Origin of the sequence: Kitasatospora sp. NPDC094028 (assembly GCF_049543595.1) — a bacterium.
Classification (GTDB): Bacteria; Actinomycetota; Actinomycetes; order Streptomycetales; family Streptomycetaceae; genus Kitasatospora.
Genome location: NZ_JBMVFA010000028.1, coordinates 57,783 through 106,674 on the forward strand (window position 1 = coordinate 57,783; position 48,892 = coordinate 106,674).

The 48,892-nt window shown below is 74.0% G+C and carries 51 protein-coding genes, 1 tRNA gene and 2 pseudogenes (1 of these 54 running past the window's edge); 26 read left to right on the forward strand and 28 right to left on the reverse strand.

Going from position 1 to position 48,892, the window contains the following annotated elements; genetic code table 11:
- A protein-coding gene (locus tag ACPC54_RS31145; RefSeq protein ID WP_498969601.1) for an alpha/beta fold hydrolase crosses the window boundary here: on the forward strand, positions 1-358 show its end. It extends 602 nt beyond the left edge of the window; only the last 358 of its 960 coding nucleotides appear in the window; its start codon lies beyond the left edge, outside the window; it ends in the stop codon at positions 356-358.
- A gap of 54 nt (positions 359-412) precedes the next feature.
- Here ACPC54_RS31145 and ACPC54_RS31150 read toward each other — a convergent pair whose 3' ends face one another.
- Positions 413-841: a nuclear transport factor 2 family protein gene (locus ACPC54_RS31150; RefSeq protein WP_498969603.1), complete on the reverse strand. Its 429-nt coding sequence runs from the start codon at positions 839-841 to the stop codon at positions 413-415.
- Positions 842-994: 153 nt separating this feature from the next.
- Here ACPC54_RS31150 and ACPC54_RS31155 point away from each other — a divergent pair, with 153 nt between their 5' ends.
- Positions 995-1,564: a TetR/AcrR family transcriptional regulator gene (locus tag ACPC54_RS31155; RefSeq protein ID WP_498969604.1), complete on the forward strand. Its 570-nt coding sequence runs from the start codon at positions 995-997 to the stop codon at positions 1,562-1,564.
- A 67-nt stretch (positions 1,565-1,631) separates the two neighbouring features.
- On the opposite strand, the gene ACPC54_RS31160 is transcribed toward ACPC54_RS31155, so the two are convergent.
- The 3 genes from ACPC54_RS31160 to ACPC54_RS31170 are packed head-to-tail and all read right to left on the reverse strand — an operon-like array spanning position 1,632 to position 4,519.
- Positions 1,632-2,114 carry a hypothetical protein gene (locus ACPC54_RS31160; protein ID WP_498969606.1) on the reverse strand — a complete coding sequence of 161 codons (483 nt, stop codon included), beginning with the start codon at positions 2,112-2,114 and terminating at the stop codon, positions 1,632-1,634.
- A 45-nt stretch (positions 2,115-2,159) separates the two neighbouring features.
- On the reverse strand, positions 2,160-3,638 hold the full coding sequence (locus ACPC54_RS31165) for a vWA domain-containing protein (protein WP_498969608.1): 1,479 nt from the start codon (positions 3,636-3,638) through the stop codon (positions 2,160-2,162).
- Positions 3,635-4,519 (reverse strand): AAA family ATPase, encoded by an 885-nt coding sequence (locus tag ACPC54_RS31170; protein ID WP_498969610.1) that lies wholly within the window; start codon positions 4,517-4,519, stop codon positions 3,635-3,637. Before ACPC54_RS31170 ends, ACPC54_RS31165 begins: the two co-directional genes overlap by 4 nt.
- A 179-nt stretch (positions 4,520-4,698) precedes the next feature.
- Between ACPC54_RS31170 and ACPC54_RS31175 the strand changes: the two genes are divergently transcribed.
- A complete protein-coding gene (locus tag ACPC54_RS31175; RefSeq protein ID WP_498969612.1) occupies positions 4,699-5,085 on the forward strand; it encodes a hypothetical protein in 387 nt (128 codons plus the stop codon).
- 101 nt (positions 5,086-5,186) lie between these two features.
- Here the strand turns inward: ACPC54_RS31175 and ACPC54_RS31180 are convergent, their stop codons facing one another.
- Positions 5,187-5,858, reverse strand: coding sequence for a Tat pathway signal sequence domain protein (locus ACPC54_RS31180; protein WP_498969614.1), 672 nt, complete (start codon positions 5,856-5,858; stop codon positions 5,187-5,189).
- A 482-nt stretch (positions 5,859-6,340) separates the two neighbouring features.
- On the opposite strand from ACPC54_RS31180, the pseudogene ACPC54_RS31185 reads away from it, so the two are divergent.
- Positions 6,341-6,553, forward strand: a pseudogene (locus ACPC54_RS31185) (hypothetical protein); the annotation flags it as partial.
- Between the two features lie 20 nt (positions 6,554-6,573).
- Here the strand turns inward: ACPC54_RS31185 and ACPC54_RS31190 are convergent.
- Positions 6,574-6,816, reverse strand: a complete 243-nt coding sequence (locus ACPC54_RS31190) for a hypothetical protein (RefSeq protein ID WP_498969615.1) — start codon at positions 6,814-6,816, stop codon at positions 6,574-6,576.
- A 49-nt stretch (positions 6,817-6,865) separates the two neighbouring features.
- Between ACPC54_RS31190 and ACPC54_RS31195 the strand changes: the two genes are divergently transcribed.
- The 3 genes and pseudogenes from ACPC54_RS31195 to ACPC54_RS31205 all read left to right on the forward strand — a co-directional run.
- A tRNA-OTHER gene (locus ACPC54_RS31195) sits at positions 6,866-6,948 on the forward strand.
- A gap of 301 nt (positions 6,949-7,249) precedes the next feature.
- Positions 7,250-7,906, forward strand: a complete 657-nt coding sequence (locus tag ACPC54_RS31200) for a DUF6230 family protein (protein ID WP_498969616.1) — start codon at positions 7,250-7,252, stop codon at positions 7,904-7,906.
- 206 nt (positions 7,907-8,112) lie between these two features.
- A pseudogene (locus ACPC54_RS31205) lies at positions 8,113-8,526 on the forward strand (DUF6114 domain-containing protein); the annotation flags it as partial.
- Between the two features lie 84 nt (positions 8,527-8,610).
- Here ACPC54_RS31205 and ACPC54_RS31210 read toward each other — a convergent pair.
- On the reverse strand, positions 8,611-9,714 hold the full coding sequence (locus ACPC54_RS31210) for an NAD(P)-dependent alcohol dehydrogenase (RefSeq protein WP_498969618.1): 1,104 nt from the start codon (positions 9,712-9,714) through the stop codon (positions 8,611-8,613).
- Between the two features lie 143 nt (positions 9,715-9,857).
- On the opposite strand from ACPC54_RS31210, the gene ACPC54_RS31215 reads away from it, so the two are divergent.
- Positions 9,858-10,757, forward strand: coding sequence for a helix-turn-helix domain-containing protein (locus ACPC54_RS31215; RefSeq protein ID WP_498969619.1), 900 nt, complete (start codon positions 9,858-9,860; stop codon positions 10,755-10,757).
- Between the two features lie 90 nt (positions 10,758-10,847).
- Entirely contained in the window at positions 10,848-12,056 is a 1,209-nt protein-coding gene (locus tag ACPC54_RS31220) for a globin domain-containing protein (protein WP_498969620.1), read from the forward strand.
- Between the two features lie 7 nt (positions 12,057-12,063).
- On the opposite strand, the gene ACPC54_RS31225 is transcribed toward ACPC54_RS31220, so the two are convergent.
- Positions 12,064-13,467 (reverse strand): selenium-binding protein SBP56-related protein, encoded by a 1,404-nt coding sequence (locus ACPC54_RS31225; RefSeq protein ID WP_498969621.1) that lies wholly within the window; start codon positions 13,465-13,467, stop codon positions 12,064-12,066.
- Between the two features lie 253 nt (positions 13,468-13,720).
- Here ACPC54_RS31225 and ACPC54_RS31230 point away from each other — a divergent pair, with 253 nt between their 5' ends.
- The 7 genes from ACPC54_RS31230 (at position 13,721) to ACPC54_RS31260 (ending at position 20,025) form a co-directional block, all read left to right on the forward strand.
- Entirely contained in the window at positions 13,721-14,698 is a 978-nt protein-coding gene (locus ACPC54_RS31230; RefSeq protein ID WP_498969623.1) for an alpha/beta hydrolase, read from the forward strand.
- The gene (locus ACPC54_RS31235; RefSeq protein WP_498969624.1) at positions 14,695-15,561 is read left to right on the forward strand and encodes a spermidine synthase; all 867 of its coding nucleotides are present in this window, start codon (positions 14,695-14,697) and stop codon (positions 15,559-15,561) included. The genes ACPC54_RS31230 and ACPC54_RS31235 overlap by 4 nt, the downstream gene beginning before the upstream one ends.
- Positions 15,562-15,801: 240 nt before the next feature.
- On the forward strand, positions 15,802-16,614 hold the full coding sequence (locus ACPC54_RS31240; protein ID WP_498969626.1) for a class I SAM-dependent methyltransferase: 813 nt from the start codon (positions 15,802-15,804) through the stop codon (positions 16,612-16,614).
- A 228-nt stretch (positions 16,615-16,842) separates the two neighbouring features.
- Positions 16,843-17,496 (forward strand): DedA family protein, encoded by a 654-nt coding sequence (locus ACPC54_RS31245; protein ID WP_498969628.1) that lies wholly within the window; start codon positions 16,843-16,845, stop codon positions 17,494-17,496.
- A 113-nt stretch (positions 17,497-17,609) separates the two neighbouring features.
- A complete protein-coding gene (locus tag ACPC54_RS31250) occupies positions 17,610-18,335 on the forward strand; it encodes an O-methyltransferase (protein ID WP_498969630.1) in 726 nt (241 codons plus the stop codon).
- A 45-nt stretch (positions 18,336-18,380) separates the two neighbouring features.
- Complete coding sequence (locus ACPC54_RS31255; RefSeq protein ID WP_498969631.1) at positions 18,381-19,280, forward strand: Gfo/Idh/MocA family protein; 900 nt, start codon at positions 18,381-18,383, stop codon at positions 19,278-19,280.
- A gap of 100 nt (positions 19,281-19,380) precedes the next feature.
- On the forward strand, positions 19,381-20,025 hold the full coding sequence (locus ACPC54_RS31260; RefSeq protein ID WP_498969633.1) for a hypothetical protein: 645 nt from the start codon (positions 19,381-19,383) through the stop codon (positions 20,023-20,025).
- A gap of 52 nt (positions 20,026-20,077) precedes the next feature.
- Here ACPC54_RS31260 and ACPC54_RS31265 read toward each other — a convergent pair whose 3' ends face one another.
- The 6 genes from ACPC54_RS31265 to ACPC54_RS31290 form a co-directional block, all read right to left on the reverse strand.
- Positions 20,078-21,187, reverse strand: coding sequence for a hypothetical protein (locus tag ACPC54_RS31265; protein ID WP_498969635.1), 1,110 nt, complete (start codon positions 21,185-21,187; stop codon positions 20,078-20,080).
- 57 nt (positions 21,188-21,244) lie between these two features.
- Positions 21,245-22,450, reverse strand: coding sequence for an aminotransferase class V-fold PLP-dependent enzyme (locus ACPC54_RS31270; protein WP_498969637.1), 1,206 nt, complete (start codon positions 22,448-22,450; stop codon positions 21,245-21,247).
- Between the two features lie 12 nt (positions 22,451-22,462).
- Positions 22,463-23,788, reverse strand: coding sequence for a pyridoxal-phosphate dependent enzyme (locus ACPC54_RS31275; protein ID WP_498969639.1), 1,326 nt, complete (start codon positions 23,786-23,788; stop codon positions 22,463-22,465).
- A complete protein-coding gene (locus ACPC54_RS31280) occupies positions 23,785-25,269 on the reverse strand; it encodes a Y4yA family PLP-dependent enzyme (protein ID WP_498969640.1) in 1,485 nt (494 codons plus the stop codon). Before ACPC54_RS31280 ends, ACPC54_RS31275 begins: the two co-directional genes overlap by 4 nt.
- Before the next feature lie 171 nt (positions 25,270-25,440).
- Entirely contained in the window at positions 25,441-26,199 is a 759-nt protein-coding gene (locus tag ACPC54_RS31285; RefSeq protein ID WP_498969642.1) for a class I SAM-dependent methyltransferase, read from the reverse strand.
- Positions 26,200-26,363: 164 nt separating this feature from the next.
- Positions 26,364-26,855: a hypothetical protein gene (locus ACPC54_RS31290; protein ID WP_498969643.1), complete on the reverse strand. Its 492-nt coding sequence runs from the start codon at positions 26,853-26,855 to the stop codon at positions 26,364-26,366.
- 115 nt (positions 26,856-26,970) lie between these two features.
- Between ACPC54_RS31290 and ACPC54_RS31295 the strand changes: the two genes are divergently transcribed.
- A complete protein-coding gene (locus tag ACPC54_RS31295) occupies positions 26,971-28,224 on the forward strand; it encodes a cytochrome P450 family protein (RefSeq protein WP_498969645.1) in 1,254 nt (417 codons plus the stop codon).
- A 117-nt stretch (positions 28,225-28,341) separates the two neighbouring features.
- Here ACPC54_RS31295 and ACPC54_RS31300 read toward each other — a convergent pair whose 3' ends face one another.
- Positions 28,342-31,059, reverse strand: a complete 2,718-nt coding sequence (locus ACPC54_RS31300; RefSeq protein ID WP_498969646.1) for a WD40/YVTN/BNR-like repeat-containing protein — start codon at positions 31,057-31,059, stop codon at positions 28,342-28,344.
- A gap of 505 nt (positions 31,060-31,564) precedes the next feature.
- On the opposite strand from ACPC54_RS31300, the gene ACPC54_RS31305 reads away from it, so the two are divergent.
- Positions 31,565-33,409: a serine/threonine protein kinase gene (locus ACPC54_RS31305; RefSeq protein WP_498969648.1), complete on the forward strand. Its 1,845-nt coding sequence runs from the start codon at positions 31,565-31,567 to the stop codon at positions 33,407-33,409.
- A gap of 84 nt (positions 33,410-33,493) precedes the next feature.
- Here the strand turns inward: ACPC54_RS31305 and ACPC54_RS31310 are convergent, their stop codons facing one another.
- The gene (locus ACPC54_RS31310) at positions 33,494-36,493 is read right to left on the reverse strand and encodes an AfsR/SARP family transcriptional regulator (RefSeq protein ID WP_498969650.1); all 3,000 of its coding nucleotides are present in this window, start codon (positions 36,491-36,493) and stop codon (positions 33,494-33,496) included.
- A 424-nt stretch (positions 36,494-36,917) separates the two neighbouring features.
- Here ACPC54_RS31310 and ACPC54_RS31315 point away from each other — a divergent pair, with 424 nt between their 5' ends.
- Positions 36,918-37,232, forward strand: coding sequence for an ArsR/SmtB family transcription factor (locus tag ACPC54_RS31315; protein ID WP_498969652.1), 315 nt, complete (start codon positions 36,918-36,920; stop codon positions 37,230-37,232).
- Entirely contained in the window at positions 37,229-37,633 is a 405-nt protein-coding gene (locus ACPC54_RS31320; protein WP_498969654.1) for an SRPBCC family protein, read from the forward strand. The genes ACPC54_RS31315 and ACPC54_RS31320 overlap by 4 nt, the downstream gene beginning before the upstream one ends.
- A 98-nt stretch (positions 37,634-37,731) precedes the next feature.
- Here ACPC54_RS31320 and ACPC54_RS31325 read toward each other — a convergent pair whose 3' ends face one another.
- Positions 37,732-38,277: an MOSC domain-containing protein gene (locus ACPC54_RS31325; RefSeq protein WP_498969656.1), complete on the reverse strand. Its 546-nt coding sequence runs from the start codon at positions 38,275-38,277 to the stop codon at positions 37,732-37,734.
- A gap of 165 nt (positions 38,278-38,442) precedes the next feature.
- Here ACPC54_RS31325 and ACPC54_RS31330 point away from each other — a divergent pair, with 165 nt between their 5' ends.
- The 3 genes from ACPC54_RS31330 to ACPC54_RS31340 are packed head-to-tail and all read left to right on the forward strand — an operon-like array spanning position 38,443 to position 39,759.
- Positions 38,443-38,772 carry a DJ-1/PfpI family protein gene (locus ACPC54_RS31330; RefSeq protein ID WP_498969657.1) on the forward strand — a complete coding sequence of 110 codons (330 nt, stop codon included), beginning with the start codon at positions 38,443-38,445 and terminating at the stop codon, positions 38,770-38,772.
- Positions 38,754-39,485 (forward strand): SDR family NAD(P)-dependent oxidoreductase, encoded by a 732-nt coding sequence (locus ACPC54_RS31335; protein ID WP_498969659.1) that lies wholly within the window; start codon positions 38,754-38,756, stop codon positions 39,483-39,485. Before ACPC54_RS31330 ends, ACPC54_RS31335 begins: the two co-directional genes overlap by 19 nt.
- Positions 39,486-39,513: 28 nt before the next feature.
- Positions 39,514-39,759, forward strand: a complete 246-nt coding sequence (locus ACPC54_RS31340) for a hypothetical protein (RefSeq protein WP_498969662.1) — start codon at positions 39,514-39,516, stop codon at positions 39,757-39,759.
- 28 nt (positions 39,760-39,787) lie between these two features.
- Here the strand turns inward: ACPC54_RS31340 and ACPC54_RS31345 are convergent, their stop codons facing one another.
- From ACPC54_RS31345 to ACPC54_RS31370, 6 genes are all read right to left on the reverse strand, one after another.
- A complete protein-coding gene (locus ACPC54_RS31345; RefSeq protein ID WP_498969663.1) occupies positions 39,788-40,135 on the reverse strand; it encodes an antibiotic biosynthesis monooxygenase family protein in 348 nt (115 codons plus the stop codon).
- A gap of 112 nt (positions 40,136-40,247) precedes the next feature.
- Positions 40,248-41,693 (reverse strand): hypothetical protein, encoded by a 1,446-nt coding sequence (locus ACPC54_RS31350; RefSeq protein WP_498969664.1) that lies wholly within the window; start codon positions 41,691-41,693, stop codon positions 40,248-40,250.
- Between the two features lie 293 nt (positions 41,694-41,986).
- Positions 41,987-42,394: a CPCC family cysteine-rich protein gene (locus ACPC54_RS31355; protein ID WP_498969666.1), complete on the reverse strand. Its 408-nt coding sequence runs from the start codon at positions 42,392-42,394 to the stop codon at positions 41,987-41,989.
- A gap of 34 nt (positions 42,395-42,428) precedes the next feature.
- Positions 42,429-43,544 carry a threonine aldolase family protein gene (locus ACPC54_RS31360; protein WP_498969667.1) on the reverse strand — a complete coding sequence of 372 codons (1,116 nt, stop codon included), beginning with the start codon at positions 43,542-43,544 and terminating at the stop codon, positions 42,429-42,431.
- A gap of 116 nt (positions 43,545-43,660) precedes the next feature.
- Positions 43,661-44,293 carry a hypothetical protein gene (locus tag ACPC54_RS31365; protein WP_498969668.1) on the reverse strand — a complete coding sequence of 211 codons (633 nt, stop codon included), beginning with the start codon at positions 44,291-44,293 and terminating at the stop codon, positions 43,661-43,663.
- A 195-nt stretch (positions 44,294-44,488) separates the two neighbouring features.
- Complete coding sequence (locus ACPC54_RS31370) at positions 44,489-44,836, reverse strand: hypothetical protein (RefSeq protein WP_498969670.1); 348 nt, start codon at positions 44,834-44,836, stop codon at positions 44,489-44,491.
- A gap of 360 nt (positions 44,837-45,196) precedes the next feature.
- Here ACPC54_RS31370 and ACPC54_RS31375 point away from each other — a divergent pair, with 360 nt between their 5' ends.
- Positions 45,197-45,589: a nuclear transport factor 2 family protein gene (locus tag ACPC54_RS31375; RefSeq protein WP_498969672.1), complete on the forward strand. Its 393-nt coding sequence runs from the start codon at positions 45,197-45,199 to the stop codon at positions 45,587-45,589.
- Positions 45,590-45,693: 104 nt separating this feature from the next.
- On the opposite strand, the gene ACPC54_RS31380 is transcribed toward ACPC54_RS31375, so the two are convergent.
- The 5 genes from ACPC54_RS31380 to ACPC54_RS31400 all read right to left on the reverse strand — a co-directional run bounded on the left by ACPC54_RS31380 (position 45,694) and on the right by ACPC54_RS31400 (position 47,620).
- A complete protein-coding gene (locus ACPC54_RS31380; RefSeq protein ID WP_498969673.1) occupies positions 45,694-46,044 on the reverse strand; it encodes a hypothetical protein in 351 nt (116 codons plus the stop codon).
- Positions 46,045-46,148: 104 nt separating this feature from the next.
- Positions 46,149-46,607 (reverse strand): I66 family serine proteinase inhibitor, encoded by a 459-nt coding sequence (locus ACPC54_RS31385; RefSeq protein ID WP_498969675.1) that lies wholly within the window; start codon positions 46,605-46,607, stop codon positions 46,149-46,151.
- Between the two features lie 220 nt (positions 46,608-46,827).
- Positions 46,828-47,058, reverse strand: a complete 231-nt coding sequence (locus tag ACPC54_RS31390) for a hypothetical protein (RefSeq protein WP_498969676.1) — start codon at positions 47,056-47,058, stop codon at positions 46,828-46,830.
- A complete protein-coding gene (locus ACPC54_RS31395) occupies positions 47,055-47,252 on the reverse strand; it encodes a hypothetical protein (RefSeq protein WP_498969677.1) in 198 nt (65 codons plus the stop codon). The genes ACPC54_RS31390 and ACPC54_RS31395 overlap by 4 nt, the downstream gene beginning before the upstream one ends.
- Entirely contained in the window at positions 47,249-47,620 is a 372-nt protein-coding gene (locus tag ACPC54_RS31400) for a recombinase family protein (protein ID WP_498969678.1), read from the reverse strand. The genes ACPC54_RS31395 and ACPC54_RS31400 overlap by 4 nt, the downstream gene beginning before the upstream one ends.
- A gap of 107 nt (positions 47,621-47,727) precedes the next feature.
- Between ACPC54_RS31400 and ACPC54_RS31405 the strand changes: the two genes are divergently transcribed.
- Together ACPC54_RS31405 and ACPC54_RS31410 are read left to right on the forward strand one after the other, a co-directional pair.
- Complete coding sequence (locus ACPC54_RS31405) at positions 47,728-48,552, forward strand: helix-turn-helix domain-containing protein (RefSeq protein ID WP_498969679.1); 825 nt, start codon at positions 47,728-47,730, stop codon at positions 48,550-48,552.
- Positions 48,553-48,554: 2 nt separating this feature from the next.
- Positions 48,555-48,764, forward strand: a complete 210-nt coding sequence (locus ACPC54_RS31410) for a DUF397 domain-containing protein (RefSeq protein WP_498969680.1) — start codon at positions 48,555-48,557, stop codon at positions 48,762-48,764.
- The last annotated feature ends 128 nt before the right edge of the window (positions 48,765-48,892 follow it).

Here is a 48,892-nt window from a genome sequence, read left to right on the forward strand (position 1 = left end):
GCAGCTGCCCGGCTGGCTCACCGACGCGGACCTCGACGTCTTCACCGCCGACTACGCCCGGCACGGCGAGCGGGCCTTCACCGGAGGGCTCAACTGGTACCGCAACGTCGACCGCAGCGCCGAACTGCTCGCGCCCTTCATCGGGGTGACGGTCGAGGTGCCGGCGCTGTACGTGGTCGGCGACCGGGACCTGGTCAACGCGATGATCCCGCCCGGCGTGCTGGAGTACCTGCTCGGCCGGCTGCCCCGGCTGCACCGCTCCGTCCGGCTGCCGGACACCGGGCACTGGACGCAGCAGGAGCGGCCGGCGGAGGTCACCGAGGCGCTGCTGGACTTCCTGAAGCACCTGGATTCGTAGCGGAGTTGCTCGCCCCCCGGCCGCGGCGCCCGCGGCGGGGCCGCGGCCGGTTCGCTAGGCGATCGGGGCCGGGAGGGCGGCGCGCAGGGTGAGGGACTCCTGCGGGTTGCCGTAGTCGCGGGAGGAGACGATCAGCCCGTCGACGACCCGGATCACGTTGATGTAGGTGAGGGTGAAGGGCTCGGCGGTCGCGGTGATCCGCCCGCGCACCCGGAACTCGGCGATCACGACCTCGGGGTCCCCGGTCTCGTGCAGGGTGACCTCGTCGACGGCGTGGAAGCTCCACAGGCCCGCCGTCGCCTTCATTCGGGCCCGCATGGTCTCCCGGCCGGTGGTCTCCGGCGGGAAGCCCTCCGGGGCGAAGGGGATGCGGATCACCGCGTCGGGGGCGTAGAAGTCGGCCAGGGCCTCGCGCGGGCCCTCGGCGGTGACGCGCAGGAACTCCTCGACGGTGGCGCGCGGGGTGCGGGTGGGAACGGACATGGTGCTCTCCTCGGATCATCGGTGCGGATCGACACGGGCAGGGCAGGCCGGGGCGAAGGCGTTCGCCGTAGAATCGGAACGGTGGCCCCGTTTCGAGAATACGGAACGACCGCCCCGCTTGTCGACCCGTCAGAAACCCTGTGAGGAGCCCCCATGCCCGCCCCCGTCGATCGGCCGCTGAGGGCCGACGCGCGCCGCAACCGGGCCAAGGTCCTGGCCGCCGCCCGCGAAGCCTTCGCCGCCGAGGGCCTGGCCGTCCCGCTGGACGAGATCGCCCGCCGGGCCGGAGTCGGCGCGGGCACCGTCTACCGGCACTTCCCCACCAAGGAGGCGCTGTTCGAGGCCGTCGTCACGGACAGCATCGAAACCCAGACCGCGCGCGGACGCGCCGTGCTCGCCGAGGAGGCCCCGGGCGAGGCCCTGTTCACCTTCCTGGCCGAGCTGGTGGCCGGCGCCGTCGTCAAGATGGACCTCGCCGACGCACTCGTCGGCGCCGGCGTCGAACTGCAGCCGGGCACCACCGCTGCGGCGGCACAACTGCGGGCCGTCCTGGGCGAGTTGCTCACCCGCGCACAGGCCGCCGGCGCGGTCCGCCCCGACGTCGACGGCGCCGACCTGCACGCCCTGGTCGCCGGCGCCGTGGCCGCCGAACGCCGCCGCCCGTCCGACACCGCCCCCGGCCGCCTGGCCCGCCTGGTCTGCGACGGCCTGCGGGTCGTTTGACGTCGGGCGCTGTGTGCCGCCGGCCGAGTCCTTGATTGCGGCCGGCCCGGTTGCGGGGGGCGTCGCGTCAGCAGTGCGGGCAGCCGGTCGGGACGGGGGTGTCCGGGAAGTCCTCCCGGCCGTCCAGCCAGCCGGTGAGCCGGTCGGCCAGGGTGAACCGTTCGGGGAAGAGGGAGTGGGGCAGGCAGGTGCCGTGCGGGTCCCAGCCCCACATCCGTCCCGCGGGGGTGCTGAAGTCGACCAGCGACCAGATGGCGCAGCCCCAGGTCAGCAGGGGGACCACCGACACCGGATAGTTCTCGCCGTAGCCCTCGCGCCAGTCGAGATACGTCTCGACCATGCGCGGTTCGTCCCGGAACTCGGTGAGGGACAGTGCGCCGTCCCGTCGTCCGAAGCCGCCGTCCGCGATGTCGAGGTAGATCCGCCTGAGCAGCGGCGGCATGCGGTGCCCCACGGCGGCTTCCAACTCGGCAACGGCCTCCGGCGGGGCCGGGAGGGTTCCCGGCCGGGTCCGTTCGCGGATCCTGTCGATGATCTCGTCGTCGGTCATGGGGTATCGGTATCAGCCGTCGCTGACACCCCTTGAGGGCCGGTGCTAGACCGGGAGGAGGCGGGTGATCAGGTCGGCGAGGCGGCGGGTGTTGCGGCAGGGGTGCATGTCGACGACGGAGGCGTAGGCGGGGGCGGCGGAGTCGCCGGTGGTCCAGAGGGCGGGTTGTTCGGGGTTGAGCCAGAGGACGCGGCGGGCGCGGGCGGTGATCCGGCGCAGGGCGGGGAGGTTGGGGTCGCGGTGGTTGTTGCGGGCGTCGCCGAGGATCAGGACGGTGGTGCGCGGGCGGACCGCGTCCAGGTGGTCCTGGGCGAAGTCGCCGAGCGCCGAGCCGTAGTCGCTGTTGCCGTGGTAGCCCATCACCCGGGCCTCGGCGAGGATGCGGGCGGCGAGGCGGCCGGGGTCGTCGGCGCCGTCCGCGCGGAGCAGGTCGGTGACTTCGGCGGTGCGGTTGACGAAGGCGAACACCCGGACCTTGCTGAACTGTTCGCTCATCGCCCGGACCAGCAGCATGGTGAAGTCGGCGAAGCCCGCGACCGAGCCGGAGACGTCGCACAGCAGCACCAGCTCCGGCCGGGCCGGGCGGCGCAGCCGGTAGGCGGGGCGCAGCGGCACTCCGCCGGTGGCGAGCGAGCGGCGCAGGGTGCGGCGCAGGTCGATGTGGCCGCGGGCGGCGCGGCGGCGTCGGGCGGCCAGCCGGGTGGCCAGCTTGCGGGCCAACGGGTGGACGGTGCGGCGCAGTTCGGCGATCTGGTCGCGGCCGGCGGCGAGGAAGTCGATCCGGTCGGTGGTGGGGGCGAGGGCGCGTTCGGCGATCCGCTCGGCGCCGCGCAGTTCGGCGACGCGGCGGCGGGCCTCGGTGGCGACCAGGCCGCGGAAGTCCTGGATGCGGCGGCGGATCTCGTCGGCGAGGACGCGGTCGGCGACGTCGGCGTCCTCGGAGGCACGGTCGGGGGTGCGCTCGCGCAGGGCGGCGAGGATGCGGGCGAGCAGGGTCTCGGGGGCGAGCCGGCCGAGGGCCTGGTGGGCGGACCAGCCGTCCGAGCCGGGGGTGGCGCCGGTGCCGTACCGGCCGAAGGCCTCGATCACCTCGCCGGCCAGCCGGGCCTGGGCGGCGCGGTCGTCGGCGGCGAGCGCGGCGGCGAGGCGCTCGCGCAGGTCGTCGCGGAGCGGGTCGGGGCGGCCGAAGCGGGGCGGCTCCGGGTCGTCGGGCACCGGCGGCGGGTCGGCGCGGACGGCTTCGGGGGTGCCGACGCCGAGCGGGAAGAACAGGTCGAAGGAGGCGTCGAAGACGGCCCGTTGGGCGTCCGAGCGCAGCAGGGCGGCGGCCAGGCCGGCCCGCATCTGCTCGCGGTCGTCGAGGCCGAGCACGTCGAGGACGGCGGCGGCGTCCACCGTCTCGGCGGGGCCGATCCGCAGGCCGTGCCCGCGCAGGGCGCGGACCAGGCCGGTGAGCCGGGCGGCGGTGTCCTGGGTGGCGGTGTCCTCGACTTCGGCCCCGGCCGGTCGCGGCGCGGTGGTCATGCGAGGGTGAGCTTCCGGGCGGCTTTGCGGACGTCGTCCTGGTGCTTGAGGATCACCCCGAGGGTGTCCCGCACGATCGCGTCGTCCAGGGTGTCCGCGCCGAGGGCGAGCAGGGTGCGGGCCCAGTCGACGGTCTCCGCGACGGACGGCGCCTTGCGCAGCTCCATCGCCCGCAGCGCGCCGACCACCCGGACCAGCGAGGCGGCCAGCGTCTCGTCCAGGCCGGGCACCTGGAGGCGGACGATCCGGCGCTCCAACTCGGCGTCCGGGTAGTCGAGGTGGAGGAAGAGGCAGCGGCGGCGCAGCGCCTCGGAGAGCTCCCGGGTGGCGTTGGAGGTGAGCAGCACGAACGGGCGGCGGCTCGCGGTGATGGTGCCGAGCTCGGGAACGGTGACCTGGAAGTCGCTCAGCAGCTCCAGCAGCAGGGCCTCGACCTCGACGTCGGCCTTGTCCAGTTCGTCGATCAGCAGCACGGTGGGCTCGTCGCCGCGGATCGCGGTGAGCAGCGGGCGGGTGAGCAGGAACTCCTCGCCGAAGATGTCGGTGCGGGCGGCGTCCCAGCTCTCGTCGCGGCCGGCGGTGATCCGCAGCAGCTGCTTGGCGTGGTTCCACTCGTAGAGCGCGCGGGCCTCGTCGATGCCCTCGTAGCACTGCAGCCGGACGAGTCGGGCGGCGCCGATCCGGGCCACGGCCTTGGCGAGTTCGGTCTTGCCGACGCCGGCCGGGCCCTCGACGAGCAGCGGCTTGCCGAGCCGGTCGGCGAGGTAGACGGTGGTGGCGATGGCCGTGGAGGCCAGGTAGCCGGTGGCGGCGAGCCGGTCGACGGTGTCCGCCACCGACGTGAAGAACCCCGTGCCGTCGCCGTTGCCGTTCTCGCTCATCCGTCCGCCCCGTTCCGGTTCGCCCGTGCCAGTCGGGCGTCACCCTACCGGCCGGTCACTTGCTTGTCTCGGGTCGGCTGTGGCGGGGATCTCGGGCGGCGGGTGGGGGCGGCGTGGGTACTGTGGTCGGCAGTGGACGTGCGTGATCGAACGTCCGTTGCGCAAGGGGGGTAGGGGGAATGACTCCACTGGGGCTGAGTGTGGCCACGTGGTGGTGCATCGCCGTGTTCGTGACGGCGGTGTTCTGGGCGGTCTGGGTGCCGTCGATGCCGACGCGGGAGTACCGGCTGATGACGGCGCTGGCGCCGTTCGGCGGGGCGCTGTTCCTGCTGATGCACTACAAGATCAAGGGCATGGAGCCGGCCGACTCGCTGGCCATGTTCTCCACGGGGATCCTGGCGTTCGCGCTGGGCGCCGTCGGGCACCGCCGGAAGCTGGCGGCGGCGTTGACGGCGGCCAAGCGGGAGGGGCGGTCGGACCGGGACGTGATGCCGGTGCCGATGATGGCGCAGCTGCTGCTGAGCCTGACCGCGGGCATGGTGGTCTACTTCTGCATCAAGGCGTGATCGACGCGTGATCCGGGGGTAGCCGCCCGAGCATGGTGGAGCGGCGTACGGCGGGCGGCTGCCCGTCGTACGCCGCTTCGCTGGTTCCGGTGCCCGGCGCGTCAGTTGACGTACAGGACCGGGCTGCCGGCGACCGAGGTGTCGGTGACCGGGCCGTAGGTGGCGCTGAAGTAGCCGGTGGAGAAGCACAGGCCGGGGCCGGAGACCAGGGTGGCGGGCTGGTTGGCGAAGGCGATGGTGTTGCCGGTGTTGGAGGTGGAGCCGGAGATGCCGCTCGGACTCTGGTAGTCGCACTCGACCGAGCCCAGGATGGTGTTCAGGACGACCGTGATCCCCACCGGGCCGGCGGAGGTGCCGTTGAGCGAGACGTTGCCGCCGGAGCCGGAGGTGACCGTGTTGGTGTACGGCAGGCTGGTGGCGGTGACGCTCTGCACGCTCATGACGCCGATGACGCTGGAGGTGCAGGAGTCGAAGGACTGGCTGTTGAGCTGCTCGGTGGCGCTGCCGGGGGCGGCCGGGTTGGACGTCACCGTCGCGGAGAAGGAGGAGCTGGCACAGCTGACGCCGTTGGAGCTGCCGGCGCCGTCGGTGAACGTGGCGGCCGTGCCGGCGGCCAGGTTGGCGATGAGCGTGTCGCCGACCGCGATGGCCGGGCCGCCCGTGCTGCCGGTGGTCAGGACGGCGGTGGCGTCGGCCTGGGCCGGTGCCATGGCGGCGCCGGTGAGGGCGAGGGCGGCGAGCGATGCGGTGGCGAGCGTGCGACGGATGCGCATGAGGGTGCCTCTCTCCGTCCGGGGACGGGTGGGGGAATCCCCGCCGGCGGGTGTGGTGGTGTGCGCGACGGGGGAGGTGCGTGGCATGGCGCACCGGGAGCTGCGACGGTCCGCCGTACGGCGTGGCCGGGCACGACGGCGGGCCCGGCGCCACGGGCCCGGTCGTCAGGGTGCGGTGGTACGGCCGTGCGTACGGCGGTCCGGGGTTACCGGGGTGCGGCGGTGCGGGCACGGCGGCACCGGGGTGTGCGGGGCCGGGCGTGCCGGTGTGCGGACGCGTGTGGTGGGGGCTGCGTGTCAGGCGGCTGCCGCCGCCGGCCGCACCGCGTCCGCCGTGCTCCCGTTTCGGGGGCGGTCGCCCGGGGTCGTCGGAGCCCAGGGGAGGTTCCGCCGGTGGTGACTGCTCTGCCACCGGTTGGAAACCTGCCAGTGTTGTAAACCCGCTCTTCCGTCAATGTCAATACAGGACACAGGAGTTGGTGATGGAAAGAAGGCTCCCCAGGGCCGATGTGATCCTTCTTCCGGGCGCCCGGACCGGCCGCGATCCGGCCCGGTCGATCAAGCCCGGCCCGCGCCGGCTGCCGGCCGGGGTGATCGCCGCGACCCAGCGCGAGCGGCTGCTGGACGGGCTGGTCCGCACCGTCGCCGAGCGCGGCTACCAGCATGCCACGGTCAGCGACATCTGCCGGGCGGCCGGGGTGACCAGGCCGGTCTTCTACGAGCTGTTCAGCGGCAAGGAGGACGCCTTCCTGGCCGCGCACCGGTACGGCACCGGGGTGGTGCTGCGGCGGATGGCGGCGGCCTTCGCGGCCGAATCCGACTGGTGCGCCGGCATCCGGCAGGCGCTCGGCTCGATGCTCCAACTGCTCGCCGGGACACCGGCCTTCGCCACCATGGCGGTGGTCGAGATCGAGGCGGTCGGCCCGGCGGGGCGGCGGGAGCGGGACCAACTCCTCACCCGATTCCGGGCGTTCTTCGCCGAGGTGCCGCAACTGCCGGGCGGAGTGCCGGTGGAGGAGATGGTGGACGCCGTGGTGGCCGGCGTCTACGGCGCGCTGTACCGCCGGATCGACTCCGGTCGGACGGACCAACTCGTGGATCTGGTGCCGGTGTTGAGCCTGTACTGCCTGGCGCCGTTCCTCGGCCCGGCGCAGGCGGCCCGGCGGTTGGGGATCTCCGACGAGCCGTAGGGTTCGCGAACGGTGAAGATCCTTCGTGCACCCGTATTGACCCCGCCGATACCCGGCAGTAGCTTCTCGGATACTCATCGCGCTCCGACCGGATCCGCCCCGCTGCCGAGGGAGGACGGTCCGGTCGACGTGCGGGAACGCTGTCCGCGCCAGGTCAACGTGCCAGTGCCTGCCCATCCCATCCATCCCGAGGGAGCACACATGGCCATGTCCGAGGAAGCCGCCACGGCGGCGGAGACACCCGAGACGCCGACCGCGCCCAGAAGAGGCCGGGTCCGGTTCAAGCGCACCGCCCTGATGGCCGTACCGGCCGTCGCCCTCGGGGGTGTGCTGATGACACTCACCGCCCAGGGCGTGCTCGCCGCCCAGTTCGAGATATCCGGCATGCCGTTCACGATCACCGCCGACAAGCTGGACGGCGACGGCCTCGCCCAGTACGGCTCCCTCGATCACATGATCAAGAACAGCCCGAACGCGGGCAAGACCGGCGGCCAGGTGCTGGTGGCGGTGTCGGCGATCAAGAGCGCGGACATCACCAACCTGTGCCAGAGCGTCGACCTCGGCGGCATCAACATGCTGATCCGCGCCGGCGACGGCGGCACCCCGGTGCACGCGGACAACCTCACCACCGACTCCGATCTGCTGACCGCGGACGCGGAGTTCACCAACATCGACATCGGCGGTGACGCCAGCACCTACACCAAGGGCGGGCCGGCCGGGAAGGGCCTCCCGGGCGTCTACGGACAGCAGGCCGACAAGGTCAAGCTGAACCACCTCAGGCAGCACAACTACGCCGCCACGGCGGCCTCGTTCAAGCTGCCCAACCTGCGGCTGAGCTTCAGCTCGCACGGCTGCTGAGCATGGCGGAGTCCGTACCGGAGCAGCAGCCCGAGCCGGATTCGCAGCCGCAGCCGCAGCCGCAGCCGGAGTCGCAGTCGGGGCCGGGCCCGGAGCCGGCGTCGGGTCCGGCGTCGGACGGCGGCGCGGACGGCGCGGACGGCGGGGGCGACGGGAGCGACGCGGCCGCCGAGGGGACGGCCGTCGCCGCCCCCGCCCCGGCCGCTCCCGCCGCCCGCCGCGCCGACTGGCGGGGCCGGCGGCCGTTCTGGGGCGGGCTGCTGGTGCTGCTCGGCGGCGCGGAGGTGCTGTTCACCGAGAGGTCCCCGCTGCCGGTCGTCCTGCGCATCGGGATGCAGGGGCTGGCCGGCTACCTGGTGCCCGCGGTGATGGTGATCTGCGGCCTGCTGATCCTCTTCAACCCGGTCCAGCGGCTGTTCTACTCCGTCGTCGCCGTGCTCGCCTCGCTGGGCACCTGGCTGACGTCCAACCTGGGCGGCTTCCTCATCGGGATGCTGCTCGGGGTGGTCGGCTCCTGCCTCACCTTCGGCTGGGTGCCCGACCAGCCGCTGCGCCGCGGGCGCCAGCGCCGGTGGGACCGGCGCCAGCAGCGGCGGGCGGCCAGGACGGCCGGGTTGTAGCCCCCGTGTTCCGTGCCGTGCGCCCCGGTGATGGGAGAGCACCGGGGCGTGCGGCACGGTCGGCGCCCGGGATCCGGCCGGACGTCAGATCGTGGCCGCGTCGATCACGAAGCGGAACCGGACGTCGCCGTCCAGCGCCCGCTGGTAGGCCTCGTTGATCTGCTCGGCCCGGATCAGCTCGATCTCGGCGGTGATGCCGTGCTCGCCGCAGAAGTCCAGCATCTCCTGGGTCTCCGGCAGCCCGCCGATCATCGAGCCGGCCAGCGAGCGGCGCCGGCCCACCAGCGCGTACGCGTTCAGCGAGACCGGCTTCTCCGGCAGGCCGACCTGCACCATGGTGCCGTCGACGCGCAGCAGGCCCAGGTAGGCGCTCAGGTCGAGGTCGGCGGAGACGGTGTTGACGATCAGGTCGAAGCTGTCCGCCAGCTCGGTGAAGGTCGCCGGGTCGTCGGTGGCCCGGTAGTCGTCGGCGCCGAGCCGCAGGCCGTCCTCGCGCTTGCGCAGCGACTGGCTGAGCACGGTGACCTCCGCGCCCATCGCGTGCGCCAGCTTCACGCCCATGTGGCCGAGGCCGCCGAGGCCGACGATCGCGACCTTCCTGCCCGGGCCGGCGCCCCAGTGCGCCAGCGGCGAGTACAGCGTGATGCCGGCGCACAGCAGCGGCGCGGCGGCGTCCAGCGGCAGGCTGTCGGGGATGCGCAGCGCGTACTGCTCGTCGACCACCAGCTGGCTGGCGTAGCCGCCGTGGCGCGGCAGGCCGTCCGGGCCGGCGCTGTTGTAGGTGAAGACGGTGCCGCCTTCGCCGGTGCAGTACTGCTGCAGGCCGGCCCGGCAGTTGGCGCACTCGCGGCAGGAGTCGACGAAGCAGCCGACCCCGACCCGGTCGCCGACCTGCCAGCGGGTCACGCCCGGGCCGACCTCGGCGACGACGCCGGCGACCTCGTGGCCGGGCACCATGGGGAAGATCCCGCTGCCCCACTCCTCGCGGACCTGGTGGATGTCGGAGTGGCAGATGCCGGAGAACTTGACGTCGATCACGATGTCGTGCGCGCCCACGGCTCGGCGGGGGATGGCGGTCCTGGCCAGCGGCGCGCTCGGCCGCTCGGCGGCGTAGGCGGCGATGGTGGGGGTAGTGGCGGTGGGGGCGGCGGGGGCGGTGCGGTCGATCTCGTGCGTCTCGTTCGTCATGGCCCCAAGACTGCGCCCGGGCGGCGACGGCAACCAGGTCAGAGATCGTCGTAGGAAGGCCCAGCGTACGACCGCGTAACGTACGCACGGCAGTATCACCCTCGCCCGCCCCGGGCCGGGCGGCCGCGCGCATACTGCTGGGCATGGACCAGCGCACCGAACTCAGCGAGTTCCTCCGCTCCCGCCGCGCCCGGCTGCGGCCGGAGGACGTGGGACTGCCCGACACCACCACCCGGCGCCGGGTGCCCGGCCTGCGCCGCGAGGAGCTGGCCCAGCTCGCCGGGGTCAGCACCGCCTACTACACCCGGCTCGAACAGGGCCACGGCGAGAACGTCTCCGCCGCCGTGCTGGACGCCATCGCCCGGGTGCTGCGGCTCAGCCCCGCCGAACGCGAGCACCTGCTGCGACTCACCAAACCCGTCCACCGCCGCTCCGGGCGAGCGAGCGCCCGCCCGCAGCGGGTGCGGCCCGCGTTCCAGCAGCTCCTGGACGCGATGGAGGGCGTACCTGCCTATGTGCTCGGCCGGCGGATGGACATCATCGCCTGGAACCGGCTCGGCGCCGCCCTGCTCGGCGACTTCGGCGCGCTGCCGCCCGAGCGGCGCAACGGCGCCTGGCTGGTCTTCCTCGACCCGGCCGCCCGCGACCTGTACGTCGACTGGGAGGGCAAGGCGACCGACATCGTCGGCACCCTGCGACTGGACGCCGGGCGGGATCCGGACGACCCCCGGCTCGCCTCGCTGATCGGCGAACTCTCCCTCAAGAGCGCCGACTTCCGCCGGCTGTGGGCCGCGCACGGCATCCAGGACAAGGGCCACGGCACCAAGCGGCTGCACCACCCCGTGGTCGGCCCGCTCAACCTGCAGTACGAGACGCTGAGCCCGCCCGGGGACGCCGATCAGGTGCTGGTCGCCTACCACGCCGAACCGGGCAGCGCCTCCGCCGAATCCCTGCGGCTGCTGGCCAGTTGGGCGGCGACCGAGGTGCGGACCGGGCCGGCGGAGGAGGCCGAGCCCGCGCCGGGGGCCGCGCCCGGGCGGTAACCGGAGCGTGACGGAGGTCGATGGTCCCGGGTGGCGCCGGGGCCATCGGCCCTTCCCGGCTCAGGCGGCGGGCAGTTGACTGGTCGGGACATGGACACCAGCAACACGATCGAGTACGACCGCCTGATCGCCCGCCACCACGCGATGCAGCTGCGCCGTCAACTCCTCACCTCGACACCGCAGTTCGGTCCCACCACGGAGCCTGCGGACTACCACGGCGCCGCCGACCAGGAGTTGATCCGGCGCGACCTGCCGCTGGTCGCCCCGCTCGCCGCCCTGATCGACCACCTCTACGCCGAGATGTTCAGCCGCCGCCCGTACCTGCGGCCACTGTTCCCCGCCTCGATGGAGTTCCAGCAGGCCCACCTGGAGCGGATGTTCCAGTACCTCGTCGACCACCTCGACCAGCCCGCCGAACTCGACCGGCGGCTGCGCCGGCTCGGCCGCGACCACCGGAAGCTGGGCGTCCGGCCGGTGCACTACGAGGCCTTCGAGGAGGCCCTGTGCGCGGCGATCCGGCACCGGGCGGGCGTGCGGTGGAGCGAGGAGCTGGAGGCGGCCTGGGTGCGGATGATCCGCTTCGCCGTCACCGCGATGGTGGCCGGCGCCGACTCCGCGCTCACCGAACCCCCGTACTGGCACGCGGTGGTGACCGGCCACGAGCGGCGCCGGCCGGACCTCGCCGTGCTGCGGGTGCGCACCGGCGAGCCGTACCCGTACCGGGCCGGCCAGTACGGCACCGTCGAACACCCGCTGCTCCCGCACACCTGGCGGCAGTACTCGATGGGCTGCGCCCCGCGCGGCGACAACGAGGTGGAGTTCCACGTCCGCCGCACCGGCCCCGGCGGGCTCAGCGCCGCCCTGGTCGAGCACACCGCCGTGGGCGAGCGGCTGCGGCTCGGCCCGCCGCGCGGCAGCCTGCTGCCCGACGACGACGCCCGCGACCTGCTGCTGGTCGCGGGCGGCACCGGGCTGGCCCCGATGAAGGCGATCGTCGAGCAGCAGGCCGCGCACCGCCCGCCCGGCCGCCGGGTGCACCTGTTCGTCGGCGCGCGCGACCGCGGCGACCTGTACGACTGGTCGGCGATCGCCGAACTCGGCCTGCACAAGCCGTGGTTGACGATCGCCCCGGTGACCGCCGGGCACCTCGCCGAGACGGTCGCCCGGGCCGGCGACTGGCGTCGGCACCTGGCCTGCGTCAGCGGGCCGGCCGGCATGGTCGCCGCCGTCCGCACCGGCCTACTGGCCGCCGGGCTGCCGCCCGCGCAGGTGCGGTACGACCAGCTGCTGCGCGGCTGAGCGGGGCTCAGCGGTAGCAGTACGAGTCCGAGGAGGCGTCGCCGCCCGCCAGGTGGGTCTGGTGCACGCGCAGGCCCCGGAAGTCGGCGCCGTGCGGGAAGAACCGCCGGTCGACGGTCAGGCCGCCGGCCTGCGGGTCGGCGTCCAGCTTGATCATCCAGGGGTCGATGCCGTCCGGGTAGAACTGGTCGTCCCAGGAGCCGTACAGGGAGTTCGTCAGGTAGAGCCGCCGGCCGTCCCGGCTGATCTCCACCATCTGCGGGGCCCCGCTCAGCGGGCGGTCCGGCGCGGCCGGGTGCGGGGTGCGGGCGGCCACCCCGCCCAGGCGGACGGAGGCGGTGCGGCGCGGGTGGAACGGGTCCGACACGTCGTACTGGAACAGCTCGCCGGTGCCCCACGCGGAGACGTACAGCCAGCGGTCGTCCACCGACAGGTTGATGTCGGTGACCAGCGGTGGCACCGCGCCGAACGGCCGCAGCGCGGGCGGCAGGTCCTCGGCCTTGGCCGGCTCGGCCGGGATCTCGATCACCTTGCGCGCGGTGAACGCCGCGCCGTCCCGGTACCAGAGCCACACCGAGGCCGACAGGTCCTCGACGTTCGTCACCACGCCGACGAAGCCCCACTCCGCGTGCGGGTCGTGCGCCGGGCGCAGCTCCAGCACCATCTGGTACTGGTCGCCGAGGTCCACCCGCTGCAGGTGCCGGCCGGTCCCCAGCTCCCAGAAGTGCAGCGCGTGCCCGTACTTGCGGCCCAGCAGCTGCTCCGGCAGCACCCCGTCCTCGACCATCCACGGGGTGCCCCACTCGCTGGTCACGCCGACACCCGTCCCCAGGTGCCGCCACACGTCGTACGCGAAGTTCTGCGACCCGCGCTCCGTCTCCCACGGGCGCAGCACCTCGAAGGTGGTGTGGTCCAGCAGGGCCACCCCGCCCGGCCCGTCGTCGCCGTTCGCACCGCCCAGGCAGGACAGGAACACGCCGTCCGGCCCGCAGTGCAGGGTGTGCGGGCGGGAGTAGCCGGCCTTGGCGGACAGCTCGGCCGCCTCCACGGTCTTCACCAGCCGGGGCCGGACCGGGTCGGGGCGGGTGTCCATCACGTGCAGCCGGGAGGAGCGCAGCCCGGGCAGCAGCAGGTAGCGCCGCTCCGGGTTCTCGTGGCAGGCGTGGGCGAGGGCGCTGGAGCAGGCGTTCCAGCCGAAGTGGTGCAACTCGTCGCCCAGTGTGGGCAGTTCGGCGAAGTTGAGGACCGTCCCGTAGCTCTCGGAGTCGGGATCGGTGTCGACCGTGAGCAGCGCGTCCGGCTGTCGGCCCGCCCGGTCGAACCCGGCGACGTACGCCAGCTTCTCCGGCGGCGCGGCCGCCGCCTCGGCAGCGGACCGGTACAGCGACGGATCGGTGTGCCCCTGCGGCATGAAATCTCCCCAACTCGCCCGTTGTGTGCGGGAAGCGTTCCACACGATCACCGGCGCACAGCAGGCGCACGCGGGGCGGTGGGGAGGTGCGGCGGGGCACCGACCGGTCGCACAGCCCGTACGCCCGTGGGCGGCGTGGCCGCCCCACCGTCGGCACCACCGCGCGCGGCCCGGCTACCGGCCGGTATGGTCGGGGGCGGAACGGTGGTACCTGCCGCGGGGCAGGCGGAGCAGAGGACAGGTGCGGCGGGCGATGGAGTTTCGGGAAGACATCCTGGGTGCCCCCTACGAGGCGGCCGAACTGACGCTGCGACCCGACGACGAGGGCGCCGTCTGCGCCACCCTCGTCCGGCGCCCGGTGCCGGGCGCCCAGCGGGCCGTGCTCTACATCCACGGCTACAACGACTACTTCTTCCAGACCCACCTCGCCGACCACTACACCGCGCTCGGCTTCTCCTTCTACGCCCTCGACCTGCGCAAGTACGGCCGCTCGCTGCGCCCGCACCAGTCGCCCAACTTCGTCCGCGACCTCGCCGAGTACGACGAGGAGATCGACGAGGCGGTGCGCGTGATCCGCGAGGTCGACGGGCACACCCGGCTGCTGCTCAACGGCCACTCCACCGGCGGGCTGATCGCCGCGCTGTGGGCCGGCAAGCACGCGGGGCGCGGCCTGGTCGACGGGCTGTTCCTCAACAGCCCCTTCCTGTCCATGCCCGCCGGCGAGGCCGTGCGCACCTTCGGCGGCCCGGTGGTCACGGCGGTCGGCCGGCTCGCCCCCACCCGGGTGCTGCCCTCCGCGCTCAACCCGCACTACACCCACAGCCTGCACAAGGACCACCGGGGCGAGTGGGACTTCGACCTCACCCTCAAGCGCCCCGAGAGCTTCCCGCTCTACGCCGGCTGGCTCGCCGCCATCCACCAGGGCCACCGGCGGCTGCGGCACGGGCTCGGCATCGACGTGCCGGTGCTGCTGATGGCCTCCACCCGCTCCATCTCCACCACCAAGTGGCACAACGCCCTGCACCACGCGGACGCGGTGCTGCGCGCCGACGACATCGCCGCCGAGGCCCCGCGGCTCGGCCGGCACGTCACCGTCGTGCGGATCGAGGGCGGCATGCACGACCTGGTCCTGTCCGGCGAGGCCGCCCGCACCCGCACCTTCGCCGAGCTCGACCGCTGGCTCGCCGCCTACCTGGACGTCGAGACGGCCGCGGCCGGGGAGCGCGCGTGAGCGACGGCGACGGCGAGGACGAGCCGGTGCCGGTCGGGCGCCAGACCGACCTCGGCTTCGCCAAGCTCATGCCGGACATCGACCGCGACGGCGGCTGGCTGCTCACCCTCGACGGCACCCCGCAGTCCTACGTCGACCTCGAAGACCCGACGCACCTGGAGTTCGAGTACACCCGGCGGCTGGGCCACCTCGCCGACGTCCTCGCGCCCGCCGGGCAGCCGCTGGAGGTCCTCCACCTCGGCGGCGGCGCGCTCACCCTGCCCCGGTACGTCGCCGCCACCCGGCCCGGCTCGCGCCAGCGCGTGGTGGAGGTCGACGGGCCGCTGCTCGACCTCGTCGCCGCGCAGCTTCCGTGGGAACGCGCGGGCGCGGACATCACGGCGGAGGTCGGCGACGCGCGGGCCGCACTGGCCGCGGTGCCGGCGGGCTCGCAGGACCTGGTGATCGCGGACGTCTTCCACGGCTCCCGCACCCCGGCCCACCTCACCTCGGTGGAGTTCCTGCGCCTGGCGGCGGCCGCGCTGCGGCCCGGCGGCTGCTACGCCGCCAACCTGGCGGACGGCCCGCCGCTCGCCTTCGCCCGCGCCCAGGCGGCGACGGTCCGGGCGGTGTTCCCCCACGTCTGCCTGGTCGCCGAGGCCCCGGTGCTGCGGGGGCGCCGGTACGGCAACATCCTGCTCGCCGGTTCGACCGCGCCGCTGCCGGTGGCCGAGCTGGCCCGCCTGCTGGCGGCCGACATCTTCCCGGCCCGCCTCACGGACGGCGACGACCTCGCCGCACTGGTCGGCCGCACCCCGCCGGTGACCGACGCCGACGCGACGGACTCCCCGCCCCCGCCGGACGGCGCCTTCAGCGTCGGCTGAGGCGCGCGCCGCGGCACCGGAAGTCGGCGGGTTCGACTTCCGGCGCGGCGTCCCGCGGGTGGTGGCCGGCCACCGCTGCGCGAGAAGTCGGCCCGGCCGACTTCTCGCGCGGTTGTCGGTGTGTCGAGGGCCTCGCTTTCGTGGATCTCGGCCGGCTCGACCTCCTGCGTGGCTGCCGGGGCGGGGGTGGGGCGGGTGCCAGAATCGGCGGGTTCGGGGCCTGGTGCGAAGGAGTGGGCGATGAGCGGGGTCGAACGGCCGGAGCTGGGGCCGGTGCCGGAGACGGCGCTGTGGACGCTGTGGCACCGGGCGTCGGAGGCGCGGCGCCCGGACGGGGTGCTGGCGGATCCGAAGGCCGTCGAGCTGGTCGACCGGATCGACTTCCCGTTCGCGGAGCGCTTCGGCACCGGCGCACTGGTCAGCCAGTTGCAGGGGCTGCGCGCGGCCTGCTTCGACCGGGAGGAGGCGGACTTCCTGGCCCGCTGCCCGCGCGGCACCGTGGTCGGGCTGGGGGACGGGCTGGAGACGCTGGCCTGGCGGGTGGACAACGGCCGGGCGCACTGGCTGTCGGTGGACCTGCCCGAGGCGGCCGCGCTGCGCGAGCGCCTGCTGCCGCCGGACGAGCGGCACCGGATCCTCGCCTGCTCGGCCACCGACCCGCGCTGGATGGACGAGGTGGATCCGGCGGAGGGCGTGCTGATCGTCGCCCAGGGCCTGCTGATGTACCTGCGGCCGTCCGAGGCCCGCGCGCTGGTCGCCGCCTGCGCCGAGCGCTTCCCCGGCGGGGCGATGGTGCTGGACATGGTGCCGCGCTGGTTCAGCCGGCGGTCGGTGGCGGGGAAGCTGCGGGACCGGCATTACCTGGCGCCGCCGATGCCGTTCGGCATGGACGCCGACCAGCGCGGGCAGTTCGCGACCGCGCACCCGGCCGTGACGGGGGTGCGCGAGGTGTACCCGGAGGGCGGGCGGGGCCTGGTGCGCGCCCTGCTGCCGTTCGCGCGCCGGGTCAGGCAGCGCCCGTCCGTGGTCGCACTGCTTTTCGCCGAGTCCTGAGGCTGCTCTTTGCCGAGGCTTGAGAAAGAGCTGGTCAAGCTGGAACCATGGCACCGGAGCGTTCGTCGTAACGACGGGTAGTCGGCCAGGGGGACGGGCCGGCCCGGCACGTTAGGCTGCGCCGAGGGGGGAGCGGCCGAGGTGCCGCCATCGGACGACCGCCGGGACCGGCGAGCTGCGCGGCTGCGCGCCGCCGCTGGCCCCGACCTGCCACGGAGGTATCTGGCCTTGCACATCGACGCCTGGATCGAGAGCGTCCCACCGACCGCGGTGTACGCCCTGATCGGTCTGATCATCGGGCTGGAGTCGCTGGGCATTCCGCTTCCCGGAGAGATCGCCCTGGTGACGGCGTCCCTGATGGCGGTCAAGGGCGTGGTGAGCCCGTGGGGGGTCGCCGCGTGCGCGATCGCGGGCGCGATCATCGGCGACTCGATCGGCTACTCGATCGGGCGCAAGGGCGGCAAACCGCTCTTCGAGAAGCTGGGACGGAAGTTCCCCAAGCACTTCGGGCCCTCGCACCTGGCCACCGCCGAGCGCTCCTTCCAGAAGTGGGGCATGTGGGCGGTCTTCTTCGGCCGGTTCATCGCCCTGCTGCGCATCTTCGCCGGGCCGCTCGCGGGCGCGCTCAAGATGCCGTACTGGAAGTTCCTGATCGCCAACGTGCTCGGCGGCGTGGTCTGGGCCGGCGGTACGACGCTGCTGGTCTACAAGGTGGGCAAGAGCATCGAGCCGTGGCTGACCCGGTTCTCCTGGGTCGGCCTGGGTGCGGCGGTCGTGATCGGCCTGACCTCCGCGTGGGTGATGAAGCGCCGGGCCGCGAAGGTCCACGCCAAGATGGAGGCCGAGGAGGCGGCGGCCGCCAAGGCCGCGGTCGCGGAGTGACGGAGCGTAGCCGGTAGCGCCCGACCGGCGCACCCGACCGGCCCCGGGCGTCGTCGGGCCCCGGAGTAGCATCGGCGGGGTATCCGCCGATCTTGCACAGCCGGAGGGGCCCGATGACGCAGCATTCCCAGCAGCCGTCCGCACAGCCGTCCGCACAGCAGTCCGAGCAGTCCGCCGCGGCCACCTGGAACGCGGTGGACGCCTACTTCGCCGAGCAGCTGATCGGCCACGACCCGGTGCTGGAGGCCGCGACCGCCGCCGCCGAGGCGGCCGGCCTGCCGCGGATCGCGGTCGCCCCCACCCAGGGCAAGCTGCTGCACCTGCTGGCGCTGACCCAGGGCGCCCGGCGGATCCTGGAGGTCGGCACGCTCGGCGGCTACAGCGCCATCTGGCTGGGCCGGGCGCTGCCCAAGGACGGCACCCTGATCACCCTGGAGATCGACCCGGCGCACGCCGAGGTCGCCCGGGGCAACCTCGCCAACGCCGGCCTGGAGAAGGTCGTCGAGGTGCGGCTCGGCCGCGCCGCCGACACCCTGGCGGAGCTGGTCGAGCAGGGCACCGAGCCGTTCGACCTGGTGTTCATCGACGCCGACAAGCCCAGCAACCCCGAGTACTTCCGCCGGGCGCTGCAGCTGACCCGGCCGGGCTCGCTGATCATCGTCGACAACGTGGTGCGCGGCGGCCGGGTCGCCGACGCGGAGAGCACCGACCCGGCGATCATCGGTATTCGCGCCCTGCACGCGCTGATCGCGGCCGAGCCGAGGGTCAGCGCGACCTCGGTGCAGACCGTCGGCAGCAAGGGCTACGACGGCTTCACGCTGGCCCGCGTGCTGGGCTGAGCCGCCGCCCGGGGCAACTGGAACCACCGAGGAACGGGAGACGACGTGCGGATCGGACTGCTGGGCACCGGCCCCTGGGCGGAGCGGGTGCACGCGCCCGTGCTGGCCGAGCACCCCGGGCTGGAGTTCGCCGGGGTCTGGGGCCGCCGCCCGGAGGCGGCCGAGGCCCTGGCCGCGGCGCACGGCGTCCCGGCCCACCGCGACCTCGACAAGCTGCTCGGCGAGGTCGACGCGGTCTCCATCGCGCTGCCGCCGTCCGTCCAGGCCGGCCTCGCGGTGCGGGCCGCCGAGGCCGGCTGCCACCTGCTGCTGGACAAGCCGGTGGCGCTGACCGTGCCGGACGCGCGGGCGGTGGCCGACGCCGCCCGGCGGCACGGCGTCGCCTCGGTGGTGTTCTTCACCGTGCGCTTCGGCGGGGACCAGATCCCGTGGATCGCCCGGCAGGCCGAGCTGGGCGGCTGGTTCACCGGCCGCTCGGACTGGCTCGGCTCGGTGTTCGCCCCCGGCAGCGGCAGCCCGTACGCGGCCTCGCCGTGGCGGGTGGAGAAGGGCGCGCTGTGGGACGTCGGCCCGCACGCGCTGTCCGTGCTGCTGCCGGTGCTCGGCGACGCCACGCAGGTGACGGCCGTGGCCGGGCCGCTGGACACCGTCCACCTGGTGCTGCGGCACGCGGCCGGCGCCTCCAGCACGCTCGCGCTCAGCCTCACCTCGCCGGTCGCGGCCGGCGGCACCGGCATGGAGATCCGCGGCGAGCACGGGGTCGCCCATCTGCCGGAGCGCGGCGAAGGCCCGATCGCGGCCCTGCACCGGGCGCTGTCCGCGCTGCAGTCGGCCGCCGCCACCGGCGAACCCCACGCCTGCGACGCGGAGTTCGGCCTGCGGGTGGTGGAGATCCTGGCGGGCGCCGAGCGTTCGCTGGCGTCGGGCGGTCCGGTCGAGGTCTGAGCCCGGGGCGGAGGCCCCGGGCCGGCCCCGACCTCGGCGGACGGGATGTCAGCGGCACGGTCTACTGTCCTCCTCACCTACGAGTTGTGAGGAAGACCGGATGGACGACTACGCGTACATGCCCGCCCTGACCACGGCCGCGGCCGACCCGTCCGCGCAGAGCTGGTCGATCGACGGCTGGCGGATCGAGCGGGCCGTGATCCAGGGGACGTCGGAGTACGTCACGATGAACGACCCGCTGGGGCCGGAGAGCGCGGGCGTTCCGATGCGGTCCGGTGGCACGCCGGTCTACCTGGTCTTCGGCGAGGACGACCCGGAGGAGCCGGTGGCCGCCCTGGTGCACCCGATGGACGGCCTGCCGGTCCGGACGGAGGACTGGGGCGACGGGCTGATGACCCCGTCCGGTCTGGCCGTCCTGCACGCGCACCCCGGCAACGGCCACTTGGGGCCGGCCGGCGAGATGGTCCGGCGCGCCTGGGCCGTGCTGCACGCGCGCGCCGCGGAAGGCAGCGACTGGCGGCTGGAGAACTTCCGCGAGCAGCTCCGGCGGGTCCACATCGACCCGGCCGGCTGGCCGGTGGAGCCGGTCGAGGGCGACTTCACGAACAACTGGCTGTTGCTCCCGGACGAGGCCGGCACCGGTACCGTGCTGGGCATCATGGTCGACCCGGACGGCTCCAGCACGACGACGTGCCTGGACGCGGACGGCGAGCCGGTGGGGATCCTGCTCACCTTCGGCCTCTGACGGACGCCCGGGCCGCGCACGCCCCGGCCCGCCCGCCGGGGCCGTGGCGGCGTCAGGGGGTGCCCGGGGCCGGGGCGGTGGGTCCCGGGCGGCGGTCGGTGGGGCGGGCCGGCGGGATGACGGGGGCGTGGAAGTCGCGCGGGCCGGTCCACAGCGCGGGGACGGCGTCGCTGCGCCGGGCGAGTTCGTACGCCACCGACTCGTAGTTGACGCGCCAGCCGTTGAAGTGCAGCCAGCCGTCCTCGACCGGGCGTTCGCGGGGGAAGCCGGCGGCCGTGATCATGGCGACGGCGCCCAGGTACTCGGCGTAGCTGAGGCGGATCGGGGCGGCCGGGTCCGGGTCGGGGTCGAAGTCGATGCGCAGCGAGCGGGCGATGTCGCGCATCGCGGTGAAGCCGGCCCGGATGACCAGCCGGGCCTCGGGCGGGGCGGAGCGCGGGCACAGGGCCAGGTGGAGGGCGGCGGCGTCCATGACGGCGATCAGGCCGACCACCCAGCTGCGGTTGGGCTGCGGGGAGCGGAAGGACAGCAGGACCGGGTAGTTGGAGTGGCTCTCGCCGATGTCGGCGGCGAGCCGCTCCCAGTCGCGGTAGAGCTGGGGGAGGGCGGTGTCGGTGTCGACGAGGGACTGCCGGGCGAGCAGTTCCGGCCCCCAGGCGGGCTCGCCGGCCCGGGACTGGAGGAGGGTGACCTCGGTCTCGCGCCGCTGGTAGGCGCCGTAGAGGGTGGGCAGGTAGGCGATCTGCAGGGCGGTCACCAGCGGACCGCTGGCGGCGGCCATGAAGTCGATCGCGGACAGCTGCAGCCGCTCGCCGCTGGCGTAGCCGAGGGTGAAGAGGCTGGATCCGGCTTCGCGGATGGCCACCGACCAGCTGAGTCCGGACGTCCCGTGGAGCAGCAGGGTGTAGGCGACCAGCATGCCGCTGAGCCACACCGTGAGCATGCCGAGGAGGACGAGCGGTGCCAGCCAGGTCAGCGCGCGGTCCTGGGCCCGGTAGCCGCCGAACGGCGCCGCGGACAGCCGCAGGACGGTCCGCAGCACCACCCAGAGCCGGTTGACCAGCGCCGAGTAGAGCCCGCGCGGGACGACCAGGGTCCTCAGGATGCTGGCGACGACCAGCAGGAGCAGGAGCACCCCGAGCAGGGTGTGGATCAACCTCATGCCGCCATTGTGGCGGTCGGCCGGTCCGGGTGCGGCACCGGCCGACCGCCGGGGCGGCTACAGCGCGAGCAGGACGGCGAGCAGCCGGTCGACCTCCTCCGGGGTGTTGTAGACGTGCAGGCTCACCCGCACCGAGCTGTCCGACTCCCCGGCGCGGGCCTGGCAGTGCCCGTCCGCACGCACCATCAGGCCGTGGCTGGCGAGGACGAAGCCGAGGTCGTTGGAGCCGATCGCCCGGTGGCGGAAGGTGACGATGCCTTCGCGGCGCTGGACCTCGGAGTCGGCGGCGAGGCTCAGTTGGCAGCCGAGCACCTGGTACGCCCCGGACCTGCGCAGCCCGTCGGTGAGCCGGGCGGCGAGGGCGGAGTTCCAGCGCCGGATGCGGTCAGTCCCGGCCGCGTCGAGCCAGTCCAGGGCGGTCTCCAGGCCGGCGATCCCGCAGGTGTTGGGGGTGCCGGCCCAACCGCCGGCGCGGAACCGCGGGCCCCGGGTGTTGCGGGCCCAGACGGCGCCGGTGCCGGGCAGGGCCAGTGCCTTGTGTCCGGAGAAGACGACGAAGTCGACGTCGAGGGCGCCGACGTCCACCGGCAGGTGGCCGACGCTCTGCGCCGCGTCCAGGCAGATCGGCACGTCCGGCCCGACCGCGGCCCGGATCCGGTGGATGTTCATGTCGCCGCCGTACACGTGGTGCACGTGGGTGGCGGCGACGAAGGCGGTGCGCGCGGTGACGAGCCGGGCGAGGGCGGCCGGGTCGTAGTCGTGCGAGGCCGGGTCGTACGGGAGTTCGCGCACCGCGACGCGCACGCCCTGGGCCGCGAGCAGGTCGCGGGCCTCCAGCCAGGGCAGCAGGTTGGCCTGGTGGTCGGCGAACGGGACGACGATCTCGTCGCCGTCCCGCAGATGCCGGGGCAGCCAGTCCCGGGCGACCGTGCGCAGGCCCTCGGTGGCGCCGCTGGTGAAGTGGACGCCGGAGCGCTCCAGCGGGGCCGGGTCGCCGAGGAAGCGGGCGACCCGGGCGCGGGTGCGTTCGACCAGGGCGGTGGTGGCGTTGGCCCAGGTGTAGGTGCCGCGCCCGGCGTTGGCGTTGGCCGTGGTCAGGTACCGCAGGACGGTGTCGAGCACCGCCTGCGGCTTCTGCGAGGTGGCCGCGCTGTCCAGGTAGGCCTGGTCGGGGTGGCCGGTGACGATGGGGAACTGGGCGCGCAACTCCCGGTGCCAGCCGAGGAGTTCACTGATGTCGTCGAGTGCTTGGCTGGTGGTCATGGCCGCCTCCGCTCAGTCCCGGACCAGGGGCGCGCCCGCGTCGCGCCAGCCGATGATGCCGCCGGTCAGACTGCGCGCGTCCTGGTGGCCCATCCGGGTGAGCAGGGCCGCGTACCGGGCGGACTTCTCGCCGACCGGGCAGGCCAGCAGGACGGGCTGCCGGGGGCCGAACGGCAGGCCGCCGTGCAGGAGTTCGTCGAAGAGCTCGTCGACGATGTTGATCGAGCCCTCGATGTGCAGCGCCGCGTAGGCGAAGGGGCCGCGCAGGTCGACGACCAGCGGGTGCTCCGCGGCGATCCACTTGCGGGCGGCGTCGACGTCCACCGACCTGGCGGCGGCCAGGTCGGCCGGGGTGAGCGAGCCGAGGGAGTGGGGGCGGGCGGGCAGGTTGAACAGCTCCGGGCGGCGGTGGCGGAGGTAGCCGAGGTAGCTCTCCACCCGGTCGCAGACGATGAAGACGGCGGTCCGGTGCTCCGAGGGGCTCAACTCGGCGTCCACGGCGCGCAGGTGGCGCAGCGCGCCGAAGAAGGCGCCGCCGCCGGTCGGGCCGGCCAGCAGGCCGCAGCGGCGGATCAGGGTGAGCATGCCGTCGATGGCCTGGTCGGAGGTCACCGACTGGATGCCGTCGTAGGTGCCGGGGTCGAACAGGCCGACCTCGTGCACCTCGTCGATGGTGCGGATGCCGGGGATGAAGTCGGACTTGTCGGCGACCAGCCCGACCACCTCGACGCCCGGGTGGTGGGCGCGCAGCACCGTGGCGACGCCGGTGGAGGAGCCGGCGGTGCCGACGCAGGCGATGAAGTGGTCGGGGGCGCGGCCGTCGAGGTCGCGGACGATCTCCGGGCCGGTGCCGGTGACGTGCGCGTCGACGTTGAGCCGGCTGTAGTACTGGTCGGTGTGCAGGTACCCGGAGTCCGCCTCGGAGAGCATCCGGTGGATGCGGGTGAGCGGGTCGTCGGTGTCGGTCGGGTCGAGGCATTCGGTGCGGCCGGGCAGTTCCTCGATCTCGGCGCCGAGCAGCAGGAGCAGGTCCTTGACCTCGGGGACCTTCATCCGGTTGGTCACGCTCTTGAACGGCAGTTCGTGCATGCCGGCGATCAGGGCGAGTGCCTTGGCGGTGTTGCCGCTGGACAGCTCGACGATGGTGTCGCCGCGTTCGACGGCGGCGGGCAGCGCGTCGCGGGTCATGTTCCAGGCGGCGCGGTCCTTGACCGAGCCGAACGGGTTGAGCATCTCCAGCTTGGCGTACAGGTCGATGTGCCGCAGACCGGTCACCGCCGGGTCGATCCGGACCAGCGGGGTGTCGCCGATCGCGTCCGTGATGCTGTCGTACCTCATGCGTTCCTCTCCCCGTGGTCGCACGCCGTCGTGGCGGCGTCGATGGGCCAGTACTGCTCGTCGAGGCGCCAGTGCCAGGCGCCGTCCTGGCGGAAGGCGGCGACCTTGCGGGCGGCGGGCTGCTGGAGGGCCCGGCCGGCGTTGAAGTCCATCAGGTAGCCGGCCGTGTTGGCGAAGGCGAGCAGGTCGCCGGGGGCGGGCAGGCGTGGCAGGAAGACCTTCCGGCGGGTGATCAGGTCGGACTCCAGGCAGAGGTTGCCGAGCAGGTGGACGCCGACCGGGGCGTCCGGCCCCGTGGGGGCGCCGGGCCGGGGTATCAGCACCGGGTCCATCAGTACCCCGTGCTCCTCCAGGCTGACGTCCCGGGCGTTCAGCTCCAGCCGGATCAGGTGGTCGCCGTCCGGGGTGGGCCGCACCTCCAGGACGCGGGCGAGCGAGGCCCCGCACTGGTCGACCAGGGCCCGGCCGGGCTCGATGGCCAGGTCGTACAGGTTCTCCAGCAGCAGGGTGGCGAGCGGGCGTCCGAGCGAGGGCGCCGGATGCGAGAGGAGTTCGTCCAGGTAGCTGTCGGCGGCGGTGGCGCGGTGCGCCGGGTACAGGGTGAGCGCGCCGCGCAGGGTGCCGTGCTCGCCGCGCAGCCCGTAGCCGTGGCCCTGCCAGGTGAGCGGGGGGCGCTTGCCGAGCACGGCGTTGGTCAGCTCGGTGGTGTAGCGCTCCCACTGGGCGGCGTGGGCCAGGTAGTTGACGCCGAAGCCGCCGCCGATGTCGAGGGTGCGGGGCCGCAGGCCGCGGCGGTGGCACTCGTTCATCGCGCGGATGCAGCCCTCCAGGGCGACGGCCTTCTCCGGGATACCGGTGGTGTCCAGGTGGTAGGCGAGGCCGGTGAGTTCGACGGCGTCCCGGTGGCGTTCGAGGGCGTCGAGCAGCTCGTCGAGTTCGCGCGCGGGGGTGCCGAAGCGGCTGGGGCGGGTGAGCACCCGGGCGCCCGGGGCCTCGAAGCCGGACAGCCGGGGCATGACGCGCACCCGGGGCAGGGCGTGCTTGCGGACCAGCTCGGCGAGTTCGTCGAGTTCGGCCCGGGAGTCCAGGCTGACGGTGACGCCGGTGCGGGCCGCGAGCCACAGGAACGGGCGGTTCTTGGGGCCGGTCGCGATGATCCGGTCGGGGGTGAAGCCCGCCCCGAGGACGTGCTGGAGCTCGGCGAGCGAGGCGACGTCCAGCCCGGCCTCGGTGGCGGCGAGGCGGCGGACGAGCGCGCTGGAGCGGTTCGTCTTGTGGGCGTAGTGGATCGGGCCGTTCAGGTGGTGCTTGCGGTAGACGGCGCGGAAGCGGGCCAGGTTGTCCGCGAGCTGTTCGGGCAGCAGCACGTTGAGCGGCGACCCGAGCGCGTCGACCAGCGGGTGCAGGAAGTCGCCCGCCGTCAGGAGGGATCGGAGCCCGGGCTCCAGCCGTGGTTCGAGATAGAGCGGTAACGGCCGCATGGCGAAAACAGCTCCCCGTCAACAGAAGTCGGCGGTGAAGGAACTCACCGCGAAAGGCGTCGACCAGCGAGGGAAACGGTAACTGTTTTCAACTTCAAGCAACAGGACTTTCTGTCACGCCATCGCAAAGTCTGTGCCAATGTGGAGAGTTGGGCTCCGGATGGCGGATCGTCAGCGCAGTGCCACCAGCACCGCGCTGGTGCCGTACTGCCAGACCGGCCCGGCCTGCCGGAAGCCGGCCCGCAGCAGCAGCTCGGCGTGCCGGTCGGCGGACAGGCCGTTCCCGTCGCCGTCGCACGGCGGCACCTGGCGCGCCCGCGCCGCCAGCAGCTCGGCGAACTCGGGGATCCGGGCGGCGGCGGCCCACCACTGCGACCAGTCCTCGGTGGTGTCGGCGCCCCGGCGCTGCGAGCGGCGCCGTTCGATCGCCTGGGCGAGCTCCGCGAGGGAGGGCTGCTCGGGGACGAGGTGGTCGGCGTTGACCAGGACGGCTCCGGGCCGCATCACCGCCGCGAGGTCGCGGTAGATGCCGAGCAGCGTCTCCGGCGGCGGGTAGTGCAGCGCGGTGGAGGACACCACGGCGTCCAGCGGGCGGTCGAGCCCGAGCGCGTCGAGCCACCCCGGGCCGCCGATCAGCGTCTCGACCCAGCGGGCGACCCGGGGGTGCCGGGCCCGCCCGAGGGCGAGCAGCAGCGGGTCGATGTCGACGGCCAGCACCTCGGCGGCCGGCAGCCGTGCCGCGATCCGCGCGGACAGCGAGCCGGGCCCGCTGCCGAGGTCGGCGACGAGCGGCCGCTCCCGGTGGCCGGCGACCTGCTCGACCACGTCGGCGACCACGGTGAACCGCTCCTCGCGCTCCACCGCGTACCGCTCCTGCTGGCGCTCCCAGCGCTCGATCCAGGTCTCGGCCAGGGCCGCATCGACTGGCATGTTCACTCCCGCCATGTTCGCGCGCATTCGAGGGCTCCCGCTCGATGCCAGTGTTTGTCATGTCCACCCTGCACGCAATGGTCGGCGGGCGGGGAAGGCGCGAGTGAAACGATATCCGTTTTCATCTGGACGCGCACCCCGGTCGGGGGGCGGGTTGGTGCGGCCTATCGCGGGGCGGGCGGGGCGGTGAGCTCGGGCACGGGGCCGGCGGCGACGGCCGCGGAGAGGATGACGGGCAGCTCCCGGTCCTCCTGGCCGACCGCGAGGCCCAGCCAGCGTCCGCCGTCCGGCAGCGGCCAGACCCGCAGGGCGGTGGCCCTGCCGCTGAGCAGGCCGATCGGCTCGGGCGCCGCCCGGCCCGGAAACTCCCCGTCGAAGCCGGCGACCAGGTACGACCACAGGTCGACGGTGGACGGCTCGCCCCAGCGCGCCGTCAGGGCCCCCGCGAGGGCGTCGAAGTGGGCGGCCGCCTCCTCCTCCGCCCGCTGCAGGGCCTCGCCGTCCTCGTCGTCCCAGAACTCGCCGCTCACGTACAGGTCGCGCACCCGCCACCCGGGGCCGCCGTAGCCCGTGGCCTCGACGGTCTCCGTCTCCGGGTACGGCCGGGTGAGCAGGTCGTCGAGCGCCGCGAGGTGCGCGGCCAGGTCGTCGGTCATGGGGGTCACGGTAGGGCCCGGGCGGGGAGGTGGTCTCGACGGGGGTGGGGGTTTGGCACCATCCTCGTTCCGGACTTGTGCACCGTACGAACCCGACCCGTACCAAGGAGCCTTTGTGAGCGAGCAGTTGACGCACCCCGTAGGATGCCCGCGGCTCGTGCTGGACCCGACCGGGCGCAACCGTGACGCCGAGAGTGCCGAACTGTTCGTGCGGGGCCCGGCCACGCCCGTGGACATCCTCGGGGTGCACGCCTGGGCGGTGGCCGACCCGGAGCTGCTGGAACAGCTGACCAAGGACCCGCGGGTCTCCAAGGACGGCCCGCAGCACTGGCCGGGATTCGAGGAGGCCCTGCGCACCTGGCCGCTGACGCTGTGGGTCAACGCCCGCAACATGTTCACCGCGCACGGCGCCGAGCACCGCCGGCTGCGGCGGCTGGTCGGCTCCGCGTTCTCCACCCGCCAGGTCGCCGCCCTCGGCGAGCGGATCGAGGAGCTGACCGCCGCCCTGCTCGACGGGATCGCGGCCACCCCGGCCGGTACGGCGGTCGACCTGCGCGAGCACCTGGCCTACCCGCTGCCGATCCGGGTGATCGGCCAACTTCTCGGCCTGCCCGAGGAGTTGAGGGACCAGTTCCGCTTCTACGTGGACCGGGTGTTCTCCACCGTCCTCACCCCGGAGGAGGCCGCGGCCAACGCGGCGGCGTTCTACGCGATGCTGGACGAACTGATCGCGACCAAGCGCGAGCAGCCGGGCGAGGACATGACCTCGCTGCTGATAGCCGCCCGCGACACCGAGGGCGACGGCAGCGCCCTCACCGAGGAGGAGCTGCGGGACACCCTGCTGCTGATCGTCTCGGCCGGCTACGAGACCACCGTCAACCTGATCGACAACGCCGTCGCGCTGCTGCTCACCCACCCCGAGCAACTCGACCTCGTCCGGGCGGGCAAGGCGAGCTGGGACGACGTCGTCGAGGAGGCGCTGCGCCGCGACGCGCCGGTGGCGCACCTGCCGCTGCGCTACGCGGTGGAGGACATCGAGCTGCCGGGCGGGCTGACGATCCGCCGGGGCGAGGCGATCCTGGCGTCCTACGCCGCCGCCGGGCGGCACCCGGTGCGCTACGGCGAGGACGGCGGCGTCTTCGACGTCACCCGGCCGGTCAAGGACCACCTCGCCTTCGGGCACGGCCCGCACTTCTGCCTCGGCGCGCCGCTGGCCCGCCTGGAGGCGCGTACGGCGCTGCGCGCGCTCTTCGAACGCTTCCCGCGCCTGGCCCTGCTGCCGGGCGTGGAGCTGGAGCCGGTCGACTCGCTGATCTCCAACGGGCACAGCGCGCTGCCGGTGCTGCTCGACCCGGCGGCGGCCGAGTAGCGGGCCGCGGCCCCGCACCGGGTGCGGGGCCGCGGTGCCCGCTCGGGTGGCCCGTCCGCCGGGGGCGGTCCGCCGACCGCCCCCGGCGGACCGGGGACCCGACCCGCCGCGAACCGGCTACGGCATCGCGGTCTTCCAGATGCCGCGCCCGTGCGTCGCGACGTACATCGAGCCGCCGTCCGGGCTGGGCGTCAGGTAGACGGCCGCCGCCGTGGGCAGGTTGCCGCCGGCGGTGGCGTCGGTGAGGCCGAGGCGCTTCCAGTGGCCGAGGCCGTCCGCCTTCACGTCGTCGGTGAACACCCCCAGGTCCGTGGCGAGGACCAGGGTGCCGTCCGGGGCGAACAGCAGCCGGTTCGCGGAGGCGTCGACCAGCTGGTCCGCCGCGCCGTCCGCGCCGCTCACGTCCTGCCAGCTCGCGCCGCCGTCCGTGGTGCGCCACAGGTGGCCGTAGCCGGCGCCCGGGCCGACGTTCCAGTGCCGGGAGAAGCCGGACAGCGCCGCGTACGCGGTGGCGCCGGTCGGGTCGGCCGGGTCGATCGCGACGTCCTGGACGTAGCGGACCGGGAAGTCCGCCGGCAGCGCCACCTGGTGCCAGCTCCCGCCGTAGTTGGTCATGATGCCGCGCGCGAAGTCCGCGCCCGGGTTGCAGTTGCCGCACCAGGCGGCCCACACCACGTGGTTGCCGTTGGCGTCCCGCTGCGACTTGACGGCCGTCACCGAGTGCCCGGCGCCCGAGTCGGCGAGCTTCTGCCAGTCGGAACCCGACGTGCTCTGCCAGGTCCTGGTGTCGGCGTAGACGTACTCGCCGCCGGCGACCCAGTAGCCCGGGTCCTTGGCGTCCGCGCCGAACGGGGCGATGAAGCGCGCGTTCGGGTCGTTCGGGCTGATCGAGGTGATCGCGGACGGCGTACCGTCGGCGTTCGCCGTGTACCCGCAGTTGGTGGTCACGGACATCGCGAGGTTGGTGTACTCGCCGACCGTCTGGCAGCCGTTGGCCGGGTTGACCAGTTGGTCGCCGCCGTCGCCGCCGAACGGCTGGCCCATCTCACCGGCGGCGTTCAGCTGCTCGGTCACCGGGGCGGTGGTGCCCGGGTAGGTGTAGGAGTACGTGGCGCCCTGCGGCACCGAGACCGACACCCCGTTGTCCTGCAGGCCGCCCCAGACCGCCTCGCCGCCGCCGGGCAGCGCCCCCGCGCCGACCGAGTAGTACTGCAGGGTGCGCAGCGTGCCGCTCGCGTTGAGGTTGCGCCAGCCGGGCGCGGTCTGCGTCGTCGGCCGGGCGTACACGCCGCCGTCGTTGCCCGCGTACACCTCGGGAGCGCGGCCGGGCCAGCTGGAGAAGGCCAGGGCGTGCTGGTCGGAGTGCATCACGTTGCCGTCGCAGGTGTTCTGCGCGGCGTCGTAGCTGAAGCAGTTCAGCCCGAGGTTCCAGTACCGGCCGACGGTGTTCCAGGTGCTGCCGCCGTTGTGGGTCTCGTACAGCTCCTCCAGGCCCAGGTACAGGTGGTTCGGGTCGGTCGGGTCGACGGCCAGCGACTGGTCGTACCAGGACTGCACGCCGGGCTGGTAGCCGGGGCCCATGACCGTCAGCTTCATCGCCGAGCCGCTGTTGGCGAGGACGCTGGAGGTGGCGATCTGGGTGAACGGGCCGTTGATGTCGCCGCTGTTGCTGACGTACACGCCGCCGAGGACGGTCTGCGGGGCCTTGGCACCGGGGTTCTTGTTGTACAGCGTCGGCGACTCGACGACCGCGTACAGCTTGCTGCCGTCCGCGGAGTACGCGAAGGTCGTGTTGCCGATGTCGCCCGGGTTGATGCCGCCCTGCGGGTTGGCGGTGTGCCAGGTGGTGCCGGCGTCGTCGGAGTAGTAGAAGCCGTTGTAGGTGGCGCCGCCGCGCCAGGCGAGGTTGGCGACCAGCCGCTTGCCGCCCGAGCCCGGCTGCACCACCAGGTCGTTGGCGATGTCGGCGTAGTACGAGCCGGTGCCGCAGGTGATCCCGCCGATGCCGGTGCCCGCGCAGGGCGCGAGCACCTTCTGCCACGGGTCGCCCTGGGCGGCGCCGAGCGCCCGCCGGTAGACGCCGTGCGAGGTGGCGGCGAAGGCGTAGCCGGCCTCGGTGTCGAAGCGCAGCGCGTGGATCGAGCTGTTGTCGAGCTCGCCGCCGCCCAGCGCGTCGGACTGGCTGAAGGCGGCCTGGCTCGGGTTCGCGAGGCGGTAGACGCCGGTGCCGAGGTAGTTGTCGAAGGCCGTGGTGGCCTCGCCGGTGCCCAGCCAGAGCGCGCCGTCGGCGGCGACGGCGAGCGAGCCGACCGACAGCGAGGGCAGGTGGTCGGCGATCGGCGTCCAGGTCGCGCCGTCGTCGGTGGAGCGGAACACGCCGCCGCCGGCGCCGCCCGCGTAGACCACGCCGGGGTGCGTGGGGTCGGTGGCGAGGGCCGCGATCCGGCCGGTGTTGTAGCCGCCGCCGGTGCCGCCGTTGGAGACGTTGTGGTCGCGGTAGTGCAGCGCGTCGCCGTTGTACGGCTGGGTGGTGGCCTCGGTGAAGGCCGCCTGCCGGACGGGCATGCCGAGCACGTGCTGCCAGGCGGCCCGGTAGGCGCCGGCGGTGATCGTGCCGCCGGGGGAGACCCGGGGGTCGTTGAAGGACCGCATCGAGTCCATCAGCTCGCCGGAGTCCTCCCCGGCCTGGCGGTGGTTCGGGCTGGCGGCGGTGGTGCCGGACGTGGTGGCGACGGTGTCGCCCCAGGCCGCGGTGGTGCCCGCCGAGGCGATCAGCGCGGCGGAAAGCAGTGCGGCGCGGGTTCTGCCGCGACGCGCCCTGTGGGGGGAGCCCATGGGTTCTCCGGTCCGTCGGGGGGACCGCCCCCGCGGGGCGCGGAGGCGGGAACTGGAGGTGGAGCGGGCGGCACCCTACCGTGCTGTGATCGTTCCGGACAGGCCTCCAACTCGGGTTGCCCGTACGGGAATTACCGTTCATTCACCCTCCATACGGTGAATGGCCGGGCGGCCGTGGAGGGGGCGGACGCTTCGTGCGCGGAGGCCGGGCGGCGGCAGCCGGAGGCGGCTGCGGCCACACAGTGTGGGGGTGGTGTGCGGATCGGCCGGTCGGGCCGCCCCGGGACCGGGGCGGATTGCCCGTGAGGGGCGGAAGCGCCGTGAACGAAGCGTCGTTCACGTGACGGCAAGTCAGCGATTATTCGCCCGTGTCATGATCTTCGGAGGGCGCCCCCGGACACGAGGCGCCCCGGACCGAAGTGAACCCGGAACCGGGGCCCGCCCGTGGAACCGGGTGGGCAACTCTCGGATCCACTCCGGTCTTCGGTTTCATTCAGGGAGAACCATGCAGGACACCGTGCTCGCCGACCGTTACCGGCTGGTGGATTGGCTGGGCGGCGGGTCGATGGGGGACGTGTGGCTCGCCGAGGACGAGATCCTCGGCCGCCGGGTGGCCGTCAAGGTGGTCAAGCCGGCGCTGCTGGACGAGTCCGGCTTCGCCGAGCGCTTCCACGCCGAGGCCCGCGTCATGGCGCAGCTGCGCCACCCCGGCATCGTCGGGGTGTACGACTACGGGCACAGCGCCGCGGACGGGCGGTCCTCGGTCGGCTACCTGGTGATGGAGCTGATCGACGGGGAACCGCTCAGCGCCGTGCTGGAACGGCGCGGCACCCTGCCGGTGGCCGAGGCGCTGCGGATGGCGCTGCAGGTGCTGGAGGCGCTGGAGACCGCGCACCGGTCCGGGGTGGTCCACCGGGACATCAAGCCCGCCAACCTGATGGTCCGCGGCGACCAGGCGGGTGCGGGCCGCACGGTGATCGCGGACTTCGGCATCGCCCGCCCCGGCTGCGACGCCCGGCTGACCGTCCCGGGCATGGTGCTCGGCACGGCCGCCTACCAGGCGCCGGAACAGGCCTCCAGCGGGACGGTCACCGCCTCGGCGGACCTCTACGCGCTCGGCGTCGTCCTCTACGAGTGCCTGGCCGGCGGGCTGCCGTTCGACGGGGAGACGGCGCTGGAGGTGATCCTCAAGCACCTGACCGAGCCCGTGCCGCCGCTGCCCGAGGGCGTGCCCGCGCCGGTGGGGGCGCTGATCCGGCGGGCGATGGCCAAGGAGCCCGGCGAGCGCTGGCCGGACGCGGCGACGATGGCCGCGGCGGTGCGGGCGGCGCTCGCGCCCGGTGCGGAGGGCCTCGGCGTGGAGGGCCTCGGTGCGGAACTCGCCGGTGCGGAGGGCCTCGGCGTCTCGCTGGCCTCGACGGCCCCGGACCGGCCCCGGACGCCCGCCCGGCACGCCCGGCGGGCCGGGGCCCGGGTGCGGGCGCTGGTCGGGGTGACGGCGCTGACGCTGCTCTGTGTGGGCGGCGCCGCCGGGGCGACGGTGATCCGGCCGGACCGGGACGGCGTGACGGACGCCGCCGCCGTCGCCCGGCCTTCGGCCGACCTGGCGGCGCCGCCCATCACCGCGTCGGTGGCGGCCGACCGCCCGCTCGCCGGGCAGCCGTCCGCCCCGGCGACGCCGCCGGTGCCGACGGCCGGCCCGGGAACGGGGGAGAGCCCCGCGCCCTCGCCCGAGCCCGCTCCGACCACGGCCGTACCCGAGCGTCCCGGCGCGTCGCCGCAGGCCCCCGCGGTGCCCCTGCCGCCCCCGGCCGGTTGGTCCGCCACGGCGCCCGCCCCCGCGCCGACCTCGGCCCCCACCGCCCAGCCCACCCACCGCGACCAGCCCTCGCCCACGGCCACCGCGACGGCGACGCAGCCCGCTCCGCCGACCCAGCAGCCGAAGCCGGAGCTGCCCGCCCAGGCGCAGATCACCAGCAACGGCGCCGCGCTGGACAACTACTACTCGAAGAACGAGGACGGCAACGGGATCAACACCTACATCGCCAACGGCTCGTCGGCGCAGACCTGGCGGCTGGAGAAGGTCTCCGAGGCGAACTACTACCTGCGCAACGGCTCCACCGGTTTCGAGAAGGTGCTGGACCTGGACGTGAAGACCGGGAAGGTGCAGGTCTGGTCGAGCCCGCCGCCCAGCGCGAACCAGATCTGGTCGATCGTGCCGGCCGTGGGCGGCTACCAGATCGTCAACTACGTCACCAAGGAGTGCCTGACCTCCTCCGGGGTCGGCTTCTGGGCGAGCGTGTCGACCTGTGCGTCGAACCGGCCGGGCCAGGTGTGGACCTTCTCCTGACCGTTCTCCTGACCGTTCTCTGACCGGCCGGCCGAGCGGCCCTCCTCGTGGCCGCTCTGCCGGCCGGTCAGGCCCGAACGGCCGTCACGCCGGGAGCCAGGACGGCCACTGCCGGCGGGTCGGGGCGGCGGGCCGGCCGGGGGCGAGCAGCGCGTGCAGCCGGTCGGCCTCGGGGGAGCCGATGCCGGCCAGGATGTCATAGGCCTCCGACCGGCAGGTCCGGGCCGCGTCCTGGTCGGCTTCCGGTCCTGTGGCCCGGTCGGCGAGCGCGTCGCCGAGTGCCGCCAGGGCCAGCCCGCGGCCGCGGCGGTCGCCGTCGAGCGTCAGCACCTCGACCGCCCGCCCGGCCGCCTCCACCGCCTCGTCGGCGCGGCCGACCGCGCGCAGCGACTCGGTGAGGCGCAGCAGCGTGCGGCCCGTCCGGCGCCGGTCGTCCGGCCGCTGCAGGGCGAGGGCGGCGCGGTGGTGGCGCAGGGCCTGCTCGAACTCGCCGCGGTCGTGGGCGATGGTGCCCAGGGAGTCGAGGGCGAGCGCCTGGAGCTCGCGGTCGGCGAGCTGGTGGCAGATCAGCAGGGACTGGTCGACCACGCGGACCGCCGCGTCGAACCGGCCGAGTTCGGTGAACGCCCCGGCCAGGTTGAGCAGTTCGGCGGCCACCGAGCGGCGGTCGCCGAGCCGCTCCCAGACCGCGATCGCTGCGGTGAGGCCGTCCACCGCGTCGCCCGGCCGGCCGACCTGGACGAACAGGGTGGCGAGTGAGACGTGGGCCAGCGCGAGCAGCGGCCCGGGCAGGTCGTGGACGGAGCACAGGTCACGGGCCCGGAGCAGTTCGCCGAGGGCCGCCGGCTCGGAGCCGACCTCGGTCAGCAGCCGCCCGAGCACCAGACGGGCTCGGACCTCGGCCGTCCGGTCGCCCTGCCGCACGGCGGCCTGGAGCAGCACCTTGGCGGCGTGCCCCAGCGGCCGGGTGGCCTGGCCGGTCTCGCACAACAGGCCGCAGGCGAGCAGGAGTTCGGCCACCAGGTCGAGCCGGCCGGGCTCGGGGAGCGCGGCGTACTGGCCGACCAGGGCGGCGATGCCGGGGAACTCGGCGCGGCCCCGGGCCACCGCGCGGGCGTCCGGGGCGCCCGGGGCGTGCGGCACCACGGTGGCGGACAGGGCCGCGCGGGTGGCGGCCGGGCCGAGGGCCGTCACGGTCTCGGCGTGCAGGTGGACGGCCAGCCGGGTGAGCACGGCGGCCGGTCGGTCGGCGCCCGTCGCCTCCCGGGCGCCCGTCGCCTCCCCGGTGTCCGTCGCCTCCTCGGCGCCCGGCGTGAGCCGCTGGGCGAAGGCGCGCAGCAGGTCGTGGTAGCGGTAGCGGTCCGGCGGCACGGTCTCCAGCATCGAGCAGTCGACCAGCGACTCGGCCAGTTCCTCGGCCTCGTCCTCGGGCAGGCCGAGCACCGCCGCGACCCCGCCCGGCGACAGGTCGGGGACCTCCGGCATCGCCAACAGCCGAAAGGCGCGGGCCTGTTCGGGCGCCAGCTGGTCGTAGCCGAAGCGGAACGCCGACTCGACGGCGAGGTCCCCGGTGCGCAGCACGTCCAGCCGGCGGCGGTTCTCGGACAGCTTGTCGAGCAGCCGGGCCAGGGTCCAGCCCGGCCGGCAGGCGAGGCGGGCGGCGAGGATGCGCACGGCGAGCGGGAGGTGGCCGCAGAGCCGGACGAGTTCCCCGGCGGCGTCGGCCTCGGCGGTCAGCCGCTGTTCGCCGACCACCCGGCCGAGCAGGTCCAGGGCCTCCTCGGGGGCGAACGCGGGCAGTTCGACGACGTGGGCGTTCGGCAGCGAGCCGAGCCTGGCCCGGCTGGTGACCAGCACCGCGCAGCCGGGCCGGCCGGGCAGCAGCGGCCGGATCTGCTCGGCGTCGCGGGCGTTGTCGAGGACGACCAGCACGCGCCGGCCGGAGAGCAGCGAGCGGAACTGGGCGGAGCGTTCGGCGAGCCCGGGGCCGAGCCCGTCCTCCGGTACGCCGAGGGAGCGGAGGAAGGCGCCGAGCGCCTCCTCGGGCCGGGTCGGCCGGCCGTCGACCCCGTGCAGGTCGGCGTAGAGCTGGCCGTCCGGGAAGTCCGCGGCCAGCCCGTGGGCGACGTGCACGGCCAGCGCCGTCTTGCCGACGCCGCCCAGGCCGGACACCGTCGCCACCGGCACCGCGCCGGGCGCGAGCAGGGCGGCCCGCAGTTCGGCGGTCTGCGCCTCGCGGCCGGTGAAGTCGGCGAGGTCCGCCGGGACTTGGGTCGGCCGCACCGGCGCCCGGTACGGCGGACGGTTCGCGGCCGTGCCCGGCCGGGCCGGCGCGGAGGCCAGCAGGGCGGCGTCGGCGGCCAGGATCCGGCGCTGCAGCTCGCGCAGCCCGAGCCCGGCGGCCACGCCGAGCTCGGCGCGCAGCCGCCCGTCCGTGGTGCGGTACACGCCCAGGGCCTCGGCCTGCCGGCCGGTCCGGTACAGGGCCAGCATCAGCAGCTCGGCGAACCGCTCCCGCAGCGGGTACTCGGCGGCGACGGCGGTCAGTTCGGCGACGGCCTCGCCGGACGGGCCGGCCTCGACCTCGGCCGCCAGGCAGGCCTCCAGGACGGTCACCCGGCGCTCGGCCCACTCGCCGCGCTGCCGCTCGGCGTACGGGCCGGGCAGCCCGGACATCGGCTCGCCCTGCCAGAGGGCGAGCGCCGAGCGGAGTACGGTGGCGGCCCGGGCGTGCTCCCCGGTGCCGCGCAACTCCCTGGCCTCGCCGACGAGTTCCTCGCCGCGGTGGGTGTCCAGTGCGCCGGGGTCGACGGTCAGCAGGTAGCCGCCGCCGAGTGAGGTGAGCGCGTCCGGGCCGAGGACGCGGCGCAGGCGGTGGACGTAGGTGCGAATGACCGCGGTCGCCTTGGCGGGCGGTTCCTCGCCCCACAGGTCGTCGACGAGCTGACCGGCCGACACCGGGTGGTTGGCCCGCAGCAGCAGCGACAGCAGCAGGCTCCGTTGCTGCGGCGAGCCGAGCACCAGCTCCCCGCCGTCCCGCCACCCGCGCACCGGTCCCAGCACCGCGAACCGCAACTCACCCACCGGCCGTCCCCCCTCCGTCCGTAAACCAACCGCCGGGGCATGATACCCACCGCATCGCCGCTGGTCGGGTCGTCGCGCACGGCCCGGCGGGATCCGGCCGCGCGGGGTGCGGGCGCAGCGCCCTGACCTGCGACGGCGGGCCCGCCGGCCGGGCTCGGGGTCTGGTTCCCCGAGTGGGCGCGGGAGGACCGGGAACCGATGGCGCGGGCCACCGAGATGCTGCGCGGCATGGAGGAGTTCCAGGGCTGGACGGCCGGGCACGTCGAGCCCGACGAGGAGGGCGTGCCCTTCTCCGAGAAGAAGTGCAAGACCTCGTTCATGCGCCGCTTCGCCCCGGAGGGCGTGGCGACCGGCCTGCTGTGGACCCCGCGGAATGCGTCGGGAGAAGTTGACATGTCGGAAACCTCCGACACACCATGGGGGCATGGCAGATGTCGACGTCTTCAGCGCGCTGGCCAATCCCGTGCGGCGCAAGCTGTTGGAAAGCCTCCAGGGCGGGCCGCGGGCGGCGGGGGAGCTGGCCGGCGACTTCGAGCTCAGCAGGCCCGCGGTCTCGGAGCACCTGGCGGTGCTCAAGAGCGCCCGGCTGGTGCGGGAGGAGCCGCGTGGGCGGCATCGGTACTACCACCTGGAGCCCGGCCCGCTCGCCGAGGTCGAGGAATGGCTCCACCCGTTCGAGCGGTACTGGCGGGCGCGGATGAGTTCGCTGCGCGCGCTCCTGGAGGAGGAGAGTTCATGACCGAGAAGGCCGCGATCCACTGCGACGAGTTCCTGCCGTACCCGCCCGCGCGGGTCTGGGAGGCGCTGACCGATCCGGAGCTGCACGCGCGGTGGTGGGCCGCCGGGGACGTGAAGGCCGTGGTCGGCCACCGCTTCACGCTCGACATGGGGCCGTGGGGGCGGCAGCCCTGTGAGGTGATCGAGGTGGAGCCCGAGCGGCTGCTGGCGTACAGCTTCGCCGCCGGCACCCTCGACACCACCGTGACCTGGCGGCTGGTGCCCGAGGGCCGCGGCACGCGGCTGCTGCTGGAGCACGTCGGCTTCGACCTGGACACCCCGATGGGCCGGCAGGCGCACCAGGGGATGGGGCAGGGCTGGCCGGGCGTGCTGCGCCGGATCGCCCCGGCCCTCGCGGAGTGACCGGGCACCGGCGAGTGGCCGCGCCGGGCGTCGGCGGCGCGGTCACTGCCCGGTGACGAGTCGGTCCGCTCGGACCGGTCGGGCCCGGACGGGTGGGGTCAGACCCGTTCCATCGGCCGGTGCGGCTCGGCCGGCAGTTCCACGCGGATCGGGTCGCCCGGGCGGACCACGCCGCCCCGGCGCACCACGCTCATGATCCCCGCCTTGCGGACGACCGCGCCGGTCTCGTCGTCCCGGTGGACGAGCTGCTTGAGCAGGCCCCGCTGGAAGGCGTCGATCTGCGGGCACGGGTTGCGCAGGCCGGTCACCTCGACGACGGCCTCCTCGCCGAGGTGCAGCAGGGTGCCGGTGGGGAGGGTGAGCAGGTCGATGCCGCTGGTGAGGACGTTCTCGCCGAGGTCGCCGGGGCGGACGGTGAAGCCGTCGGCGTCGAGTTCGGCGAACAGCTCCTGGTGGATCAGGTGCACCTGGCGCAGGTTGGGCACGGTCGGGTCCTTGGCGACCCGGGAGCGGTGCTTGACGGTGACCCCCGCGTGGACGTCCCCTTCGACGCCGAGGCCGGCGAGCAGGGTGATGCTGTCGCGGGTCGGCTTGGTGAAGGAGTACTCCGCGTTGCGGCTGACCGAGGTGACCGTTCCGTGCATGGGGATCCTCCACAGTAGTTCCGATGATCGGATGATCGCCTTTGATCGCCTCGGAGCCTACGGGAGCCCGGTGAACCGTCGCCCGGCAGGCGGTGGCACGCCGTGGCGCGATCCGTGGGGTGCCCGTCGTTGACGCCGTTCGCGCAGGTCGGGCAGCCTGCTGCCATGCGTCGGGTGGTGTTCGTGGTGTTCGAGGGGTTCCAGGCGGTCGACCTGGTCGGCCCGCACGCGGTGTTCCACTACGCCCAGAAGGAAGTCGGCGGCTACGACTGCCGGGTGGTGGCGCCGCGGGCCGGCCAGGTCCGGTCCTCCAGCGGCCTGCCGATGGTGGCCGAGTACGGCATCGGCGACCTCGCCCCCGAGGGGCTGGACACCCTGGTCGTGGTCGGCGGCGCGGGCGTGACCGACGCGCGCCGCGACCCCGCACTGCTCGCCCGGCGGTCCGACGAATTCCCCCATGAACTCAGGAGGTTGACATGGAGACCCAGCTCGTGACGGTGGTCACCGGCGGAAGCCGCGGGATCGGCGCGGCCGTCTGCGCCCGGCTCGCGGAGGAGGGGCACGACATCGTCCTCGGCTACCGCTCCGACAGCGCGGCGGCCGAGTCGGTCGCCGAACTGGTCCGCAAGGCCGGCCGGCGGTGCGTCACGGTCCGTGCGGACACCGCCGAGGAAGCGGACGTCGACGGCCTCTTCGACCGGGCCGCCGAACTCGGGCCCGTCACCGGGCTGGTGAACAACGTCGGCACCAGCGGCCCGAACGGCCCGCTGGCCGACGCCGACGCCGCGGGCCTGCGCCGGGCCCTCGACGTCAACGTCCTCGGCTACCTGCTGTGCGCCCGGCGGGCCGTGCGGGAGATGAGCGGCAGCGGCGGCGGCGCGATCGTCAACATCTCCTCGGCCGCCGCCACGCTCGGCAGCCCGGGCCAGTACGTCCACTACGCCGCCGCCAAGGCCGCCGTGGACGCGCTGACGGTCGGGCTGTCCAAGGAGGTCGCCGCCCAGGGCATCCGCGTCAACTGCGTCGCACCCGGCACCATCTGGACGGACTTCCACCAGGACCCGGAGCGCCCCCGCAAGGTCGCCCCCGCCATTCCGATGGGCCGCGCCGGGCAGCCGGAGGAGATCGCCGCGGCCGTCGCCTGGCTGCTCTGCGCCGACGCGTCGTACGCGACGGGCGCGATCCTGCGGGTGGCCGGGGGGCTGTAGGCCACCGGGTGGTGGCAGGATCGCCGCCATGGACGCGGATGGGTGGGCGGGTGAGGTGGCGCGGCTCGTCCGCGCCCGGGTGCCGGACGTGGTGGTCGAACGGCCGGACGGCACCGGCTTCCTGATGCGGCTGCCGGGCAGCGCCGAGGCCGTCGAGCTGGAGAGCGGGCCGTCCGGCCGGCCGCCGTTCACCGTCTCGGACGAGTACAGCTGGGTCGAGGCGCACGATCCGGCCGCGGCGGCCGAGGCCGTGCTGGGTCTGCTGCGGGCGTAGCCCGCAGCGGCCCGGCGGGCTGCGGCGGCTACGCGGTGGCCGGGCGGGTGAAGGCGTGGGCGCGCTCGACCCTGGCGATGTGCAGCGCGTACGAGGCGTACCAGCGCTCGCGTCCGTCCGCCCGGGCCAGGGTGTGTTCGGCGTCCTCCCGCCAGGCGGTGATCGACTCCTCGTCCCGCCAGTAGGACACCGTGATCCCCAGGCCGTCCGCGCCGCGGGCGGAGTCGACCCCGAGGAACCCCGGCCGCTCGGTGGCCAGTTCCATCATCCGCTCGTTGCGCTCCGCGTAGCCGTCGTCGCCCTCCGTCCGTACGGCGGTGAACACCACGGCGTAGTAGGGCGGGGCGGGCAGCGAAGCGGGCGCGGGGTCGGTCACGAAGGTCCTCCGGAGGGCGGGGCGGACAAGTACCTCCCCGAACGATCTCGCGCGCTCCGCCGTCCTGACAACCCCGCCCGCCCGGTGGCGGACCTGCGACGGTCAGCGGCGGTCAGCGGCGGGTCACCCTCAGCACCCCGGTCTCGGTGCCCTGGTACAGCGTCCCGTCCGCCCCGGTGGTGCCGGTCATCTGCAGCGGGTTGTACAGCAGTCCGAGGCCGATCCACGAGCTGGAGAGCTGCCGGCCGGTCGCGGGATCGACGGTGGCGTAGGAGTAGGACGCGAAGGTCTGCGCGCCCACGGAGCCGGTCGGGCCGCTGACGGTGACGGTGTAGATCCTCCCGTCCGCGAGCGAGAGCCGCGGCAGCGCGGCCGACTTGACGTCGCTGTTCCAGACGAGGTGGCAGCCGTTGCCGTCGGCGTCCAGGTCGACGCGGCTGAGGCCGCCGTCGAAGCCGGCCGAGGCCGGGACGCTGGCGGGGGCGCCGGCCGGCAGGGCCGGGTACGGGTAGCCGTAGGTGTTGGTGACGAAGACGCTGCGGCCGGAGGCGATGACGGCGTCCTCCGTCCCGCTCGCGGGGTACTGGGTGAGCACCGGCGTGCGGCAGACGGGGGTCGGGCCGCCCGCGACCCGGTAGACCAGCAGGTTCTCGTGCGGCGCGGCGTTGTCGGTGATGGTGACGTACTCCGTGCCGGTGCCGGGGCCGAAGAAGCTCGGGGTCGCGCCGGTTCCCCAGCTCAACTGGCCCGGCTTGCGGCCGGGCCCGCGGTCGTACGGGGCACGCCATTCGACGGTCGGGGTGCCGTCCGGCGCCTCGGCGAGCAGGTAGAGCGCGTGGTCGGTGGCGACGGCGGTGTGGCCGGGGACGGTGGAGATGCTGTTCTGCACGCCCTCCCCGGTGGCGATGGTCCGCACCGAGCCGGTGGCGGTGTCGACCGTGCCGACGACGCCGCCGGTGGTGGCGAACCACACCCGGCCGTCCCAGCCGGGGCTGAGGCCGACGACGGTGTCCCCGGCGGGGATCGACCCGGCGAGCGGGGTCGACCGGTCGACCGTCAGCGTCCAGCCCCCGGCGGTGGGGTGGTGGCCGATCCGCAGGAGGTCGTCGTCGCCGTCGACGACGACCAGGGCGTCGGTGTCGTCGAGGTAGGCGTAGACCCCGCCGAACAGGCTGCCCTTGGGCAGCTCCAGCGAGGCGAGGTCGGCGCCGGTGCCGGGGTCGAGCAGGTGGACGGTCGGGGTCCGCCCGAAGATCGCGGTGCACAGGGCCACCGGGCGGCGGTCGCCGCCGATCACCACGGTCGGGCAGGCCGAGGCGAGTGCCGTGCGGCTCCAGTCGACCGGGCCGCTGCCCGGCCCGGCATAGGGCGTGGTGTCGCTGGAGGCGCTGTCCCCGTGCATCGTCGCGGTGCCGTTCGCGGCGGTGGCCGGGTTCTGCGGCGGCGGCGGGCCGAAGTCGCCGTTCGCGGCGCGGGCGTTGGCGGCGGGCAGGCAGAGCGCCGCCGCGGTGGCGAGGGTCAGGGCGGCACGGAGGGCACGTGTGGTGTGCGGACGCATGGAAGGTCCCGTTCCTGGGGTCACGGCGGGTGGGAGCCCGGCGGCCGGTCGCCGCCATCCGCACGGGTGCGTGAACGGGGCCGCTCGGTTTGGATCCGGAGCGGCCGGCCCCGCGCGACGGACGAGGTGTCGGCGGGGTGCGGGCCGCGTCAGCTGACGCGGGGACAGCCCGTCGTGGTGGCACGGCCATGGTCGACATGGCGGCGGCTCACGAGCGGGGTCATGCCGGCGACTCTAGCCGAGCCCGCGGCCGGGTACGAGGGCCCGACCACACTCCGGACGGCCCCGACCCGTCAGGGCCGCCCCTCCCGCCCCCCGGCTGCTCCCCAGAAGGAGGGGAGCCACCAGCACAGGACCGTCCGGTCCTCGGGCCAGGGGCGGCGGTCGGGGCTCTCCCAGTCCTCGAACACGTCCGTGGCGGGGTCGATCGGACGCCAGTCGCGATCGAGGGGCTCGTCCGCCGCCGGCGCCCGGACGAACCGGGCCCTGCGCTGCTCGGAGGCGCCGAACTCCCGGACGTTGCGCTGCGCTTCGGCGAGGCAGGTGCGGTTGGCGCCGCCCCCGGTGAACGGCCAGCGGAGCTGGACGGGGTCGTCCTCCCAGAAGCAGACCGGGCAGATCCCGTGCGAGCCGGGCCACCCGGTCCCGGCGGAGTGGACGAGGTGGCCGCAGCAGGGGCACGGGCGGCGGGTGTCGGTCATTCGGTCGGCCACCGTCCGGTGCCTCCGGGGCGGCTCACGCGCGGTGCGCCGCCGCCAGGGCCAGGAAGCGGTGGCCCACCTCGGTGACCTCCTCGGGGGTCCAGTCGAGGGCCGAGGCGCCCAGCCGGACCTCGGCCATCGCCAGGCCCGGGGCGGCGTCGGTCCAGGGGCCGACGAACCAGGTGCCCTCCTGCTCGGCGAGCGCCAGGACGGCCGCGTTCAGGGCCTCGGCCGGGTGCGGGAGCCAGAGCTGGAAGTCGTGGGTCGGCGGCGCGGCCGGGTTGATCCGGGCGCCCGGGAGGGCGGCCAGGGCGGGCGCCAGGGTGGCGGCGTGCTCGGTGAACCGCGGGATGCGGGGGAGGACGGTGTCCAGGCCGTGCAGCGCGGCCAGGGCGGCGGGCCACTGCTGGAACAGCGTGCCGCCCATCCGGTGACGCCAGGCGCGGGCGTAGGCGGCCAGCTCCGAGGTGCCCGCCAGAGCAGCGCCGCTGATGCCGCCGAGGTCCTTGTAGAAGGAGACGTAGACGCTGTCGGCCAGCGCCGCGATCTCGGCCAGGGAGCGGCCGAAGTGGGTGGTGGTGTTCCACAGCCGGGCACCGTCGAAGTGCACCCGGGCGCCGAGGGCCCGGGCCGCCCCGGCCAGCTCGACCAGTTCCTCCCAGCTCGGCAGCAGGAACCCGGCGTCGCGCAGCGGGAGTTCGACCATCAGAGTGCCCAGCGGCTCGCCCAGCGCGGCGAGTTCGGCGGGGGTGGGCTGGCGGTGCGCGGTGGTGGGCCAGAGCGCGCGCAGTCCGGTCAGCTGCTGGTACGCCTGCCGCTCGTGCTGCTCCAGGTGGCACAGCGGGTGCATGGCGACGGTGCTCCGGCCGGTCAGGTCGGCGCCGTAGCGCAGCGCGACCTGCTGGGCCATGGTGCCGGTGGGGAAGAAGACGGCGTCCTCGGTGCCGAGCAACTCGGCGGTGCGCCGCTCCAGTTCGCGGACCGGGCCGTCGGCGCCGTAGAAGTCCGGCAGCTCGTCCAGCCCGTCCAGGGCGGTGAGGGCGTCGAGCCGGTCGCGCATGGTGGGGAGGGGGCCGTCCGAGAGGAAGCGCTTGCTGGCGCGGCGGGCCGCGCGGCGGCGCTCGGCGGGGGTGAGGTCGTCAAGGGTCATCCGGCGATTGTCCGTGGTTCCGTGGGGCCGGGCCAGGGGATTTCCCGGGCCGCGGGCTGTCGAGCCGCTGCTGCCGGTTGCGGCGGGGCAGCAGCGGCTCGGGCCGGTGGCCGGGGTCAGCTGCGGAGGAGGACCCAGGCTCCCAGGCCAGCGCAGCCCGCGCTGTTGTAGGCGCCCAGGTGGTAGCCGGCGGGGATGGGGTTGCCGGGGCAGACCAGCAGTCCGGGTTTGGCGGCCTGCTGGAACCAGGAGCCGATGCCGCCGCAGCCGTTGCGGATGTGGCTGGTCATGACGTACCCGGTCACGATCGGCGAGCCCGCGCAGGCCCAGATCCCGTCCTGGACGACCTGCATGAACCAGGCGTCACCGAGGCAGGCGGAGCTGCTGCCGTTGTGGGCGGTGAGCACGTAGCCGGGCGGGGTCGGCGAACCGGCGCAGGTCCACATCCCGTTCTGCGCGAGCTGCGTGAGCGAGGCGCCGTAGCCGTTGCAGCCGTGCGCGTCGTAGTTGGTGATGACGTAGCCGGGCGGGACGGGAGCCCCCCGGCAGATCCAGCCGCCCGCCGCGAGGTGAGCGGCGGAGGCGGAGGAGGAGGCGGAGCCGTGCGCGGGCGCGGCGGCGGCCGTGCCGGCGGTGGTGCCGGTGAGGGCGGCCACCATCAGGGCGACCGCCCCGACGAGGGCGGCGAGCCGGCCCCGGAGGGCCGCCCACGACGAACGGTCCAGCAGTCGGTGATGCTTCTCGATCACTTCACACCAGTCCCATCGGCAGGTCCGTGCGGCACCGCACGACGGCCGTGCGGCGCCGGGTTGTGGAGCTGGAGTGACCCTAACGGGAGTTGGTGCGGCCGGATGTTCACTTCCTGGGCACATCGACAACTTGTCCGGAACTGGCGGTGGTTGTGGCGGATGCGACCGCCCGCCCGGCGACCGTACGTCGGGGGATCACCGGGGCAGCAGCGCCGGTGCCCGGTGGGTCAGGACGGCCTGCGCCTCGCGCCGTGCCCACGGGGTCAGCCGGGCCAGCAGCTCGTGGTCGACGGCGCCGCGGTGCACCCAGATCCCCGCGATCGACTCGGCGCACAGGGCGACGAAGACCTCGTCGGGCTGGGTCGGGTCACAGGCGATCCCGGCCAGGGCCGCCACCACCGCGTCCGAGGGGAAGTCCTCCAAGTCCGAGGCCGCGTCGTACCGTTCGTGCATCTGGACGTCGTCGGGCGTGCCGCGCAGGATCTCGATCAGCAGGGCCTCCTGCTCACCGGGCGCGTACTCGCGCCGCACCTTCCGGCACACGCGCTCCACCCGGGGCTTCCGCCGCCGCAACGAAAAGATCTTCAACGCCTGCTCCCCCCCGCTCCTGCCGATGCCGCCGACCCTACCGCCGGCAAGACCACCCCGGGTGCGGCGGGGGTTCCGGCTGCTGGACCGGTCGGGGCGGGTACCGGGCCAGCGCCGGCGTCTGCCCGCGGAACGCCACGGCGGGTGTGCCGTCGCTCGTCATGACGCGGATGCCGGTGCCGTCCCGGTGAGCGACGACCACGGTCCAGAGCCGCCCCGGAAGGTGTCACAGGGCTGCTACCCGGGCCCGACACGCTTCCCTGGTGCTCCGGATGAGTGCCGCCCGGGGACGGTGCCCGGGATACCGTCCCCGGCATGACCTCCGATCTCGCGGACCCCACCGATCCCGACGTCGCCCTCGTGCTCGCCGCGTATGCCGCGTACGCCCGGGGTGACATCGATGGTGCCGTCGCCGATGTCCACTCCGACGTGGAGTGGTTCGAGCCCGAGGAGTTCCCCAACGGGGGTGCGCGCCGGGGCCGCGCCGCCGTGCACGAGTACCTGAGCGCCTCGTACGCCATGTGGTCCGAGATGCACTCCGAGCCGGTGGCGCACCGACGCGGCGAGGACGTCGTGATCGTCCACCATGTGCACGGGCTCCTCACCGACGGCAGCCCGCTGGACATCACCGTCGCGGACGTGTTCACCGTCCGCGACGGCCAGGTGGTGCGCATGCGGGCCTACGCCGACCCGGCGGAGGTGCTGTAGCGCACCCCCTCCGGGGTGATCCCGGCCGCCGAGGCGAACACACCGGCGCGGGAAGTCGGGCCGGCCGACTTCCTGTGCTGGTGCGGGGAGTGGGACGTGACCGGTCAGTCTCCCTGGGACCAGGCGGCGATCGGCAGTGAGAGGAAGATGCCGAAGTCGTCGAGCCCGGTCGCGGCACGGATGTCCGTGTGGAGCGCGTCCACGCGCTCCTGACGGTCGGCCGCCCTGCTGGCGAACCATTTCGACCTGATCTCGATCACCACCGCCAGGCCGCTGCGGTCCAGCGGGCCCAGCGGCCGGAAGCGGAGTTCGACGTCCCCGGGCTGCAGGTCGCCGTCGTACGGCTCCTCGGGGCACTCCACGGCCAGGGACACCAGATGGGGCAGCACCGAACCCAGTTCACGCAGACGGGGCTCGGGCACGGTGGGCGCATAGGTCACGTCGACGAGCGGCATGCCCACACCCTACGGCCGTGCCTGCCCTTCGCGGCGGCCCGTCAGTCTCCTGGCGGGCCGCTTGGCCCCTCGGCGGTGAGGCCCTGCCGGCCCTGGTGGGCGACTCAGGTCTCGACGGCCACGGCGACGACGAACGCGTCGGGGTCGTCGGTGTCCGAGAAGACGGCCTTGGGCAGCAGCGACTTGTCCTCGATCAGACTGCGGCCGACCAGCCCGTCGTCGGCGGCGGAGTGCACGGTGAAGGCGTTGTCCGGGCCCTCGTACAGGGGCTTGAGCAGGAAGACCTCGTTGGGCGGGTACGTCGGCGGGAAGGTGTCGAAGACGGCCAGCGGGCGGATCTCGATCTGCTGCCGCCCGCCGGGCTTGGGGACGACCCAGCCCGCGGCGCCGTTCTCGGTGGAGATGACGACGGCGTTGCGGCCGGTTCGTTCGTCGGGCTCGATCTTCCAGATCACGGTCAACTGCTGATCGTGTTCGCCGAGCAGGGCGACGAGCTTGTCGTCGACCACACTGAGCGGCGCCCCGCCGATGTACAGCTCGTACAGCCCGTTCAACTGGTCCATGGTGTCGCTTTCTGTCGTCGGATCGCGGCGGCACGGGTGCGTGTGCTGCTGTTCGTGCCGGTGCGTGACTGATCGGTGGCTTCAGGCTAGGGCGGGGCGGGTGGGGCCGCCCGCTCGCTGCGGGCCGGGAACGCGGTGACCGCCGGTCGGGCGGGCCGTACGCGGTGGGGCGCGGTGCGGACCACCCGAACGGGGTGTCGTCCGGATGGAGGCCAGCTGTCTAGGTGGGGGTGTGGAGGAGGTGGAGGGTGTTCAGGGTGTGGAGGTGGGCCTGGGCGGCGGCGAGGGTGTAGAAGCGGCGGATCCGGCGGGAGGAGCCGGGGGCGCGGAGGTAGTCGTGGCGGTGGCGGTCCCAGATGCCCCAGCACTCCAGGAGGAGGAAGTGGGGGCTGCGGGTGTCGATGGTGCGGGTCTCGTAGCGCGGGCGGGGCACGGGGACGGGGACGGTCACGGGGTGGGGTCCTCGTTCTTGCGGATCCAGGCCTGGGCGTGGTCGTAGGAGTAGAAGCGCAGCGGCTCGGAGCGCGGGGGAAGGGCCTTGACGAGGTCGCCGGTGCGGTGGTCGCGGACGACCCAGACGGGGAAGTCGACGCCGGCCGGCGGGTCGGCGGGGATGATCCCGTAGCGGCTGCGGCTGGTGGTCATCGGGTGGCCACCTGGACGAAGCCGCCGGCCTTCTCGACGTGGCGGGAGAACTCGTCGAACTCCCCGGCGATGGGGGAGATGGCGGACTTGGCGGGGACGAGGATCGCGCAGGCGGCCTTGCTGCGGACGCGCTGCAGGGCGGCCTGGAGCATCGGGCGGCGCTCGGGCGCGGTGGTGTCGACGGAGTCGTCGACGACGATGAGCGAGATGCCCCAGTGGAAGGCGAGCGCGTAGGACTCGCAGGCGCGCAACTCGCGCTCGGGGAAGGTGGAGCCGCTCCTGGCGAGGTAGACGACCACCTGGAGGCGTTCGGTGGTGACCTCAACTCGGGGGGCGTGCAAGGACTCAGGGGGCGTGGGGATACGCACGATTCGCTCCTCTCCGTAGTAATGCGACTACCGGCGGTGCACACTCTCGACTAAGCTTGGAAGCCGTTCAACTTGTCTACGGCTCAAGTGGAATTGGAAGTGAAGCCGTGAACCGCAAGGAACTTGACCCGACGTCATCTCCCCGCGAGTCCTTCGGAGCGCTCCTCCGCAGCTCGCGCGAGGCGCGGGGGTGGACCCAGCAGAAGCTGGCCGAGGTCATGGGGTACTCGGACAGCTACATCTCCGCCGTGGAAACCGGGCGCAAATCCACCAGCCGGGATTTCGTCCGGGCGGCCGACAAGGCGCTCGGGACGGGGCAGACGCTGGAGATCATGTGGGTCGGGATGCGGAAGAAGGGCTTCCTGGAGGGCTTCCCCGAGCACGCCGCGCAGGAGGCCCGGGCGTCCGAGATCAGGATCTACGAACCGACCCTCATTCCTGGGCTCCTCCAAACCAAGGACTACGCTGCCGCGATCGAAGCGGCGGCGGTCGATCGCGGAAGCAGTACGCCGGACCAGGCCGAGGAGCGAGTGAGGTTCCTGCTCGCGCGGCAGCGGCTGCTCAAGCGCGCCGAACCGCCGGTGATCCACGCGGTGATAGACGAGGGTGTGCTTCGTCGGCCGGTGGGCGGCGTCGCGACGATGTGTGCGCAGCTCGATCACCTGGCTGAGATGGCGTCGAAGCCCTACGTCGTCTTCCAGGTGTCACCGTTCAGCTTGGCTGAGCACATCCCCTTCCGTTCTGTCGCCACCTTGTTGACGTTTGCCGATCGCTCGGTCGTCGGCTACACGGAATCTGCGGATCAGGGTTATGTCGTGCGGGAAGACAAGACTGTCAGGGGATGGGAAAGGGCCTACGATCGGTTGCGGGTGGAAGCGCTGACCAGAGCTGCATCCCTCGACCTGATTCGCAAGGCCCGAAAGGAACTTTGACCATGACCCACCCCGATCTGTCCCGCGCTTCCTGGTTCAAGTCGTCGTACTCCGGCAACGGCGGCACCTGCGTCGAGATCTCGGCCGACTTCCCTGGTGTGGCCCCCGTCCGTGACTCGAAGGACCCGGAAGGGCCTGCTCTCGTCTTCTCGGCCGCAGCGTGGCGATCGTTCGTCGCCGCCACTGCTGCCGGAGAGTTCGGCGACATCTGACCTCAGTCCCGATCGGCGGGGGGGGCGCGCCCCCCCCGGGGGGGGGGGCCGGCCGGCGCGGAGCACACAGGAAGCCAACCAAAAAAAACCCCCCCACCAAAAAAAAACCCCCCCAAAAGCCCCCCCCC

Excerpts from the sequence above, each read along its gene's own strand:
- ACPC54_RS31150 (WP_498969603.1), bottom strand. The coding sequence starts at position 841 with ATGTCCGTTCCCACCCGCACCCCGCGCGCCACCGTCGAGGAGTTCCTG.
- ACPC54_RS31155 (WP_498969604.1), top strand. The coding sequence starts at position 995 with ATGCCCGCCCCCGTCGATCGGCCGCTGAGGGCCGACGCGCGCCGCAAC.
- ACPC54_RS31160 (WP_498969606.1), bottom strand. The coding sequence starts at position 2,114 with ATGACCGACGACGAGATCATCGACAGGATCCGCGAACGGACCCGGCCG.
- ACPC54_RS31165 (WP_498969608.1), bottom strand. The coding sequence starts at position 3,638 with ATGACCACCGCGCCGCGACCGGCCGGGGCCGAAGTCGAGGACACCGCC.
- ACPC54_RS31170 (WP_498969610.1), bottom strand. The coding sequence starts at position 4,519 with ATGAGCGAGAACGGCAACGGCGACGGCACGGGGTTCTTCACGTCGGTG.
- ACPC54_RS31175 (WP_498969612.1), top strand. The coding sequence starts at position 4,699 with ATGACTCCACTGGGGCTGAGTGTGGCCACGTGGTGGTGCATCGCCGTG.
- ACPC54_RS31180 (WP_498969614.1), bottom strand. The coding sequence starts at position 5,858 with ATGCGCATCCGTCGCACGCTCGCCACCGCATCGCTCGCCGCCCTCGCC.
- ACPC54_RS31200 (WP_498969616.1), top strand. The coding sequence starts at position 7,250 with ATGGCCATGTCCGAGGAAGCCGCCACGGCGGCGGAGACACCCGAGACG.
- ACPC54_RS31210 (WP_498969618.1), bottom strand. The coding sequence starts at position 9,714 with ATGACGAACGAGACGCACGAGATCGACCGCACCGCCCCCGCCGCCCCC.
- ACPC54_RS31215 (WP_498969619.1), top strand. The coding sequence starts at position 9,858 with ATGGACCAGCGCACCGAACTCAGCGAGTTCCTCCGCTCCCGCCGCGCC.
- ACPC54_RS31220 (WP_498969620.1), top strand. The coding sequence starts at position 10,848 with ATGGACACCAGCAACACGATCGAGTACGACCGCCTGATCGCCCGCCAC.
- ACPC54_RS31225 (WP_498969621.1), bottom strand. The coding sequence starts at position 13,467 with ATGCCGCAGGGGCACACCGATCCGTCGCTGTACCGGTCCGCTGCCGAG.
- ACPC54_RS31230 (WP_498969623.1), top strand. The coding sequence starts at position 13,721 with ATGGAGTTTCGGGAAGACATCCTGGGTGCCCCCTACGAGGCGGCCGAA.
- ACPC54_RS31240 (WP_498969626.1), top strand. The coding sequence starts at position 15,802 with ATGAGCGGGGTCGAACGGCCGGAGCTGGGGCCGGTGCCGGAGACGGCG.
- ACPC54_RS31250 (WP_498969630.1), top strand. The coding sequence starts at position 17,610 with ATGACGCAGCATTCCCAGCAGCCGTCCGCACAGCCGTCCGCACAGCAG.
- ACPC54_RS31260 (WP_498969633.1), top strand. The coding sequence starts at position 19,381 with ATGGACGACTACGCGTACATGCCCGCCCTGACCACGGCCGCGGCCGAC.
- ACPC54_RS31265 (WP_498969635.1), bottom strand. The coding sequence starts at position 21,187 with ATGAGGTTGATCCACACCCTGCTCGGGGTGCTCCTGCTCCTGCTGGTC.
- ACPC54_RS31270 (WP_498969637.1), bottom strand. The coding sequence starts at position 22,450 with ATGACCACCAGCCAAGCACTCGACGACATCAGTGAACTCCTCGGCTGG.
- ACPC54_RS31275 (WP_498969639.1), bottom strand. The coding sequence starts at position 23,788 with ATGAGGTACGACAGCATCACGGACGCGATCGGCGACACCCCGCTGGTC.
- ACPC54_RS31280 (WP_498969640.1), bottom strand. The coding sequence starts at position 25,269 with ATGCGGCCGTTACCGCTCTATCTCGAACCACGGCTGGAGCCCGGGCTC.
- ACPC54_RS31285 (WP_498969642.1), bottom strand. The coding sequence starts at position 26,199 with ATGCCAGTCGATGCGGCCCTGGCCGAGACCTGGATCGAGCGCTGGGAG.
- ACPC54_RS31290 (WP_498969643.1), bottom strand. The coding sequence starts at position 26,855 with ATGACCGACGACCTGGCCGCGCACCTCGCGGCGCTCGACGACCTGCTC.
- ACPC54_RS31300 (WP_498969646.1), bottom strand. The coding sequence starts at position 31,059 with ATGGGCTCCCCCCACAGGGCGCGTCGCGGCAGAACCCGCGCCGCACTG.
- ACPC54_RS31305 (WP_498969648.1), top strand. The coding sequence starts at position 31,565 with ATGCAGGACACCGTGCTCGCCGACCGTTACCGGCTGGTGGATTGGCTG.
- ACPC54_RS31315 (WP_498969652.1), top strand. The coding sequence starts at position 36,918 with ATGGCAGATGTCGACGTCTTCAGCGCGCTGGCCAATCCCGTGCGGCGC.
- ACPC54_RS31320 (WP_498969654.1), top strand. The coding sequence starts at position 37,229 with ATGACCGAGAAGGCCGCGATCCACTGCGACGAGTTCCTGCCGTACCCG.
- ACPC54_RS31325 (WP_498969656.1), bottom strand. The coding sequence starts at position 38,277 with ATGCACGGAACGGTCACCTCGGTCAGCCGCAACGCGGAGTACTCCTTC.
- ACPC54_RS31330 (WP_498969657.1), top strand. The coding sequence starts at position 38,443 with ATGCGTCGGGTGGTGTTCGTGGTGTTCGAGGGGTTCCAGGCGGTCGAC.
- ACPC54_RS31335 (WP_498969659.1), top strand. The coding sequence starts at position 38,754 with ATGGAGACCCAGCTCGTGACGGTGGTCACCGGCGGAAGCCGCGGGATC.
- ACPC54_RS31340 (WP_498969662.1), top strand. The coding sequence starts at position 39,514 with ATGGACGCGGATGGGTGGGCGGGTGAGGTGGCGCGGCTCGTCCGCGCC.
- ACPC54_RS31350 (WP_498969664.1), bottom strand. The coding sequence starts at position 41,693 with ATGCGTCCGCACACCACACGTGCCCTCCGTGCCGCCCTGACCCTCGCC.
- ACPC54_RS31355 (WP_498969666.1), bottom strand. The coding sequence starts at position 42,394 with ATGACCGACACCCGCCGCCCGTGCCCCTGCTGCGGCCACCTCGTCCAC.
- ACPC54_RS31360 (WP_498969667.1), bottom strand. The coding sequence starts at position 43,544 with ATGACCCTTGACGACCTCACCCCCGCCGAGCGCCGCCGCGCGGCCCGC.
- ACPC54_RS31375 (WP_498969672.1), top strand. The coding sequence starts at position 45,197 with ATGACCTCCGATCTCGCGGACCCCACCGATCCCGACGTCGCCCTCGTG.
- ACPC54_RS31380 (WP_498969673.1), bottom strand. The coding sequence starts at position 46,044 with ATGCCGCTCGTCGACGTGACCTATGCGCCCACCGTGCCCGAGCCCCGT.
- ACPC54_RS31385 (WP_498969675.1), bottom strand. The coding sequence starts at position 46,607 with ATGGACCAGTTGAACGGGCTGTACGAGCTGTACATCGGCGGGGCGCCG.
- ACPC54_RS31395 (WP_498969677.1), bottom strand. The coding sequence starts at position 47,252 with ATGACCACCAGCCGCAGCCGCTACGGGATCATCCCCGCCGACCCGCCG.
- ACPC54_RS31410 (WP_498969680.1), top strand. The coding sequence starts at position 48,555 with ATGACCCACCCCGATCTGTCCCGCGCTTCCTGGTTCAAGTCGTCGTAC.